This is a genomic window from Rhodococcus yunnanensis NBRC 103083 (genome assembly GCF_001895005.1).
GTDB classification, from domain to species: domain Bacteria; phylum Actinomycetota; class Actinomycetes; order Mycobacteriales; family Mycobacteriaceae; genus Rhodococcoides; species Rhodococcoides yunnanense.
Map to the genome: position 1 here is coordinate 1 of NZ_BCXH01000004.1, position 57671 is coordinate 57671.

The 57671-nt window shown below is 61.1% G+C and carries 41 protein-coding genes; 20 read left to right on the forward strand and 21 right to left on the reverse strand.

The annotated features are described in order from the left end of the window. The first annotated feature begins 269 nt into the window (after window positions 1-269). Window positions 270-1913: a DUF6119 family protein gene (locus RY1_RS08350; RefSeq protein ID WP_072803098.1), complete on the forward strand. Its 1644-nt coding sequence runs from the start codon at window positions 270-272 to the stop codon at window positions 1911-1913. Window positions 1914-2029: 116 nt separating this feature from the next. Here RY1_RS08350 and RY1_RS08355 read toward each other — a convergent pair whose 3' ends face one another. The 10 genes from RY1_RS08355 to RY1_RS08395 form a co-directional block, all read right to left on the reverse strand. Further along, window positions 2030-3145 (reverse strand): site-specific integrase, encoded by a 1116-nt coding sequence (locus RY1_RS08355; protein WP_245819550.1) that lies wholly within the window; start codon window positions 3143-3145, stop codon window positions 2030-2032. A gap of 76 nt (window positions 3146-3221) precedes the next feature. Next, complete coding sequence (locus RY1_RS29600) at window positions 3222-3416, reverse strand: hypothetical protein (RefSeq protein ID WP_174565356.1); 195 nt, start codon at window positions 3414-3416, stop codon at window positions 3222-3224. Then, window positions 3389-3574: a hypothetical protein gene (locus tag RY1_RS08360; protein WP_072803100.1), complete on the reverse strand. Its 186-nt coding sequence runs from the start codon at window positions 3572-3574 to the stop codon at window positions 3389-3391. Before RY1_RS08360 ends, RY1_RS29600 begins: the two co-directional genes overlap by 28 nt. Window positions 3575-3638: 64 nt before the next feature. Continuing rightward, window positions 3639-4034 carry a hypothetical protein gene (locus RY1_RS08365; protein WP_072803375.1) on the reverse strand — a complete coding sequence of 132 codons (396 nt, stop codon included), beginning with the start codon at window positions 4032-4034 and terminating at the stop codon, window positions 3639-3641. Between the two features lie 47 nt (window positions 4035-4081). Further along, window positions 4082-4675, reverse strand: coding sequence for a hypothetical protein (locus RY1_RS08370; protein WP_072803101.1), 594 nt, complete (start codon window positions 4673-4675; stop codon window positions 4082-4084). Beyond that, on the reverse strand, window positions 4672-6306 hold the full coding sequence (locus RY1_RS08375; protein ID WP_245819551.1) for a peptidoglycan DD-metalloendopeptidase family protein: 1635 nt from the start codon (window positions 6304-6306) through the stop codon (window positions 4672-4674). The genes RY1_RS08370 and RY1_RS08375 overlap by 4 nt, the downstream gene beginning before the upstream one ends. A 100-nt stretch (window positions 6307-6406) precedes the next feature. Further along, entirely contained in the window at window positions 6407-8443 is a 2037-nt protein-coding gene (locus tag RY1_RS08380; RefSeq protein ID WP_072803103.1) for a cutinase family protein, read from the reverse strand. After that, a complete protein-coding gene (locus RY1_RS08385) occupies window positions 8440-9777 on the reverse strand; it encodes a MinD/ParA family ATP-binding protein (RefSeq protein WP_084727260.1) in 1338 nt (445 codons plus the stop codon). Before RY1_RS08385 ends, RY1_RS08380 begins: the two co-directional genes overlap by 4 nt. Window positions 9778-9813: 36 nt before the next feature. Then, the gene (locus RY1_RS08390; protein ID WP_245819552.1) at window positions 9814-10407 is read right to left on the reverse strand and encodes a DUF8176 domain-containing protein; all 594 of its coding nucleotides are present in this window, start codon (window positions 10405-10407) and stop codon (window positions 9814-9816) included. 31 nt (window positions 10408-10438) lie between these two features. After that, the gene (locus tag RY1_RS08395) at window positions 10439-11548 is read right to left on the reverse strand and encodes a hypothetical protein (protein ID WP_072803104.1); all 1110 of its coding nucleotides are present in this window, start codon (window positions 11546-11548) and stop codon (window positions 10439-10441) included. Window positions 11549-11755: 207 nt separating this feature from the next. Between RY1_RS08395 and RY1_RS08400 the strand changes: the two genes are divergently transcribed. Both RY1_RS08400 and RY1_RS08405 read left to right on the forward strand, forming a co-directional pair. Beyond that, window positions 11756-11983 carry a hypothetical protein gene (locus RY1_RS08400; protein WP_072803105.1) on the forward strand — a complete coding sequence of 76 codons (228 nt, stop codon included), beginning with the start codon at window positions 11756-11758 and terminating at the stop codon, window positions 11981-11983. 420 nt (window positions 11984-12403) lie between these two features. Next, window positions 12404-12895: a helix-turn-helix domain-containing protein gene (locus RY1_RS08405; RefSeq protein WP_245819553.1), complete on the forward strand. Its 492-nt coding sequence runs from the start codon at window positions 12404-12406 to the stop codon at window positions 12893-12895. Between the two features lie 110 nt (window positions 12896-13005). On the opposite strand, the gene RY1_RS08410 is transcribed toward RY1_RS08405, so the two are convergent. Both RY1_RS08410 and RY1_RS08415 read right to left on the reverse strand, forming a co-directional pair. Continuing rightward, window positions 13006-14001, reverse strand: coding sequence for a GAF domain-containing protein (locus tag RY1_RS08410; RefSeq protein ID WP_072803107.1), 996 nt, complete (start codon window positions 13999-14001; stop codon window positions 13006-13008). A 54-nt stretch (window positions 14002-14055) separates the two neighbouring features. Next, window positions 14056-14862 carry an SDR family NAD(P)-dependent oxidoreductase gene (locus RY1_RS08415; protein WP_072803108.1) on the reverse strand — a complete coding sequence of 269 codons (807 nt, stop codon included), beginning with the start codon at window positions 14860-14862 and terminating at the stop codon, window positions 14056-14058. 319 nt (window positions 14863-15181) lie between these two features. Between RY1_RS08415 and RY1_RS08420 the strand changes: the two genes are divergently transcribed. From RY1_RS08420 to RY1_RS08435, 4 genes are read left to right on the forward strand one after another with little or no spacing between them, the layout of a single operon-like run. Next, a complete protein-coding gene (locus RY1_RS08420) occupies window positions 15182-15949 on the forward strand; it encodes a TnsA-like heteromeric transposase endonuclease subunit (RefSeq protein ID WP_245819554.1) in 768 nt (255 codons plus the stop codon). Beyond that, on the forward strand, window positions 15946-18027 hold the full coding sequence (locus tag RY1_RS08425; RefSeq protein ID WP_245819555.1) for a TnsB C-terminal domain-containing protein: 2082 nt from the start codon (window positions 15946-15948) through the stop codon (window positions 18025-18027). Before RY1_RS08420 ends, RY1_RS08425 begins: the two co-directional genes overlap by 4 nt. Before the next feature lie 5 nt (window positions 18028-18032). Continuing rightward, a complete protein-coding gene (locus tag RY1_RS08430; RefSeq protein WP_072803378.1) occupies window positions 18033-19073 on the forward strand; it encodes a TniB family NTP-binding protein in 1041 nt (346 codons plus the stop codon). Beyond that, the gene (locus RY1_RS08435) at window positions 19070-19942 is read left to right on the forward strand and encodes a TniQ family protein (RefSeq protein ID WP_072803110.1); all 873 of its coding nucleotides are present in this window, start codon (window positions 19070-19072) and stop codon (window positions 19940-19942) included. The genes RY1_RS08430 and RY1_RS08435 overlap by 4 nt, the downstream gene beginning before the upstream one ends. A 135-nt stretch (window positions 19943-20077) precedes the next feature. On the opposite strand, the gene RY1_RS08440 is transcribed toward RY1_RS08435, so the two are convergent. Genes RY1_RS08440 through RY1_RS08470 form a run of 7 tightly spaced genes read right to left on the reverse strand, consistent with a single transcriptional unit; the run spans window position 20078 to window position 38941 of the window. Further along, window positions 20078-21379: a lysine N(6)-hydroxylase/L-ornithine N(5)-oxygenase family protein gene (locus RY1_RS08440; protein WP_072803111.1), complete on the reverse strand. Its 1302-nt coding sequence runs from the start codon at window positions 21377-21379 to the stop codon at window positions 20078-20080. Between the two features lie 41 nt (window positions 21380-21420). Further along, entirely contained in the window at window positions 21421-22890 is a 1470-nt protein-coding gene (locus tag RY1_RS08445; protein WP_072803112.1) for an aminotransferase class I/II-fold pyridoxal phosphate-dependent enzyme, read from the reverse strand. Further along, window positions 22887-27065, reverse strand: a complete 4179-nt coding sequence (locus RY1_RS08450; RefSeq protein ID WP_084727261.1) for an AMP-binding protein — start codon at window positions 27063-27065, stop codon at window positions 22887-22889. Before RY1_RS08450 ends, RY1_RS08445 begins: the two co-directional genes overlap by 4 nt. 45 nt (window positions 27066-27110) lie before the next feature. Further along, the gene (locus tag RY1_RS08455) at window positions 27111-28103 is read right to left on the reverse strand and encodes an ABC transporter substrate-binding protein (protein ID WP_084727262.1); all 993 of its coding nucleotides are present in this window, start codon (window positions 28101-28103) and stop codon (window positions 27111-27113) included. Next, window positions 28100-34525 (reverse strand): non-ribosomal peptide synthetase, encoded by a 6426-nt coding sequence (locus RY1_RS08460; protein WP_072803115.1) that lies wholly within the window; start codon window positions 34523-34525, stop codon window positions 28100-28102. The genes RY1_RS08455 and RY1_RS08460 overlap by 4 nt, the downstream gene beginning before the upstream one ends. Continuing rightward, window positions 34503-35387, reverse strand: a complete 885-nt coding sequence (locus tag RY1_RS08465; RefSeq protein WP_072803116.1) for a class I SAM-dependent methyltransferase — start codon at window positions 35385-35387, stop codon at window positions 34503-34505. Before RY1_RS08465 ends, RY1_RS08460 begins: the two co-directional genes overlap by 23 nt. Then, the gene (locus RY1_RS08470; protein WP_245819556.1) at window positions 35384-38941 is read right to left on the reverse strand and encodes a non-ribosomal peptide synthetase; all 3558 of its coding nucleotides are present in this window, start codon (window positions 38939-38941) and stop codon (window positions 35384-35386) included. Before RY1_RS08470 ends, RY1_RS08465 begins: the two co-directional genes overlap by 4 nt. Before the next feature lie 209 nt (window positions 38942-39150). On the opposite strand from RY1_RS08470, the gene RY1_RS08475 reads away from it, so the two are divergent. The 12 genes from RY1_RS08475 to istB all read left to right on the forward strand — a co-directional run bounded on the left by RY1_RS08475 (window position 39151) and on the right by istB (window position 54935). After that, a complete protein-coding gene (locus RY1_RS08475) occupies window positions 39151-40818 on the forward strand; it encodes a (2,3-dihydroxybenzoyl)adenylate synthase (RefSeq protein WP_245819557.1) in 1668 nt (555 codons plus the stop codon). Continuing rightward, entirely contained in the window at window positions 40815-42365 is a 1551-nt protein-coding gene (locus tag RY1_RS08480) for an AMP-binding protein (protein ID WP_072803119.1), read from the forward strand. Before RY1_RS08475 ends, RY1_RS08480 begins: the two co-directional genes overlap by 4 nt. Then, window positions 42362-42649 (forward strand): phosphopantetheine-binding protein, encoded by a 288-nt coding sequence (locus RY1_RS08485; RefSeq protein ID WP_072803120.1) that lies wholly within the window; start codon window positions 42362-42364, stop codon window positions 42647-42649. Before RY1_RS08480 ends, RY1_RS08485 begins: the two co-directional genes overlap by 4 nt. Next, window positions 42646-43803 (forward strand): acyl-CoA dehydrogenase family protein, encoded by a 1158-nt coding sequence (locus tag RY1_RS08490; protein ID WP_072803121.1) that lies wholly within the window; start codon window positions 42646-42648, stop codon window positions 43801-43803. The genes RY1_RS08485 and RY1_RS08490 overlap by 4 nt, the downstream gene beginning before the upstream one ends. A 1-nt stretch (window position 43804) precedes the next feature. Continuing rightward, window positions 43805-45019, forward strand: coding sequence for an acyl-CoA dehydrogenase family protein (locus RY1_RS08495; RefSeq protein WP_072803122.1), 1215 nt, complete (start codon window positions 43805-43807; stop codon window positions 45017-45019). Window positions 45020-45024: 5 nt separating this feature from the next. Beyond that, complete coding sequence (locus RY1_RS08500; protein WP_072803380.1) at window positions 45025-45798, forward strand: alpha/beta fold hydrolase; 774 nt, start codon at window positions 45025-45027, stop codon at window positions 45796-45798. Between the two features lie 77 nt (window positions 45799-45875). Further along, window positions 45876-47561: an ABC transporter ATP-binding protein gene (locus RY1_RS08505; RefSeq protein WP_169914597.1), complete on the forward strand. Its 1686-nt coding sequence runs from the start codon at window positions 45876-45878 to the stop codon at window positions 47559-47561. Between the two features lie 68 nt (window positions 47562-47629). Continuing rightward, on the forward strand, window positions 47630-49327 hold the full coding sequence (locus RY1_RS08510; RefSeq protein WP_169914599.1) for an ABC transporter ATP-binding protein: 1698 nt from the start codon (window positions 47630-47632) through the stop codon (window positions 49325-49327). Between the two features lies 1 nt (window position 49328). Continuing rightward, on the forward strand, window positions 49329-50780 hold the full coding sequence (locus RY1_RS08515; RefSeq protein WP_072803125.1) for an MFS transporter: 1452 nt from the start codon (window positions 49329-49331) through the stop codon (window positions 50778-50780). A gap of 346 nt (window positions 50781-51126) precedes the next feature. Continuing rightward, window positions 51127-51285, forward strand: a complete 159-nt coding sequence (locus RY1_RS29925; RefSeq protein ID WP_156376383.1) for a hypothetical protein — start codon at window positions 51127-51129, stop codon at window positions 51283-51285. Window positions 51286-52777: 1492 nt separating this feature from the next. Then, complete coding sequence (gene istA, locus RY1_RS08525) at window positions 52778-54118, forward strand: IS21 family transposase (RefSeq protein WP_072803381.1); 1341 nt, start codon at window positions 52778-52780, stop codon at window positions 54116-54118. 49 nt (window positions 54119-54167) lie between these two features. Beyond that, window positions 54168-54935 carry an IS21-like element helper ATPase IstB gene (gene istB / locus RY1_RS08530; protein WP_072803127.1) on the forward strand — a complete coding sequence of 256 codons (768 nt, stop codon included), beginning with the start codon at window positions 54168-54170 and terminating at the stop codon, window positions 54933-54935. Here the strand turns inward: istB and RY1_RS08535 are convergent. Beyond that, window positions 54907-55287, reverse strand: coding sequence for an SMODS domain-containing nucleotidyltransferase (locus RY1_RS08535; protein ID WP_169914600.1), 381 nt, complete (start codon window positions 55285-55287; stop codon window positions 54907-54909). The genes istB and RY1_RS08535 overlap by 29 nt on opposite strands. Continuing rightward, window positions 55284-55898 (reverse strand): SLATT domain-containing protein, encoded by a 615-nt coding sequence (locus RY1_RS08540; RefSeq protein WP_245819558.1) that lies wholly within the window; start codon window positions 55896-55898, stop codon window positions 55284-55286. The genes RY1_RS08535 and RY1_RS08540 overlap by 4 nt, the downstream gene beginning before the upstream one ends. Before the next feature lie 500 nt (window positions 55899-56398). Here RY1_RS08540 and RY1_RS08545 point away from each other — a divergent pair, with 500 nt between their 5' ends. Continuing rightward, the gene (locus RY1_RS08545; protein WP_139279769.1) at window positions 56399-57334 is read left to right on the forward strand and encodes a hypothetical protein; all 936 of its coding nucleotides are present in this window, start codon (window positions 56399-56401) and stop codon (window positions 57332-57334) included. The last annotated feature ends 337 nt before the right edge of the window (window positions 57335-57671 follow it).

The following is a 57671-nucleotide window of genomic DNA, read 5'->3' on the forward strand; positions in this document are numbered from 1 at the left end:
AAGTCAAAATAACTACCCCCCGGTGCACACGAATGCTTCGGATCAAGGAGCACTCGGTAGGTGGGCTCATGGCGGGCCCTGCTGCCGCAAGTCGATCAGAAAAGCGCTGTCTTACTACGGGCGTCGCGTTCATCCGAACAGACGACACCTCGGCATGTCCGCCACTGTGCGAGTTGCCTGCCGGGTAGCGTCCATTCAGTCGGACTTGGACGGTCACGTTTTCGCCCGATACGCCGCAGTCGCAGCAGTCACGAATTTGGGAGTTCAAAATGGTGTCGTCTCGGCCGTTCTCGATCTACCTCTTGAAAGATGGTTGGGACGCAAGCAATGCGCTGCGTCCCGACACCGTCTTGGAGGAAGTCGACGACGACGCGGCGACTCTGCCCGAGAACGCGGCACTGTTTGTCCTTGACTCTCCTCCTCGGCCTCCATGGTGGAAGTCTTATTTCGCGATCGACGCAGACCTGACTCAGTCACTGAAGGGCGCGATTCTCTTTCTAGAGGTTGACGAACGGGTGTTTGCAATAACTTTCGGTCATGTTGCGCACAACCTGGAAGACGCCAGTTATGAGTATGACTTTGGGCTGCGGACGTCGATGAACGCCCTTGATCCGGACAAGATCAAAAACACCGATGTGTTAGAGCCAGGTTCAGCACGTCGGCAGCGAACACAGCTGTCCGTTGACTCCGACATTGCCCTTTTTGATTTCGACCGCGATGCTACAATTCTGAAATCTCTGACCGGAAAGGTGCGCAGCGACCTTAAGGATCTGATCAAGCACGCGACGGGTTCGGCGAACTTGAAGATTAGTTCGGCGGTCAAACCCCCCGACTTGCCCGATTTATGCGCGTCGGTATACGAGCTGTACTGCGGAGATCAGTACAAAGAGTCCTTTCCTGAAATTCAGAATATAGCACCCATCAAGGATCCAACTCTAATCGGAAAACTTGACAAGGTCTTGATCGATCAAATGCGAGCGAAGTCTACCGATATCGAGCTTTCGATCCCGGAGATGATTGACTATGCGAGCAATACATATATTTCTTTCACCGGGGTAGGTTTAAGTAAAGTTTATGACGATCTATCGCTGGTATCGTATCTTCAGTACTTGCAAGAGAACAAATTTTCTATAGACAAAATCGTAGTGGCTGATTTAAAGCATCAGACAGTTCACATGGTAGACCAGGAAGGCGGAAGTAATTGGGGAAGGTTCTCGGTCTATAAGACAATCCTTTTTGACGCCAGCCTGCCACGTGACACATATGCTTACCACCTAATGGAGGGTGACTGGTACCGTATCGAAGCTGACTATCTCAAGAAGCTGCGTGACTACCTCGACCCGATCTGTACCAGCGCTCCACTGCCGGATTGTGATAAGCATCGGGAGGACGAGTACAACGAAATGGCCGCGGAGTCAGACGCGGATCTGCTGTGCTTGGATAAGACAAATATTTCCATACGAAAACAGGCGCAGGTTGAGCCTTGCGATTTGTTTAGGGTAGATGGTGATCGTGCGGTCCTTTATCACATCAAGATATCAACGCGCTCATCGAGCTTAAGTCACCTGTTCAATCAAGGTGCAAATTCCGTCGAGTTACTTCGTTCGGAAGGGAAAGCTCGTGAGAAGCTGATTGAGATCCTTGAAGGTAAGTCAGATGGACGCGCGCTTGGATTCGTAGACCCTGTGAATAGGAAGTCATTTAAGGTCGTATTTGGGATAATCACGAGAAAGGATCCGTCTGGTATGTCTCGGAATTTGCCTCTCTTCTCGCGAATTAGTCTGATGCGAAATGTGAAGTATCTGCGTTTGATGGACGCCGAAGTCGAGCTGCACTTCATCCCGGATGTTTCGGTAACCAGGGCGCCAAAGGTCAAGCCTAAAAAGCCGCGGAAGTCCAAAGTATCGAGCTGAATTTGAGCCGGCGAAGCCTTGGATCTTTTGTAAATGCTGTTTTCGGGACGCACCCTGGTGGTGGCCAGTCTGTGGTGACGGTTGACCTTTGCAACTAGAGTTGCGCGGTGCCTTCCTTACTTGAAACTGCTTGCAGCTTCCAACAACGCGTCTTCCTGTGAGTGCGTGTAGACGCTCAATGTGAACGCAGCCGAAGCATGCCCTAGCCATGCAGCGATCACAGCAATTGGAATGCCCTGCAGATGCATCAAAGTTGCGCATGTGTGCCGCGCGTCGTGCAAGCGAACGTGTCTTAGCTCTGCTGACTCCAAAATCTTCCGCCAGCGAAACGTCAGCAGGTTTGGATGGACCGGTTGTCCGCTGGGGAGCCGGACGACGTATGCCGTCTCTTCATAGTACTCGCCGAGTAGCAGCTTCTCCTTTGCCTGCTGTGCCTTCGCCACACGTAGCGCCGCGTCCAACGGCTTAGAGATCGGCAGTGTCCGCCGGGACTTCTTCGTCTTCGGCGGACCCTCGACGATGGTCTTGCCAACCGCGATTCGCGTGTTCTTGACCTTGAGCTTGCCCTTGTCCAGATCAACGTCTTGCCAACGCAGTCCCGCGATCTCCCCTCGTCGCATGCCGTGCATCGCCAACTGCCAAGCCTGCGATAGCGGTTCGCGCGCGACATGTTTCATTAGCTTGTCGACTTCGAGCTTCGAGAGGGTCTGCATCTCTGTTGTCTCGGCAGCAAGCCGTTCCACCAGCGCACCGACATTGCGGACGACGTTTCCCTGTGCCATCTGATCCTGCAGAATCGCCGTCAGCAGACTGAGCATGTAGTTCACCGTCCGAGGCGCCCAGGGCTTCCTGGGCCGGCCACTGGGCGACGGCAGCCCACCCTTCCTCAGGTTCCGCACCAGCGATTCGATATTGGGCTTTGTGAGTTTCTGGACTGGGATCTGCCCGAGCTCGGAAACGACTGGCTGCAGGTTCGTTCGGTGTCCGTGCAGCGACGACGGTTTCAGGCGATGCTTTGACTCGAGCCAGTACTCGATTGTCTTCTCAACGGTCAGGGCGGAGGAATGGATGTACAGCCCGTTGTTGACCGAGTTCAGCGTCGCAGCGAGTGCGGCGCGTGCTTCCTGTTCGGTCGAGTACCGCCGTCGGCTCTGTGTACGACGTGTCGTTGTCTTTGGTGTCCCGTTCTCATCGATCCTGACGTCTGTCCGAGTGCCCGTGTCGACAGTCACCTCGTAGCGGGTAAGGCCGCGGTGCGTCTTCCTGTCTCGGACAGTGATCTTGCGGATCTGAGGTGGGAGTTGCTGCCTAGGCATCGGGTACCTCGGTGCCCACGTTCATGTCCAGCTCGGTCATCTGGCGGAAGAGGTCTTCTGCGCGATTCCTCGCGTCCTCGTAGGCCATCTGCATCGTTTCGATGTGGTCCGCAGTTTCCTTCTTGGACAGTCCGCTTCGAAGCTGCGAACGGGCCCTCCTCATCGTGGTGAGGGCATGAAGAGCCACACGGCGACTCCTGCAGTCAAGAGAAGTACGACGGCCACGACGGCGCAAACGGTGAGACGGCGTATCAGCTGGTCCCGCCGGTCCGTGGCTTTCGACGCATGGCTGACGAGTACGGGGTCGGCGGTGTCTTCGCCGATGTTGCGGTAATCGGTTCCCATGTGGACTCCTTCATTGGGCGGCTCAGCCGCTCGTTGATGTCGTTGATCGACAGAAGATTTGGAGTCAGCCTCCGACGAGGAAGAGAACGGCGCCGATGATGACGGATGCTCCAGCGACGGCACCTAGGGCCATCAGTGAAAGCCGGAAGTCCTCGCTGGCCTCGGAGAGATCGGAGGACACTCCTCGGCCGCGTGACTTCTTGGCCTTGAGGGCTGAGGTGATCACCCAAATCGAAATGACGACAAGGCATCCGCCCCAGATCGCGGCGACGACGCGTTTCCAGGTCGAATTGAGGGCGGGTCCGAGTAGTCCGACATCAGGGTTGATGTTGTCCAGTGGATTCGGAATCGTTTGTGCGTGAGCAACTCCCGTCGCTGCAAGGGTGATAGCTGTGGTGAGCACACCGGTTTCGAGTATCCGGCGTCGTGTATTGGTGGTCCGCTGCTGTGTGGGTGTCATGGCCGTTGCTCCTTTCGTGCTGTGGTGATGCGTCGGATGCGTGAAGGTCATTTGTTCTGAATGCGGCTCACCTCCCACCCGTCGGTACCGCGGCGGAGGATGACGGCGACGACGGATTGATTGACAGGCACGTCGTCGATGGTCTGGCTGACGCGGTATGCGCGATTGGCAACCTCGTCGGTCTGAGGCGGAGTGGGCTCGTCGTCGCGCGTGATAGTCGGGACGAGCACCGAGCCCGCTGCTGCCCAGCGCAGCCACTGCGCGCCCGGGCTGGATTTTGCTGTGGTCGAGGTGATCTCGCGGGCGTAGTTGACGGTGAGTAGCGGAGCGGCGCGGGCGGCCGCGTCGTTCGGGCCGGCGTCAGCACCAGTGTTCCACGTGAACCATATCGTCAAGGCGGCGATTGCTACGAGGTCGGGATCTGCGCGATCCACTGGTGCAGCCACTTTCGGTAGAGCGGTTGCGGCTCGCGGGGGAGTGCGGATTGGGTCGCTGACGTCGGGTGAGACCGATCCCGGGTTCCATTGCTGCGCTGTGAAGTTCGACGAGTCGTGCTCATCGGGTGACTGACTGTTCGTGCATCCGGAGAGAATCGTTGCGGCCAGCAGCACTACAGCTGTGGCGGTGTGGGTGCGGTTCATCCGAACCTCCGTGCTGTCAGGCCGCTGGTGGGCGGGGTCCAGTCCGAGACTTTGACGACGTCGCCGGACTGTGGGGCCTCAACGACGTGGTTGTTGCCGAGCCAGATGAAGATGTGCCCGGAGTGCGGTTGGATGATGTCGCCGGGCTGCAGGTCCGCAGCTGTACCGATGACGCGGCCGCGGGGGTCGGCGATCTGTGCCGAATCCTGATGTGGGAGAACGATTGCACCTCCGGAGGCTTGGGCGACTGCGTGGAGCACGAGTCCGGAGCAGTCGAAGCCGACCCTGTCGAAGTCGCCGATCATGTCGGCGCGCCCGCCGCCGTCGCTGACACCTTTGGTGGGCCCGTTTCGATCGCCTCCGCCCCAGGCGTAGGTGGTGCCGAGCCAGCGCATCGCCGCAGTGACGACATTGGCGCCGAACGGCCCATCGGGCACCAGGCCGGGTCCGGCGTTCGGGATAACGAGCGCGAACTTTTCGGTCGCCGTCTTCGGGATCTTCGCGACATAGTCGAGGGTCTCGGCGTTCTGGCACACCTGGCCCCCAGCAAGCGTTGCACCAGGTCCGCAGTTGTACATCGACAGATACAGCTCGGTCAAATCTCCGTGCAGCTTTCCCGACGTGAGGCCGTCTTTCGCGATCTGGGCGAGTTCGCAGTCGTAGGAGGCTTGGGTCATCACCGCGTCGGCGATGCTGCGGGTGTCCTTGTGGCCGTCACCGTCGCCGTCGACTGCTTTCGCGGCCCAGGTGCCGGGCATGAACTGAGCTGGCCCGTCTGCGCCGGACGAGGCGTTGCTGGCTTGGATGTTGAAGCCGCTTTCCTGTTCGAGCTGCGCGGCGACAATAGGGGCGGTGACTTCTGCGCACACGCTACCGCCCTTGACGATCCACGGTTCGAACTCCGCCGGCACTGATCCTGGTCGTAGTCCGGTGGCGCCGACGGGTTGACCGCAGCCGGGCTTGGTCGCGGCGGCGAGTTGGACGTTGCGGCTCGATGCCCGCTTGGCAGTGGTGGTTTCGGCGGACGACGGCCCGGCGGCGAGGGTGTCGGTGTCGCCCGAGGGCGTATTCGCTCCGGATGCAGCAAGCCAGCCGACGGGATCGACAGGGTCCGATCCTGATGCGAGTCGGGTACCGGGCCAGACCTCGAAGTGGAGGTGCGGACCAGTGGATTGACCTGCGTTGCCGACCACGCCGATCGGATCCCCAGCAGCGACGGTCTGCCCCTCGCTGACGTCGATGCCGTCGTCGTTCATGTGCCCGTACACGGTGGAGACCGACTGGCCGTCGACGACGCTGTCGATGATGATCCAGTTGCCGAAGCCGTCGGCCGGCCCGGCCTTGACCACGGTGCCATCGGTGGCCGCGTAGATCGGCGTTCCGATCGGGGCCGAGTAGTCCTGCCCTTGGTGGCCTTCCTGCGCGCCGGTGACCGGGTGGGTTCGGGGTCCGAACGGGCTCGTCGCCTGATAGCTGCCTTCACTCAGCGGCAGCACAACCGTGCCTGAATGCGGAGCCGTACCGGGTGTGCTTGGCAGGCAGGTGCCTTCGTCGTCCTCGGGCTTCCGGTCGCCGGACAGAACACCGAACATGGCGAACGCTGTGAGAGCAGCAATAAGCACAGCGGTCACTGCACCTGCTGCCTTCCCACCGCTAGAGCCATGTTCTGCCATCGCTGCCTGTCCTTCCTGAGTGAGGTTGATCGACGCTGGTTTGGGTGCCGAGTGCTGTTCAGCCGCCGATCTTTTGGGTGAAGAAGTCGATGAGCCATTGCAGGGCGCTGCGGCCGGTGGAATCGACTTGGTAGTCGTTGTAGGACTGGTGCGCTCCGGAGGCGAAGAAGGAGGCTGCATCGATGCCAGCCCCGACGAGTTGGGTCAGGTCGCTCGCGCCCGGGGAGGATGCCAACGCTCCGAGAGAGCCTGCGAGACCGGCGAAGTCGCCGCTCGAAGCCTGGCGGCCGATGGCGTCGGACTGATCGATCGCCTGACTCGGCACGCCGAGTTGGTCGACGCTGGTCTTGTCGCCTTGGCCGGAGATCACACCGACAGCGACGGAGGCGAGATCAAGTCCGACTGGAAGCAGTTCGGTTGCGGCAGCCAGGTTGCCGGTCTCGAGGATCTTCCATCCGACTTCCTGGATGGCGCCGACGTCGTTGGCGAGGCGGATGAGATCGACATTGCCGAGTAGGCCGAGGGCGAGCGAAGCGATCTGTGCCGTTCCCGACGGGTCGGGAATCATCGCGACCAACCCGGACAGCATGTGCAGGTCAATACCAGCGGCCATCTTCACGATCGGCGCAAACTGATTGTTCAGCTCACCTGCGATCTGATGTGCGGACTGGACGTCGAGGGCGGCAACTTTCTGTGGCAGGACGATCAGGTTGTCGACGATCCCCTGGTAGTCGGGCGTCGAGAAGCCGGTTGCGACATTGACGATCTGGTCGACGACGGTCTTCGGCTTGAGCAACGAGAGGACGCGCGATGCTAACGCGAGGGCATCCGGTTCGACTGTCTGCAATGGTGCGATCTGGTTGCCCAAAGTGGCGGCTGAGTCTGCGAGTCCGGAGGTGGTGCCGGTGCCGCCGAGGATCGACGACGCCGAATTGGCGATCGTTCCAGCAGTACGAATGGTCGACGGCATGTCGATCCGATCGAGTGTGTTGAGCACGTCAGCGGTCTGCTTCTCGGGTGTGCCGTCGGCGGCGGAGTCGAGCGAGGAGCGGATGCCGGGGTTAGTAGAGATCAGCGATTGGATGTCGGCGACCGGGGCCAGGGTGTTCGTCAGCGAGGTTGCCGAGGCTTCGACGCCGGCGACCTGAGACTGGGACCGGTTCGCGCCGATGGTGTCCGGCAGCGCCCCGATCCGCTCGATCAACGAGTGGACCGTGCTGCCTGCACCCGCGAGATCGACGCGGGAGAAGTCCGAGACCAGCGAGGACCCGAAATCGCGTGCAGACGCGTTTTCGACAGCACCGGTCGTACTGGCCGTCACCCCACCCTGCGCGTTCGCGCCGTTCGACAACGGCGCCGACGTCCCTGTTGTGACCGCGTCGTCAGGAGGGTTGGCGAGGACCTTGCCTAGACCGGCGAGCAGGCCGTCGCTACCTGCGTTGGTCGAGCAGTACAGATCGGTCGGGGCGCAGAGCTGCCGCACGAGCGGGGCGAGGGACCCGAAGCCTTCGGGTCGGACACCGCCGATTCCTTGGCCGTCGACCTTCGGGCCGACAAGGGTGCCGCCGGCAGTTCCTTGGTGCGGGTCGGCCACCAGTCCGACGCCAAGGACCCTGGCGGCAGGAATGACTCCGCGGCCGTTGCCGATCGCGGCCGCGACATCTCCGGCTGCGTCCGCGCCTTGGGAGTAGCCGGCGAGGAGAAACTTCGACGTCGAGCAGGCGGAGGTGAGGATGTTGTTGATCGTGTCGATGCCAGTCTGCTTGCTGTCGGCATAGGTGCGACCCTGGTCGAACGCCGACGCCGAGTAGGCAGGGTAGAGCACGTCGATCTGATTGCCGTACTTAGCCTTCAGGGCGTCGCCGACCGTCTCGAGCATCCCCACCGGAACGGTCGGATTCGCGGTAGCGGTGGTCTCCCAGGTGCCTGGCGTCATGATTGCGACGTACTTCGCGCAGGCAGACGTTCCGGTCTGTGACGGGACGGCCTGGGCGGGTGGTGCCAGTGCAGCGGCGACTGTGGTCGTGACCGCGACAGCGACCAACCCTTTGACCAGGCGTCTTTTCAGCAAGCTGAACGAGAAGTCTCGCGTCACGCCCGCCTCCTGGAACGGAGCGGGGTGGCACCGCGTTCGTAACCGCCGGACAGGGCGACCGGTTGAGCTGGTGGCGGGGGTGGAAACCGTCGAAGATCGTCACTTGGTCTGCGGTATAGGGACTTCGGAGAGACTGGGTCGGAGTACTGCTGAGTCGTCGCGCGGCGTGCTTCGGCGAGGGTATCGGCAACGAGAGCCGTCACATTGGTGTACGCCTCGATTGTCTCGGCTGGAAGCTCGGAGTACTGGATCCGTTCCCCTCGTGCCAGAACCGGCTCGTAGGGAGCCTGAACGAAGTTTTCTCTCGGTATCCCGAGGTGGTGGAGATCTTGAAAGATCATCGGTGTCGATTCCGGTGCAGCGTCGGGCGTAACGCAGGTAACGACGATCGTCGAGGCCAGCAGATGCTCGAGACCACGGCTTATCAGACTGTCCAACATCTGATAGACCTGCTTCGCCATGTCGAGGCGCAGCGGAAGTGGAACCACGAGAACGTCGGAGTGCGCGACAGCCCATTGCCAGTTGTCGGCGACTGGGTTGTTGCCCGTGTCGATGACGATCAGATCCCGGTGGCGGCGAAGGATTGCCATCACAGCGGCGCACTCATCCCATCCGATGCTCTGACCGTTTGTCATCGAATTGTCAGACGCCAGAACGTCTTCCATCGTGGGTTGTCGGCGGAGGAAGGTGTTGAGCGCGCCGGACACTGCTGCGGAGGACGCTAGATCACTGGCGTGCGCGAGGAGGTCCCAGACGGTGAGCTCTGGATCGGTCGTGCGTGCGGCCCGGTCGCCGAGGCTTCCGGTCGACTCACATGCGTCCCATACCACGACGCCGGTGCCGCGGTGCCTTCCGAACGTTGACCCGAGCATCGCGGCAGTAATGGTGTTGCCGGATCCACCTTTCGGATTGATGACCGATACCACCGAGCACCCCGGAAGTGGTTGCTGCACAGTGCGGATCGAGGTCCGGTATCTGGCTTCGGTTGAGAGGTCTTTCGGTCGTAGGCGTGCGCCGAGCGCGGCGTTGAGTCGTCCTCGCAACCCCCACGTGGCAGGCTGCGTGGTGGGGTCTGAATCGTGGTGATCGAAAAGCTGTGCTCGATAGGGGCGTTCGCTTTCGTCCCAGTCGTCAACCGCTGCTAGGGCATCCTGTCCAACACCGTAGGGGTCTGGTGCCGAGGCTTCCCTGTCATTCGGTTCCGGTTCGGTGTCGTCGACGTTCGGCCGTCGTAATCGTTGGGCTCGCAGGTTGACTGCGGCTTCGGCTTCGTAGTCGGCGACATGGTTGTCGTCGAACGCCTCGGAGTCGAGATCGGGTTCGATGTCAGTCACAGTCGACCTCCAGATGGTGGTTGCGGGTCGGAGCTTTCAGGCTTGATCGATCGACGTGATGACGTAGTGGCCGTCGACCTCGTCCGTGGTGATGCGCTGGCGGTATTGGACTCCCGGTCCGTCAGGCCCGCTTTCGGTCAGCGTCAACCTGTGTACGTTGCTGTCAACGGGGTCGATGTCGAGGCAGTAGGTGGTGTTTTCGGCGACCGTCGCTATCCCGGAGTCGAGGTTGGCGACGACAGTGAAAGGCGCACCGGCGGGTGCGTGGGGTGAGACCAATGCGTGTGCGGCGCTGCCCGATCGCTGCACGTAGTACGCGTGCTCGAACGCGGCGATCACGCCCGTCGCGCTGGACTGATTGCCACGCGGCATCGAACAATCAGGCCCCGTAGCGACGAATGTCGTCGGCGGTGCGGTTGTCACCGCCGTACCGCGTGTACTTTCGGGGGCCGACGCGTCGTCGTCCGTATCGCTGAAAGCGACGATGCAGACCGCTGCAAGAGAAGCGAGTCCAGCTGCTACCGCGAGGGCATGTCGGCGAAAATGATGCGTCGTCCGTACCTTGGACTCGGGTGCGCCTCCGGGACCGGTTGCGCTGGCGATCGGGTTAGCTGTCGACTTCCGGGTCATCGCAGTGACCACCTCTCGTATGCGGGCCGAATCAGGCCGGTGCCGGAGCCGGGAGCACCAAGTCGAGGGCTGCACGGGCCTGATCTACCGCCGGGGCTACCGCGTTCTGCACCTCTTCGACTGCTGGCTGTTCGAGGACAGTGGTGCTGAACTGCTCGACTGCGTGGCGTGCCGGTTCGATCCACAGCGGCGCGTCTTGGACGGCGACTTGAACGGACTCGACTGCTTGCGCTACCTCGGGCAGTGCCGCCACCTGATCGAGTCCATGTTGAACGTTGAGAGTGATTGCGTCGAGGTCGCCACTCGCGGGCGGTGCCTGGGCTGGATCTGGCGCCGGTGCGACGGGCAGTGGCGGCGGAAGTTCTCCGACGCCCTCGCCGCTTCCTGCAACGCCCCCGAGGAATGCCGTGACAGCACCGACGACAGTGCCTACTCCTGCGGCAACAGGGAGTGCTGCAGCTGCGCCGCCAGCGGCACCGGCTGCAGCGCCGACGACTGATCCGGCCACCGTGCCGGATACAGTGCCCACTCCTGGGATCGGTACCAGCACAGTGCCGAGCGGAGTTCCGGCGAGTCCGCCTGCGACCCCGCCGATGACGCCTCCGCCGAGCGCAGCCAGTGGCGCGACGGTCGCGTAGGTGACCCCTGCTGCGACGGTGAATCCAACGACGAATCCGGCTGTGCTGCCCGCTGCGATCCGGTCCGCTCGTGTTGTCGGGATTCCGAGATCGTTGAAGAACACGGCACCCTGATTCTCCAAGGAAGCACCGGTGTTGTTGATCTCCTCGGCCGTCTGCGGTGGCAGCCACCCAGGGATGTCGGTGATAATCGATCCGAGTCGAATCTTGTTGTCCGGAGCTTGGATCGGGCCCGGCGACGCGGGAAGGGGTTCGTCGTTCTCGGGAACCACATCCGTGGATTCATTACTGGGCTCCGGTGCTGTCTCGGGTTCGACGGTGGAGTACGCGCCGTCGTCGTAGCTGTCGTAGGAGCGCCATTGCGCGTTCTCCTGGGACGCAGGTGGTGTGTATCCGGGCAGGTAGTCGCGTTCGTAGGTAGGAGCAGGTGCGGGCGCGGCAGGGGGAGTGGGTGTTTCCGGAACGGAGGTGATGCCTGGCTGCGATCCGATTGGCGCAGTCACTCCCGGTTGGCTTGGAGCTGCATGCGCCTGGGTCGTGAAGGTAAGGGCGAGTGCAAGCGGTACAGCGAATCCTGTTGCCGCAAGGGTGGCCGGTCGTCCTGAGTAGGGGTAGTGCTTGGGGGTCGGCATGATTCAGCTCCTGTTGTGAGTGGGTTCTGCGTTGGATCAGTTGTTCTCGGCGGGTGACAGTGCTGGATTGCGTTGCGCATGAGAGGAAGTCCAGCGGGCGAGAACAAGTCCGTCGTCGCCGATGTACTCGTGAGGACCGGCATGGCGAGGTTCGAGGCAGCACGGCAGCATGTCGCCGTGGGTGGCGTCGACACCGATCGCATGGCAAAAACTCGGCTGCGCAACGTGATCGATGATCTGTTCCGTTCGGGGCATCATCCGCGACTCGCTGTAACGGATTGTGCAGCAGGCCGATTCATTGCATGACTCGCCTTTGCGGGGCACCCTTGATCGCGCATTTCGCTGCTACGGAAACCAACTGGTATGTCTCGGAATAGAAACCGGATGGACTGCAGCGCGAAAGTTCTCGACACCGTCGGCCTTGCGTTCGTCGAACGTGTGTACGCGTTGTCCAGGTAAGGCGGGGGCACGGCAGACTCCAGACAGGATTGTGGGGACGAAGCCGAAGACATGGCTGTCCTGATGTCCTGCGCTACAAGCGGTGCCGAGAACGACAAGCACCGAGGATTCCCTTCTGGGCGCGCACCGGAACTGTAATGCAGGGCACTGACGGTTGGCAATCGATTCACCTCTCGCTCCTCGGCCGTAATCTTGAGGATGTTGTGCAACCATAACGCGCAACAATAAAACGCACAAGTGGAACCGTAGAACCGAGGAGGCGTCAAAATGGCGGGGACGGATGGCTTCGAGGGAGAGTTGGGAAGGGTGCCGCGTAGCGGGGTTCGGGGGTTTCGCGCCGACAGGTTGCGGGACCTTCGTGTGCGCGCAGGATTGACGCCCGACGACTTGGCGGCGCGTCTAGGTACCAGCCGTCAGGCTGTGTCGACCTGGGAGGTAGGCCGGTCGACTCCTCCGCCCGCCACGCTCGGGTTGATTGCCGAAGCGCTGGACACGTCGGTATCGACCCTGGTGCCGATACCGGAGTCCCAGCTGCGACTAGCCGACCTGAGGGTCCATGCGGCGCTGTCGCAGGCCGACGCGGCGAAGCTCATCGGAGTGTCAGCGACTGTGCTCGCCGACATCGAGCGCGGCCGCAAGCCTGAGAGTGTAGAGCGGGTCGCATCGCTCGCTGATGCTTACGGTGTGGCTGCCGAGGTCGTGTCAGCAGCGTGGGTCAGAACCCAAGAAGCGCGCACGACACGCGCGCAGAGCCGCTAAGAAAGTACGCAACTATAAAACTGTCCTCGAAGTGCTTGCTTTCGTGCGCGTGGGTCCATGTCCGGCCATTCGCGTCCGTCGAATTATAGAAAGTCGTCCGATTTGCCCGATCATGCTTCGGTGATGACAACCAATGCCGCAGTCGTATGCTGATCCAGTGACACCAAGCTTGCGTTCAGGTGGAGTGGTTTCCATTTGTCGTCCATCGTTCTGAATCGAACTGTGCCAGTAGTCCGTTTGTGAGCCAGCCCCTTGGACATCTTCTTGGCAATCGGGAGATTGTCCGGGTGTATGGCCGGAGTAGGTTCTCCGGCAACGTTTTCCCAGCAGATATTTGGTACAGGGTCAGAGTTGTACCACCGCAACAAGTTCAGTGTTCGTAGGTTGACGAGTGCCCTGTACTCGCCGTCCTTGGTCGATGCTTCGAGGATGCGATGTTCCAGGATGGTCGGTGGGGGAGCGATGGTGATGTCCTCCGCTGGTCCGAGGTCGTGTGTGATGCCACGTAGGATCACCTCCGTTTTGCCGCCGACGTCCTCCGCCAGCATGCGGCACGAGAAGTGTGCTGCACGGAGTTGTTCATCGTCACGCCTTACCGTCCACACGGCCTGGTGGACGTCGCCCGGGACTGAGTTGACGATCTTGGCCATCGCTTCGCTCTCGTCCCGATTGGTTACCAATCGTGTGAAGGCTCCGGCAATGGCACGTTGAGTCGGACGCTGGTCTTCGGGGACGCCATACAGGTCGAGCAGGTCGTCGCTGCCGCTCGCTGTGCTGGTGGTGAGGTTGAACAGCCACGCGCCGGCCGGGTCCCGGGTGGGTACTTTCTCGTCGTGGTCGCCGATCCACAGCCAAACGCCATGAACACGTTCGGAAAAGACCTTCAGTGGCTCAGCGAGAACGAGTCGTCGGCCGTCCTCGGATTGCCGGTCAACGGACCGACCGGTCGTCATCACTTCGAGCACTGCGCGTTCGGCCTCGTCGCGAGTTGCAGCGCTCCTGATGACTTTGGCGAGCTCTACGAACGACTTCTGTGTCGAGCCTCTGCCGATGACGGATGGTTGTGCGCCGCCGAATGTTTCGATCAACAGCCAACTGCTTGACATGTTCGAGTGACCCCCGCGAGTCTCGTTGTGAATTCTGGATTGAGTATGCCGAGGCTACCTGCGCAACCGCTGGAGTAGTGGGAAGATGCGTTGGTAGTTCGAACCGAATGCTCGCACAGTCAAATCCACGAGCCGTGCGTCCGGACCAATCAGAACGCGCGGTTTGCCTTTCTCCGCGCCGGCGATGATCTTGCGTGCTGCGTCGCGTGGGTCCGTTCGAGCAATGTACCGATCGAACAAATCGGCTAGCTGTTGCTTGTCAACTCCAGGCGCAACGCGGGCAGTGCGTGCGATGGAAGTGGCTACGCCACCAGGGATTACGCATGTAGCACGTGCTGTCTTGCTGGTGGTTAGAAGCTCTTGACTCAATGCCTCGGTGAACCCGCGGACGGCGAACTTCGACGAGTTGTACGCGCTGTAGCCAGGCGCAGACATGACGCCAAAAGCGGATGAGACGTTGACGATTTGACCACGGGGAGAGTCGAGAATCTGCGGCAGGAAGGCCTTGGTTCCGTGGATGACGCCCCAAAAGTTGATGTCCATCACTCGCTCGAAGTCCTTGATCGGCGTGTCTACTACGTCGCCTCCGTGGAGAACGCCGGCGACGTTGAAGATGGAGTCAGCTTTGGGGAGGGTCGACGACGCCCACGCGTACATCTGGTCTCTGTCCGAGACGTTCAGGACTGTCGTTGTTAGGTCGAATCCTTGCTTTGCGCAGCACTGTCGGGTTTCTAGGAGTGAGTCGCAATCAAAGTCTGCGAGGTGGAGGTTCCACCCCCTTGTGGCAAGCTGTACGGCGATTTGCTTGCCTATCCCCGAACCGGCGCCCGTGATTGCAGCCGTGCGAACCGAGTTTTCCATTAACACTCCTCAGCTCGGCGGAAACGAATCGATTAGAACCCTACCGAGGTGCCTTTTGTTGGGGAGAATTGCCCGATGGACAGACCGATCGACCACCACGGGTTGGTCTGCGAAACGACCCAGTCCTATTGCCACGAGAGGGAGCAGTAGCCTGACGGATGCTGGCGACATAAACTGCGTTTTTCGCACCATCAGCTACGAAACGCCAGGTCAGCACAGTTCTGTTGTTCTGGCTCATAGCACCTGATGCGGACTCATCGAATCTGATCTTTCGATACGTCAATATGATGCAGACTCAGGGCATCTGATGCGGTGTGTCATGATCGCTGCCCCATGGGGTTTGCTGCGGACGAACGGGGGCGCGGATTTGTCGGTCGGGTTGGACGCATTCGAGGTCGGCTTCGTGGGCTCGGGTGGGGTCGAGGTTCGGTGTTCGTTGGCCGACGCGGCGGCGGTGCGGTTCGAGCGGGTTCCGCCGATCCGATCGATTCCGTCGTATCAGGGCCAGCGGCACAATCCTGGCTTGTACTGGTCGGCGACGGTGGTGGCGCATGTGGAGTTCGAGTCCTGGTTGGAGCGTGACGAGGCGATGGCGCTGGATTTCGATCCGGACGTAGTGGGGTTCGCGGCGCAACCGTTCTGGCTGTTCTGGCGCGATGTGCAGAGGAGTCGATCACATGCACCGGATTTCTTCGCCCGCCGCGCCGACGGCACCGGGGTAGTGGTCGATTGTCGACCTGCGGCGCGGATCAAGCCGCGGGACGAGGCCGCGTTCGCAGCGACCGAGCGGGCATGCGGCGCGATGGGCTGGATCTATCGGCGAGTGAGCGAGCACGATCGAGTCTGGTTGACGAACGTGCAGTGGCTGGCAGGGTATCGGCACCCTCGTCACCGAGTGGATTCGACGGCGGCGGCATTGGTGGCGGCGTTCGCGAAATCTCGGCCATTGATCGAGGGCGCGCGTTCGGTAGGCGATCCGGTGGCTGTATTGCCGGTGTTGCATCACCTGTTGTGGTCGAAGGAGCTGATCGTGGATCTGTCACAGCGGTTGGAGTCGGTGTCGATCGTGTCGGCGGCGGCGAGATGATGAAGCTGCTGAAGGTCGGGGACCGGGTGTTTTTCGATGACGACGAGTATCTGGTGGTGGCACTGTCCGGTGTGCGGGTGAGGTTGGAGGCAGCCGATGGGGCCGTGTCTGTGGTTCTGGTGTCGCATCTGGTGGACTCGCCGGGGTTCGCGATCCTCGGACAGTCCGACGCCGGGTTCGGGTCGGGTGGACTGGCTGGGCAGAGCCTCGCCGACGTTCCTGCTAATGCCGCCGAGCGAGCTCGTGACTGGGAACGACACGTGGTCGAGGTGCAAACCGGGTTGCCGACCGGAGCGGATCCAGGAGCCACTCCTCGGCCCGAGTACGACCCGGCGCGGACCACCATTCGCCAGCGCGAGGCAGCCAAGGCCGCCGAATTGACCGCAGCAGGGACTCCGACCAGCGCGATCACGGTTCAGCGGATGCGCAGCCGCTATCGTTCCGGCGGAGTGCGCGGGCTGGTCGACGGCAGGGTGATCCGGCAGTCGTCGACTTATCGGCGCACCGACGAGCGCGTGGTGGCAGCGGTCCTGGATGCGTTGGACGGGGAAACGAAACGGTCCACCGGAACCCGAGATCGACTGCGACGGCAGGTAGAAACGCTTCTGGTGCAACGGCACGGTGACGGGGTTGTCGCGATGCCGTCGAAGGCGACATTCAACCGGCTGGTAGCAGCGCTGTCGACGGGACAGCACACGTTCGGTTCGGCGAAGACGCGGCGATCCGCAGCAAATCGGCCGACCGGTCCCTTCACCGCGACCTGGGCGTCGCGGCCGGGGCAACACGTTCAGATCGACACGACACCGTTGGATGTGTTGGCGGTCTTCGACGACGGGATCGCCCGCCGAGTCGAGTTGACCGCGGCGGTCGATGTCGCAACGCGCACGATCGCGGCAGGGGTGCTGCGCCCGGTCGGTACCAAGGCGGTGGATGCGTCGCTGTTGCTGGCGCGGATGCTGGTACCTGAGCCGATGCGCCCGGGTTGGGCGGAAGTGTTGCGGATGTCGGTGTCGCGGTTGCCGTATCGAAGTCTGGCCGACATCGACGTCCGGATGGAGCAGGCTGCGGCGAAACCGGTGATCGTCCCGGAGACGATCGGCTGTGACCGCGGCAAGGTCTACCTGTCCGAAACCTTCCTGCGGTCGTGCCAGACATTGGGCATGTCGGTTCAGCCGTCCCATCCGCGCACTCCGACCGACAACAGCGTGATCGAGCGTACGTTCTCCTCGATCAACACCCTGTTCTGCCAGTACGTCGCCGGGTACGTCGGCCGTGATGTCAGCCGCCGCGGCGCCCATGTCGAGGACGAAGCTGTGTGGTCGCTGGCGCAACTGCAGGATCTGTTCGACGAGTGGGTGATTCACTGGCAGCGCCGCCGCCACGAGGGGCTGCGCAGTCCCGACAGCGGTCAGGCGGTGTCACCGAACGAGATGTATGCGGTGCTGGTCAGCGCCGCAGGCTATCTGCCGTTGATGCTCAGCGGTGAGGACTACATCGAGCTACTGCCCTCGCAATGGCGCACCATCAACGACTACGGGGTGCGCCTCGACCGGCGCACGTACGACGATCGCGCGTTCAATCCCTATCGCCGCCAGCATTCCGGTGTCACCGCGCACAACGGGGCTTGGGAAGTCCGCTACGACCCGTACGACCTGTCGCAGGTGTTCGTCCGCAACCACCACCAAGGTGGTTGGATCCGGGCGACCTGGACGCATCTGCCGATGGTGTCGGCTCCGTTCGCGGACTTCACCTGGCGTCACGCCCGCCAAATCGTCGCCGACGCCGGGCCGACAGATGAACCGGTGGAGACCGCGACCGCGCGAGCGCTGGCGGACCTTTTGGATCGAGCATCTTCCGGTCCGGACACGCAGCCGGCGGCCAGGACCAAGGCCGATCGTAAGGTAGCAGCCCGAACCCGGGCTGCGGCACCTCAAAGGGCCACTGCCGTACCGGTCGATTTGCGTGTACTCGACGGTGGTGACGACTTCGACGAGGACAGCGGCGATGAAGGCGAGTGGGGCACGGTGATCCCGTTCGGTGTCTTCGACGCCGCTGCTGAGGCAGAGCGGTGGCTGTGACCAGCATGAGTGAATTCGACCCGCCACCGGACGCCCCGCTCACCACCAAGGAAGGCTGGAATCGCTGGGTTGACCGTGACCGCTCTGCGCCTGAGCTACGAGGAGATTGGTGCGAGCTGGCACCGTCTGAGCGCGCCGACTACGACGACATCCGGCTGGACTACCACTCCGAACTGATCGTGGTGAACACCCCGACCATCCAAGACATCACGAAAACCGTTCGGCGACTGTTGATTCTCAATCGCCGCCAGATATCGGCTCGGCGCGGGCTGATCGTCACCGGCGGCGCGGGCACAGGCAAGACCACCGCATTGACTCAGTTGGGGCTGGCGCACCAGCTTCGAACGCGGTTACGCAATCCTGTTCGGGGAACACGGATTCCGGTCGTCTACATCACTTTGCCCCCGGCTGCGACTGCGCGCATGGTCGCGGTCGAATTCGCGCGGTTCCTCGGTCTTCCACTCACCGGTCGTGCCAATCTCACCGACATCACCAACTCCGTCTGCGCGGTCCTCTGCGACGTCGGTTGCGATCTGGTCCTCGTCGATGAGATCCACAACATTTCGCTGACCACCCGAGCGGGTGCCGAGGTCTCCGATCAACTGAAATATTTCTCCGAGCGCATCCCGGCGACGTTCGTCTACGCCGGAATCGACGTCGAGCACGCCGGCCTGTTCTCCGGTATCCGCGGCCGCCAGATCGCAGGCCGCTTCGCAACCATCTCCACTCACCCGTTCGCCTACGGCAGCACCGCGCAGCGTGAACACTGGAGCGCCCTTGTCGTCACCCTCGAGCAAGCGCTGCGTCTGCACCGGCACAAACACGGCACCTTGGCTCGTCAGGGCAAATACCTCTACCAGCGCACCAACGGCATGCTCGGGAGCCTGTCCCACCTCATCCGCGGCGCTGCCATCGACGCAATCCTCGACGGCAGCGAAAAGATCACCCGAGCCCATCTCGACGCTCAGCGACTCGACCGCGCCGCCAACATTCAGCCGGAGTTGGCTCACAGCAAGGATTCGGCCAAACGAAGTGGCGTTGCATGACATCTCGGCGGCGCCCGAGCGAGCAAGCACGCCAACTGCCCATACCCATCCCGCCCGCGATGAACGAGACGATCGAGTCCTACCTACGCCGACTCGCCGCCGTCAACCACATCAGCAACGACACACTGAAGCGTCACCTCGGGCTCGATCCCACGCGGCTGGGATTACGCATCCGCCCCGGTAACCTCGCCAGGCTCGTCGTGATCACCGGCTATTCACGCGAGGAGCTCACTCGCGCGCTTCCTCAGCTGTCGAACCGGCACACCGACACTGCCCGCCTCGCGGATTGGCCGAGACCGGCCTGTCCTGCCTGCACGAACCGACACCGCGGTGGCCCGGTAACCCGCTACTACCCGTCCTATGTCCACGTCTGCTCGAAGCACCGGATCTGGTTCAGCGGTGGACGATTCGATCGCGGTCGCGTGCTCGATATCAGCGGCGTGCCCGCAATTTTGGCCGCTCATTCCAGACATCGGCGCTTGGCGCAACGACGTGGACCACAACCAACCCAATACGCCTTCAACGTCGCTCGCGGAGTGTGGAACAACCTCGTCTTATTCCCCACGTGCAGCGGCATAAAGGAAAGGCTCGGCATCCTCGAACCGAATGCGAGACGTTTCATCGCCCTCGACGACTGCGAATATTTGGCGGCCAGCTACCCCAACGTCGTCAACACCGCCGCACTGCTCGTCTCACCGCACTGGCGTCGGGTCGCGTCCCGGCAGCGGACGTGCAATCAATTCCTCACCGAGCTCGGATGGCGGACAACCGGCGAACGAAATCCATACTGGCCGAACGGCGGATGTGACCCCATCGTGAAATGGATCAGCGGACTCACCCGCGTAGGCATCGACTGGAACAAACTCTGACCACTGCCGCCCGACTGGAGTAGCGAACAGCATATCGGTGCGTCTGACTGGCTGACGTAGCCTTTCCCTGCGTTCATACGGAGGGTTAAGCCTCATCGTCGCTGAAACCCAACACATTCCACAGGTCTTTACGGACTAGATAGACGACGATGGGGCGCTCTGTGAGGCGACAGCTTGTAAAATCTCGCCCGACCTCACTGCGATGTTCGACAGCAACGATGACGTGAGCCCGTGTGAGTGCTCCGTACCACCTTGGAGGAACACGGTACCGCCGCAGCTCACTGTGGTGACCAAACGATAGTCTCGCGTAACAGTGGGTCCATTCGAATTGAAATCGTCCCTGTCGCAAAGTGGTCCGAGAATTGAGGGTAGATCCATCGGCTTGAATCCGGTCGCGAAGATGACGGCATCGTTGAGGATGGTTTCTGTGAGCCCTGTAGGGCGGTGTTCCACGGTGACGCTCACGCCGACGGAGTCTTCGTGCGTGTCGACAATCGCAGAGGCGCCGTGGACGAAAAGTCTGCGTGGACCTTGTACGCGTTCAGCGTATTCGATCGCATACAACTCTTCGATGAGTGGTAGGTCGACCGCGGAATAGTTGGTGCCGCGATGGTAGTTCAGCAGTTGCTTGCGCACGTGCGGTGCCGACGAGTAAAAGTCGTCGACTGCGACGGGATCGAATATCCGGTTGGCATACGGACTGTCATCGGAAGGGCTGTATCCGTACTTGCCGAAAACTGAATGCACTTCAGCTTCGGGATATGTCGAATGAAGATAGCGGGCGACTTCGGCCGCGCTTTGCCCTGCGCCTACGACGACAAAAGAATTGTGTCGAATCGGTGGCAGTTCAGCCAGGTCGAAGAGCAGGTTGTGACTGTGGAACTGTCGCGCAGTCGGTGTCACGCCATCGGGGAGTGCTGCGGTCAGACCTCCTGCCATGACGATGTTGCGCGCTTTAAGCACGCGCTCTGAGCTGCCAACGGTCCGGACCTCGAAGTGCTCACCCGCGGATAGGATTTCAACTGCGCGACTTCCATAATCGACGTCGGCGTCGACTTGATCGGCCGCCCATTCGAGGTACTTGTGAAATTCGATCCGAGTGGGGAAGAACGTTTGGTAGTTCACGAAATGGTTCAATCTGCCGTGTTCTGCTAGATAGTTCAGAAATGTGAATCGGCTTGTAGCATTGCGTTGTGTAGCAAGGTCTTTCAGGACCGAAATCTGCATCGTCGTACCTGGAATCAACATTCCGGGGTGCCAGCCGAAAGTTGGTTTCGACTCGACGAACCGCGCCGTGATCCGGTTGCCGGACTCCTGCGATTCGTTGTACTCGCGAATCGCAATTGCCAGTCCGAGGTTGGACGGTCCGAATCCGACTCCGATCAGATCGACCGTACTGTCGTTCCGTGATCTCGAGTCGTCAAGATTTTTCTTCACTAGGTGACCTCCTGCATTGGTGGCAGTATGGCGTTCTTCGATTACTTTGGTTCGATCGGGAACGCGGAATTTGTTGGGAGAAGATATTTTTCGCCGACATTCATGCTTGAACCCGCTCGTGCGGGTACGGTGAAAAGTTCGGAACCGTTGGATAGTGCTTCACATGCTGCGAGGTGCGAGCTAACAGGCCGGCCTGGTGGATAAGCGATGATCAAGTTTCCTTCGTTTGCAGAGACATCGACCATGTTCGGAAATTGCGGTGGCAGTCGAAGCATGGGGGTGGAATTCTCCAGTAGGGTAAGCGCGGTGGCCAGTTTGTCTGCGGCAACGTGGTCAATTCCGATGGTTATCGACACCACTAGATGCCGACCAGCCACGCGAGGTACGTGGATGCGATGCTCATGCCAGAGAGAATCTCGCACCCAAACAGGGGTATGTCCTTCCGGAACTCGAATATGCAATCGCATCAGGTCGGTCACATATTCGACTGCTGGCAGTGGTGCGGGAACCACTCGGAAGTGGTTAATGTCGTCGGGGCGGGCATTGAGGCTCTTTGTCAGAGTTGATGAGGCCTGGAGTGACCGGTCAACTGCGACGGGACCGACTGAGGCGGCGTCAGCCCGCGCGAGGTCGAGTGAAGCGAGGATTGGCCATGATGGCGACGTCGTATGGTGACGAAATATGCTCTGTTGCACTGCGGTACGAACATCGGTGTCGCCGATGACATGTAAGTATGAGCCCTGCCGCATCGCCCTCATCGTCTTATGTGCAGAGTGGACGATCAACACCGGCCCTGGGCGTGCACGGAGGGCGGCCGCAACTCGGGTCGGCGCTATCGAGTGGGTCTGCGGCGAGAAACAGTGAATGGCGGCCCAGGCATCGTCGAGAACGATAGCGGTCGTCGGGGAGGCTTCCGCGATCAACGGAAGTACTTGGTCACACCGTAAGCGGTGTCCGTCGTAGGTTGATGTTGTGACAACCACAGCATCGAAGGGCTGCCCGGCCTTTGCTGCTCGTCGCAGAAGGTCGACTACCTTGCCGTAGTCCGGGCAACGATTCCCGGGCGCAGGCGGCATGGAAGTTACGACGGCGCCACTCGCCTCTGCCGCAAAATGCACTGACTGGTGCGACGTGTGGTCTACCATCACCCGGCCTGCAACCGGGACCGTCGCCGTGATCGCGATGGTGTTGGCGAGCGTGGTTCCCCCAGTTAGGAAGTGGGTGGCATCGACACCGAATGCTTCGGCAGCTAGTTCCTGTGCAGATTGCAGCGGGCCGCGGGGTCTAAAGAACGAGTCAAGTGCGGGTGTTGCCATGGAGACGTCGATGTCGGAAATTCTGTCACCGAACAGTTCTCGATACCGTTGGCTGACAGGGCTGTCCATAGCGGAGACCCCACCCCACGGAACGGCGTGGAAATTAAGCGCCGAATCTGCGAGGACCTCGATCAGGGCATCGGCCAGTGGTGTGTTCTGTTGCATGTTCATGGGTGTGTTCTGTTGCATGTTCATGCGCAACTCGCCCTCGATGACATGTCTGAATCAGTACTCGAGGTGACTACATCACGCCAGGCTTGCAGCAGCCTCGCGGGCTCAATGCTTTCGCGGGCGTGGGCGGTGAGCGACACTGTCACCTCGTCGTCCACGGTAACGACTATCGGGTGGGGATACGCGTCGGCCGAACGAGAACCAAAGAGAATGCAGACATCTGCTAGAGGCGCCGTGGTGACCTTTCGACGACCGGCCCGATCATTCCAGGCGGCCCGGATTCCGGCGTACGCCGTCGCAGGTGAGATGGCAGAATTCTCGGCGGGCACGAGATCACTGAGAGGGCCCAGCAGAGGAACATCGGAGCCGCATGGCGCCCATTCGAGATCCACCGCGACGGTGCGCCCGAATTTCAGCTGGACTGCCTGGGCAAGTGTTGTTGCGTAGCGGGCCCGGTCCGCGTTGTGGAATCCGGCGATTCGGCTTCGGGCGGTGTGTTCATGTGGGCCACCGCTATCGAAGTGCTGCGGACGATCTATCAGCAGGACATCCAGGTCGATCCCATTGGTTTCGATTTCCGGTGCGGCTAGCCAGGCGGACAGGCTGGGGTGGCCAGGTGTTCCGGTTCGCAGGGAGTTGGTGTTGAGTGCGTCGATCAGCCGTACGATCGAGCCGTGGTCAAGTAGTTGAGGTAGCGCAGCGACAGCGATGTAACCGTTGTTGTTCAGCGCGATTGAGCATGGGTGGCCATCTTGGGTGACAGCGGCTCTTGCCATGTCTGCAAGGTTCGAAGCCTTCCCATGATCTGTCACGGCGACCAGCGGTTCTGTGGTCAATCGTGCGCGGATAGTGCCTCGACGCGATCGGAAGATTCGCGTGCGCAGCGCTTCGTTGTCACCGGCAAGTTCGGCAACTACGGCGCGAATGGTATCCGGGCGGTGCGGTGAAGTGCGTACGACCACCAGCGGTTCGCTTGCCTTAGCTGTTGACCACCAGCGAGAGCTGGGAGGCAAGGGGAGCGAAAGGTCACTTGCCAATGACTGGTGGACTTGTGGTTGAGGGCGTTCGATGTTGGCGCAATGCGTGACGAGATCAGCTACGGTGCGGTATTCGAACAAGTCTGCTGCGGTGCAGGATATGCCGAGATCCATTGCACGCCGTGCAATGTCGACGGTTTGCAAGCTCGTACTGCCGAGAGCGAAGAGGTCGTCGGACGGGTGCACCGTGTCCACGTTCAGCACCTCGGCCACAATCGCTGTGAGGGCTTGTTCCAGCGGGTTCGAGACTTTGACAGGCGTGGTTGGCGGCGTGACTTTGGGCAGTGCGTTGTAGTCGATTTTCCCACTGGGAAGCGTCGGCAAGGACGGAAGTTGGAGAACGAGCGCGACGGTCACCCCTGGCGGAAGTGCTCGCGTTGCCGCTCGGGCGATGTCGGTACAATCCATGTCTTTGTCGCCGCTCACGTATCCGACGAGAATGCTGGTTCCGTTACTGGTCGTGTCTGTGGCGACTGCGGCCGCGGACACGCTGTGCTCGGCGCACAGCGCGCTTTCGATTTCGTCCCTTTCGATCCGTACTCCGTTGATCTTGATGCGGTTATCGTTTCTGCCGAGGTAGGTCACGGTGCCGTCGACAGCGCGACAGGCATGGTCACCGGTAGCAAACATGCGGGCACCAACGCGGAAAGGCTCAGCCACGAAAGAGCTGGCAGTTGCTGCCGGGTCCCCGAGGTAACCATGCGCCACACTGGGACCTGCGATGTAAACCATTCCCGTTACACCTGGGTGGGTCGGTCGGAGCCGCGCGTCGAGCACATAGACAGTGCAATCGTTGGGCAGGGTGCCGATTGCCGTTGTTGCGTCGCCCCGTCCGACGGGCCCCTCCATGACGTCACCTACGACTTCAGCGCAGCCGTAGGAACTGTGGACCGAACCAGGGACTAGGCGTTGCAGGTCCGCGAGAAGCCCTGCCGTTGGAGCGGAACCGGTCGTCACCGCTCGGGTGAGCCCGCGAAGCGCTGTCGGGTTTTGGTGAGCAAGTGATTCCCATACTGTGGGGACAGCCATCAGGTGCTGGATTCCCGATTCGACGATTGCTTTGCCAAGGACCGCAGGATCAGATCTGTCGCTGCGGGTAAGAACACGCAGGGTGGCTCCAGCAGCCAGGGTGTCTATGATTTCGGTGATTCCGTCGACGAAGTTGATCGAACTCTTCGCTAGCCGAGTTTCGCCTGCGCGCAGCGGCCAGTATTTCGCACCCCAGCGCATACGTGCTGCGACGTTGCGATGGGAGATTGCGATCAGTTTGGGGCTGCCCGTGCTGCCGGAAGTGGTGCCAATGTAGGCGTGCGTATCCGGGATGATGGACCAGTGCTCGGGTTCTCCGTCGTTCGAGGCAACCACTGCGTCCATAGGGTCGATATGTTGCCCGGACCAGGTCAACGCGTCGATGCGAGCCTGGTTTGTCGGGTCGACTAGGACCGTTCGTGCGCCGGCGGTGTGTAGTACGCGATCGGTCCATTTTGTGGGATAGGCGGGATCGAGCGGTATGCAGGTAATGCCAGCCGACCAGGTCGCGAGTAGACCGACGATCTGGGCGAGACCTGGTTCGCATAATAGGGCGATCGGAGTGTGCGGCCTTTCGGTCCTGCGTAGCCGCCGCGCGAGTCGGTTGACATAGTCGCCTAGCTGGCCGTACGTGACGGTGATATCTCCATTCACAAGGGCTGTGCCATCTGGGTGGTTGATGCACTGTCTCCGAATGATTTCCGGCACCGTGTCCTCGTGGCTCTCTTGAGTATCCCCGTCCGCGAAGGGTGGGCGTGGGGCACCAGCGAACGAGGTGACCACATCGTCAATACTTCGATCGACTGCACCAGCGAGCGCGCCCAGCGTTGCCACGACCAGATCGGCAAGTGCATTGGCTGTGGTTGGGGAGAGATGCGTGAGTCGATGATCGAGTTCGACAGTCATGTCATCAGAATTCGGACCAGTTTCGATCGTGATCCCCAGCGCGAATTGACTTGTGCCATTGGATACCGAATTCGCGCGCACGGGCGTGCCGTTGAGATTCCCGAGTCGACCGGGATTGTGACGAAGCGCTACCAAAATCTCGGGAGCACGGTAGTCGATCGAGTGTTCGCGCAGTCCCGCACGAAGAAGATCCAGATCGACGGACCGGAATTCGAGGGCGTCGTAGCAGGTCGCAGTGATTGTGGTTAGCAGGGACCCGAGGGGGATGGATGGGGCGAAGGCAATGCGCAGCGGTACTAAATTGCCGAAGTACCCTACCTGGTCCTTGGCATCATCCGGCCGGCTCACGACCGGTGTAACCAGTGCAAGGTCGGTTGCGCCGGTGACAGCGTGCACTGCGACTGTGCACGCTGCCACCACAGCCGAGAACATCGACGCTCCAGACTGTTTGGCAATTGTTGCCACCTTCGCGGTAAGCGATCGATCGACAGCGCGTTGCACGCGCGCTCCAACATCCGGGTTTCCGTCGCTCGTTCGGGGAAAAACTGGTGTCGGAGGATCGGCCCACACTCGGGCCGCTGCTGCCACCGCTCGGTCGGTGACGGCAGTGCTGGGACGGTAGTGCTTGCGGGCATTGGTAGAGAGGGAGGGCCGAGTCCTTGGATCGTGATAGTGGTCAGTGATGCGTCGCAGTAACGCGGCCCATGAGTTGTCATCGACAGCAATATGGTGCACGACAAAGGCCACCGCTGCTGCGCCGCCTGCCCTGGGGATCACTTCGGCTCGCCACGGAACTTCGGTGGTGAGGTCGAATGGTGTTGACGCCAAGTCGCTGGCGCGATGTCCCGGTTCCACAGCGGGTGAAGAGTCATTCCACACGCGTATCGGCGGAATATCGGCCTGGGCTTGCCAACAGGGTGTGTTATCCGCCGTCACTGTAATGGTGGAAGTCAGTACCGAGAATTCACGCACCGCTGCACTGACCGCCTGCGCGAGCCGTTCCGGGTCGATAGTGCCATCGAACCACCACACGATCCCGATGGCGTGCACGGTAGATTGCGGATTCATCTGATGGACGGTCCACATGCGGTGTTCCGCGATGGTCAATGCCTCGGAGGGTGGTCTGGGGTCATCGACCATCTCTGAAGAAGACGGCGCAGATATGCGCCGGATCCCCCGCAGCGCCAACCTTCTGTGGAATTCTTCATCGAAACCGGGCGTTCTCATCCATACTCTCCTTGCTGTGATTCCCGAACTCCCGGCTACGTCTTGTTAGGCGAGCGCAGGCTGCAGCTGATCGATCAGGTACTTCACGGATGAGGGGTTGGCCGTCAGCAGTGCCCCTGCCAGATCTGTGGAAATGACTTGGAGGTTGTCCCCGAGTTCTGAAACGAGCGGCACCGCACGGAACTGTGTGCCCTCTGGATCGCCCGGAGTGCTGACCAAGATGTGATCAGCGGTGCCGAGGCTGGAGAAGAGTTCAGGGGCCAGAGTGACGAAGCCATTGGCGGTGCCCCCGGCAGCCAGCTGAGCCACTTCGGGACTCAGCTGCAGACCGAGCGACGTGAGGAAACGAGTAGATGGGTTCTCTTTTGCCGCAAGCAGGTACAAGGTTCCGCCAGCGTACTGACCGAATGCATAGGTCGAGTTCTTCAGACTGGGATTCGACGCAGCGAAGTCAGTAACTTCCTTATTTGCGGCTGAGATTAGGGTGTTGGCTTGATCTTCTTTGCCGAGCGCCTTGCCGATGAGCCGCAATAGATCCTCACCGGAGTCCGCGAATGCGGCAGTGGGATAAATGATCGTCGGGGCGATGTTCGTGAGCTGGTCGTACAGGTCAACGTAGGACTGTTGAGCCGTCGTCGCCAGGATAATGTCAGGTCGAGCGGCAGCGATTGTCTCCACATTGGGTTTGACGGAGTCGAGTGTCATAACGTCAGAATTCAGGGGCGGCTGGGTCCCGGGCCAGTTCTTGTCTGCACTGGACGGATTTGCGACTGCGGCAACGACCGTTGCGCCTAGCGCGCTTGCCATTTGGGCGTCTCCTGACCCGAGTACGACTACTCGGGATGGATTCGCGGGGACGGTCACCTCCCCCCGCGCATGCGTGATCGTCACAGACGAGTTGGTCGTCGGAGTATCGGTTTTGTCGTCCGCTGCCGTCGAACCGCAGGCGGCAGAAAAGACGGCAGCAGAGATGGCGATTGCGGTGAGAGGCAGCCACCGTCGTGACCGCAATCGCTGGGATCGAAGCTGGAGGTTCATCGTTGTCCTTCTGTATTGGAGGGTCGTCGTGCAGTGTCACGGACGAAATCGTGGAGCAGCGGAGCTATGACAGCCCAGCCCTCAGGGGTGGTCATGTGGTTGTGTGCTAACGGCGTGTTCTGCACGTGTAGGTGGTCACCGACACGGTTTTGCCAGCAGTGGCGGTTCTTGAGTTGCAGATCTTCTGTGATCCCGGGTGTATCGCTGGCGACGATCAACTGAGTCGGCACAGGATCGGTCAATGGAACTGGCTCCTCCATCATTCGGGAGTGCCGCAGATATGCCTCCCGCATGGCCTGGGCCATGGTGCTGTCGGCGGTGCTGAGCGGCCCACTGGAGTCGGCGGCTGTGCCGAAGAACTCGGCGGCGGCATCCAGAATGGCCTCATCAGTTTCTGCTGGCACCCCAATCTCCGACTGGAGGTATGTATCAAGTAGCACCAACCCCGACACGCTGACGCCGCGGCTGCAGAGAGCGTTGATCATCGAGTAGGCGAGCTGCCCGCCGAAGGACCAACCGAGTAGGGTCACCTCGCGAATATCTCGCGCGGCGCAGTACACAACGAGTTCGTCGGTGTATTGATCAACCAAGCCAGTTGCGGTGGTGACGGGCCGACCACCGCTGAATACAGGATCCTGCAGTGCCAACATGTTCCACGCCTGGGGCAGATGTCGCCGCAATCCGAAGAAAGGCCAACTGGATCCGCCCGCCGGATGTAGGCAGACCACCGTTGGATGTGTGGTCGACCCCGAGTTGATCTCCACCAGTACTCGATCAACCGCGGCACTACCGGTGCTGGCGATCTCTGCGACGGTAGAGCCACCGTAGATGCTGCGAAGATCGATCTGTCTTCCCAGGGCTGTGGCAGCTCGAGCCGCCAGTCGCACGGCTAGTAGTGAGTGCCCGCCCAGGGCGAAGAAGTCGTCGTCACGGCCTATGGAATCGGCGTCCGCTCCGAGTAGGTCTGCGAAAACCTCCGCTACCGCCGCCTCGGCCTCACCTTGTGGTGGTCCGCCTCGCCGGCGGCTCTGAAACTGCGGTGCCGGCAGCGCCGCAACATCGAGTTTGCCGTTTACTGTCAGCGGTAGTTCCGCGACAACGACCAGCGCCTCGGGGACCATGTATGCAGGCAATCGGTTAGCGAGAAAGTCGCGGATGCTCTCGGTGTCGACCTCGGCGTCGTCGACGATCGTATAGCCGACGAGCTGGATCGCGCCTTGTGCAGAGTTTCGCGCAATCACCGCCGCACCTCGAACCTGCGGGTGCCGCCGAATCATATCGGCGATTTCACCGGGCTCGACTCGGTTGCCACGGATCTTGACCTGGGCGTCCGTCCTGCCGAGGTAGTCCAAACCGCCGGACTGGTTCCATCGCACAAGATCTCCTGTGCGGTACATCCGGCGACCCGGCGGCCCAAACGGATCCGCCACGAATCGTTCCGCGGACAAGTCTGGGCGATCGAAGTACCCCCGCACCATCCCTGCGCCCGCCAGATATAATTCTCCAGCCGCATCCGGGGCAACCGGGTGCAGCGATGAATTCAAGACGAGGGCAGTGGTGTTGGCGATCGGATGGCCAATGCACGGCAATGCAAACTCATCAAGATCAGCGCCCACTGCATTGATGGTGTATTCAGTCGGACCGTACAAGTTGTACGAGGCCAATCCCGGTGTGCTGCGAATCGTTGACCACAGCGCTGCAGGGACGCCTTCCCCGCCGAGAGACAGAAACGACAACCCCTGCCATCCCGTAGCCTCGTTCCGATCGAATAGTCCGTGCTCTGTGAGGACGGTTGCGTAGCTCGGTGTCAGATCACACGCGTCGACGTCATGCTTACGGAAGTACGCCATGAGCCGCTGCGGGTCGCGTCGTAGATCATCGTCAACAATGTGTACCTGTTGCCCGTGCAACAGCCAGAACAGCTGCTCCCACGATGCGTCGAAGGACAAGGCAGTGGTGTGTGCGACGGTCAGCGGCCCGCGGTGCGCTTCCCGAGCGGCCAAGACCGGGGTGAAGATTTCACGCTCGTGGTTGTAGTACATGCTGGTCAGCCCCCGGTAAGGTACCTGGACGCCTTTGGGTCGGCCTGTCGAGCCTGAGGTGAAGATGACATACGCGGTGTGGTCGAGCCAAGCGGTATGCCGCTCACTGGGGCTGCGCACAATCATTGTGTTGTTCGCATGCGCGATCCTCGCGGCGCGCACGGTTGCCCGGTCTATGGGGACGGTGATCGATTTGAACCTTTCTGGCAGCAGGTGATTGAGATCCGGTGAAACCAGGACGATGTCTGGGCGAGCTCCGTCGAGGATGTCGGCGATCCGTTCCGGTGGGTGCTTCTCGTCTACCGGAACGTAGGCGGCGTGAACGGCGAAGACTCCGAACAGCGCGGCCACAGTCAGCTCGTCTCGACGCATCAAGATCCCGATCCGGGACTCCGGACCGGCACCTCTCGCGGTGAGCAGTGCGCCGATCGTCAGCGCTATCTCGCGTAGCTCGGAAAAGGTGACGGCGCGATTCTCGGCGACGACGGCGATCTCGTCGCGTGCGAGAACGGCCCGACGTTCGAGCAGGTCCCACACGGTGGCGTCCAGCTGTTCTCCGGTCAGGTTCGTGCCGTGCGCATTGTCCGGCAGCAGCGCATTTGTACCAGTCAAGTCCGCTAGGGTTTCGACGTGGCCGCTCGCGAGAGCGACAAGCACGGTATCGAATTCCGAGATGATCGTGCGGGCACGGTCGACTGACAGTGCGGTGTGGTGATGCATGACGCGGACGGTGATTGTCCCGTCTCGATCGTCTAGCGCGACGGTGAGCGGGAAGTTGGTGGCATCGCGCAGCGCGGTGTCGGCAACGGTCAGGTGGTCGTGTAGGCCAAATGTGGCGTTCGCGGCCATCTTGGGATGGTTTTGGTACACGAAGAGGGTGTCGAAGAGCTGCGGCGGCACGCCACGATCGACCAGATCGGTCAGGCTCACGTACGGGCGCCGGAGTTGCGCTGCCTTATCAGAGTGTAAGTGCGCGCACGCATCGTTGATTGTGGTCCATCCGCTTCCGCTCAGGCGCGTGGTCACCGTATTGAACACTAGGCCGACAGCCCGGTCGATTCCGTCGAGGTCGGAGGGGCGTCCGGAAATCACGGTGCCAAAGCACACGTCGTCGGCGCCGAGAACCCGCATGAGTGTGGTTGCCCACGCCAGCTCGAACAGGGTGTTTACCGACGCGGAACGCCGCCGGGCTTGTTCGTGAACCTGGGATGTGACGGTGGCATCAAGGCGGTACTCGAACTCGCTGGCGGTGAGGGGGTCAATGTTGCGGGTGTCGTAACCGGGGGCAACGGTTGTCGGACCCGGTACGTCACGCAAGGCTTCGGCAAAAGTGTCGGCGGCACCCGCGCGGTCCTGCTTCGCCAGCCATGCGTGATACGTCCGCATGGGGAACGGTTCGGCGGGTATGACCTGGTCGGTAGCGCTCTGGCCCAGTGCGGACGGCGAGGCGTCGCTTGTATCGGTGTGGGTGTCCAGTTCTGTGTAGGCGTCCAAGATCGCGCGCAGGAACAGCCCGCCCGACCAGCCGTCGAGCAAGATGTGATGAATAGTGAACGCGACACGCCAGAGTTGCCCGGTTGGTCGTGCAATGCATACGGCGGCAATGCGCATGAGTGGCGGCGAACCAGCGTCGAAAGGGCGGCGGAGGTGCTCTTCGAACACTTCGTTTGCGGCGGCACCATCGCCTGCGATTTCGTGCACGTCAACGCGTACGGACGCGCCCCGCACGATGACCTGAACCAGGTCGGTTCCTAGCTGGGCGAAAGCGGCACGTACCGATGGATACGTCGCAATTGCCCTGTTTGCGGCATCCTCCAGCCGAACCGGATCAAGGTCGCCGACGATGTCGATGACATTCTGCGTGGCATAGACGTCTGCGCCGCCCGACGACGCGGTGAACAGGTGAACAGCCAGTCCCTCTTGGAGCGGGGTCAACGGCCAGACATCGTCGAGTGGGCCGTAGCGCTCTGTGAGTTGTTCCCGCTCGAAGGGGCCAATAGCGACAAGGGGTTCTTGTGTCGGCTGCATTGTCTGAGAGTGATTCGGGAGTGTCGATGCGCGCCGCACGAACGCTTCTGCCCATAGGTTGGGGTCTACCAGGGCCAGGGAACCGGTGAGCTGGAAGTCGATACGCCACCGATCGTTGGAGTGGCTTACCACGCATCGACTGATCGTCTGCGAGGACAGGTTTGGCGGGAATGTTCCGACGAATACATGCAGTTCCGTAGGGGGCTCAGCACAATCATCGAGCATGCCGACTGTGTGCGGGCTGAGATCACGAACCCAGCCGTAACTCCGCGGGGCCGGCAGGCTGGGGATGCTTCCGTCGGCGAACACGAGGACGGGAGAGCGCCGCCTCATCGGCGCGAGGACCATCCAATCATCCGGACTGTCCCGGTCCGGTTCGTCGAGTACGAACCACAGCGGACTCTCGGTCGTACCGGTCGCGTGGGTCGCAACGGCGTCCATGAGGCTACCCAGTACGAGTTCGTGCAGGGCGCTTAGAAATGCTGTCCGAGAATCCGCCGATATCTCAGCGCTACCAGTGCGGGGCTGCGCTGAGATATCGGTGGCGACCTCTTTTGCCAGGTCGAAAATATCCAACCAATCCTCGGCGACGTCTACGATTGCGGCGTCGCCGGACTGGGCTGAGTCACGGGTCGCGATCGAAGTCGGCCCCTGCCAGGGGGCACCAGAGACCAGGCCCTGCCTGAGAACCTCGCTGGTTTCCGATCCCACCACCGTCGAGGGCAGCATGCACCACAGCCGTGTGTCGTCGGCGCCGGCCAGCGGAGAGCCGAGCAACTCGGGGGAGTCTGCGCCCGAAAATGTGGCGGCCACGGCCGCCAGGGCCTTCGCGAGCGGATCGACACCAGAGTCGATTCCATCGAGATCGACTGTCACCGGGGTGGGGGTCACAGTGGGAGCATTCTCGCCGGTGGGCGCCTCATCGAATGCGATAACGCTGTGGATCGGCAGGTCAGAGTGGAAGGCTAGTTGAGCCAGATTACCGATGACGGTTCCCAGAATTCGGCGCGCGCTGGTTTTGTCCACGACAGAGTTGCGGAACAGCAGGGACACGCCGAGGTGATCGTCCTGCGTACGATAGATGCCGAAAGTGAGAGGGAACGGCGCTGACATGTGCAGTGGCGGAGCGGATTCCGCGCGCACACCGGCAATGCCCAGGTCGATCGCAACTGGCGTGGTCGTATTGACCATCACTTCGAGCAGCGGATGCGAACGGGGACCGGCGATATCGCGCACAAGGACGTCGAACTCGGCATCCGAGTGGGCGATGTGGTCCCGGTATTCCTCGGTCAGTTCTGTGATCAGCTCACCGAGAGTGCGGTCGGTGCTCAGATTCGTCGGCAGAGGAATGGTGTTGACAAACACCCCGATCGTGTCCTTGAACCGCGATCCCGGTCGGGTGGAAACGGGCATACCGAGAGCGAACTGGTCACCGGAACCGAAGTGGCGTAAAGCGAGTGCCGAGGCAGCCCAGAGCAGCACCAGCGGCGGGCAGGACCGTGCAGAGGCGATGCTCTCGAGAGCCTGACTGAGCCCAGTAGGCAAGGCACGTAGTTCGAGGGTGCCAGAATCATCGTGTGCATCGCCTGTGCGGGCGGCCCAGGGAATGACGCTACGGTCGGCGATTCGAGGTAGCAGGCCGCGCCAATACTCGAGAGTTGCGGCGCTCTGGCCCGGCCGATTCGAGGCTAGTGCGTACTCCCAGTACGGCGCCAGCGCAGGCGGAAACTGGTCGCCGTTACCGGATCGGATCCGGTAGGCGCACCCCAGATCACCGAAAAACTGCGCATGCGACCCGGCGTCGAACGCAATGTGGTGGATGACGATGACCAGTGCAGTGAGAGTCGATCCCGAGACGACGACCGCACGCAGCGGAGCGTCAGTTTGCAGATTGAAGGGGCTGACCATCTGGGCGTGCGCGACATTGTCGACGAATGCTCGTTCTCCGAGCGAATCTGCGTCCACGTCACGATGCCCAACCCGCGCTTTCAACGTGGGCATAACATGCTGTCGGACAACACCATCTGCGTCAGCGGTGTACGTAGTACGGAGTACATCGTGGCGCGCGACCACATCACCCACGGCGTCAGCGAGGTGGTCGGCGTTCACGTCACCATGGAGGATGAGAACGAAGGGCACATTGTAGGCCGCGGACGTCGGATTCAGGCATTGCGCAAAGTACATCCGCTGTTGTTCGGGCGATAACGGAGCAACTCCGACGCCGTCGTCGCCGACCGGCAACTCAGCCAGTGCAGCGCTGTGCTCGGATCTGCGATCAGTCAGACCCCGTTGTGCCAGTGCGCGAGTAAGGGCGGCCCGCCGCGCTTCATCAAAGGCCACAGTCGGGTCCATTCGGGCGGCGCGCGATTATCCGGCTGTCTCGAAGAGATGTATCGCCGCGCTCAACCATCAGGGCGATCGCCTCGTCGAGGAAATCGTCAATGTCGGCCCCGAGCGCCGCGATTTGCTGACCCATCCCGGTTCGTTTGACGCGTTCACGGACATCGATCAATGTCATTGTGGGCGCATCCGGCACTGGTGGATGCGCGAGATCGTCCACCCGGTCTACGATTTCCAAGCCCGCGGCTTGCAATCGAGCCACGATGTGGTCCGAAGGATGCCGACGCATCGTGAAGGGGACCTGAACCAACTGCTCGCGCCACCGCGGCCGCTCCGCCACTTCGCGCAAAATCGCGAACTGCCCGTCAGGTTGGTCCGCGGCATGACCTGCGTTCCACTGCAGCACCACGTGACCGCCTGGGCGAAGTGCCCCGACAAGCGTGTCCAGGAGCATGTCGATCTCCCTGACCCAGTGCAACACCCAAGAGGAATGAATCACGTCGAAGGCGCGGGGAGAGAGAATTAGTTCGTTCGCATCCGCCTGGACCACTTCGACACCGGCGGCGGTGCATCGTCGGGCTGTTTCCTCGACCATCGATCTCGAGTAGTCGCAGGCATAAACAGCATATCCGCGGCTGGCCATTTCGTAGGCGATCTCGCCGGCCCCGCAGCCGATGTCGGCGAACGCGAGCCCGCTCGCGTCAAATTGCCCGTTCTGTGTCAGCTTGTCCTGCTCGGCCAGAGCGATTGCTGCGAGAGCTGACCGAACCTGATTGCCATTGACCGTGGCGTAGTCGGCGGCGGACCAGCCGGTGGGATCGGACGCATCGATCGTGGAGGCCGAACTGCCGGATCCGTTGTCGGGGAGTGTCATTCTGCTGCCACCTGCGAGTCGTTGTTGGTCGACACGGAGTCTCGATCGAGTTGCTCGAGCTCCTCCTCGGACATTTCGAGCACTTCCACGAACACTTCGGCGACCGCGCGGATGTGTTCGGCATCAGAGGAGGTCGCTTCCAAGTGCGTTGCGAGTGCACGCGGAGTCCTTGCCTTGAAGATGTCGGAGACCGTGATCGATTCGGACTGCAGAACATCTCGGAGCCGCGCGACAAGAGAGGTGGCGAGAACGGAGTCCCCACCGATATCGAAGAACTCATCGCAGGCACCGACACGGTCGCCTCCGACGACATCTCCGAACATCGAAGCCACGGCTTTTTCGAGCGCGGTCTCAGGTGCAACGTAGTCGTTGTTCGAGAGTCGCTGGTGGACCTGACGTGCGATTGCCGCACGATCGATCTTGCCGTTCGATGTACGGGGGAACTCGTCGACCACTTCGAGGGTCGTCGGGATCATGTAGGTCGGCAGTCGGTCGGCGAGGCTGGCGAGAATCTGGTCCGCGACAGTGGCATCATGCAGTGCGACAGCGGTGATGGTTGCGGCAAGTCGCCCCGCGATTACGGTGGCGACAGCGTTGTCGATTGTGGGGAGAGACCGCAACGCGGCCTCGATCTCACCGAGTTCGATGCGGAAACCGCGAACCTTCACCTGATCGTCGCGACGTCCGAGAAACTCGATTGTGCCGTCCGGCCAGTATCGAGCCGTGTCGCCGGTGCGGTACCAACGAAGGCCGCCGTATTCGACGAATCGTTCGGCGGTGCGCTCGTCATCGCCGCGGTATCCAGCAGCAAGGCCCGCGCCGCCAATCCACAGCTCGCCACTGACCCAGTCGGGGCAATCCTGCCCTCGATCGTTGACAATCCGCGCCGCAACCCCGGCAAAGGGCTTTCCGAACGGAATCGAATGCCATCGGGGGTCGATGTTTGCGCCGTCGACTTCACATACGGTGTGGTGAATCGCTGTCTCGGTCGCGCCACCGAGACCGGCGAGCCGCGCTTGCGGCGCTGCCTCGTACATTCGGCGAAGCAACTCTGGGCGGACCCAATCACCGCCGAGGATGACCACTCGAACCGATTTCGACCAGCCTGGTAGCTGAGTTCCACCGGCCAGAACGACATCGAGCACAGCAGGCACGCAATACAACTGTGTGACTTGGTGTCGGGCGATCAATTCCGCGGCGGCTTGGCCGTCGCGGCGAACGTCTTCAGTGACGGCTACGGTGGATCCCCCTACCGCGAAAAGCCCAAGCGTTTCCTGTACAGATAGATCAAACTCTAGGGCGGACAGCGCGATTGAGCGGTCAGTCGCGTTGAGATCGAACATGCGGTTCATGGCGGCGAGGGTGTTGGCCACCGCCGCGTGGGGAAGCTCGACGCCCTTCGGGTCGCCGGTTGATCCCGAGGTGAACATCACGTACGCAAGCGCATCCGGATCGGGGAAAACTGGTGTGACCGGGGTCTGGCTCCGGCCGAGCTGTTCGAGCTCGTCAATGCTCATGCGGGCTGGAACGTCAGCGCCGTCCAGGGCGGACCCGGCAATCTCGAGTGCGGCACCGGCGATGTCGTACATCCGACGGATTCGAGCCGGAGGTTGATCGTGGCCGATGGGGAGGTAGGCAGCCCCTGTCGCGAGGATCGCGAGCACTGCCACGATCTGATCGGCTCCCTTGGGTAGTCGGATAGCGACAACGTCGCCGGTACCGATACCACGCTCACGGAGTCCGGAGCTGATGGTCAAGGCCTGTTCGGCGACCGCGGCATAAGAGTGTGCGACGTCGTGTTCGTCGACAATTGCGATCGCGTTGGGGCTCAGGTCCGCATTGCGGAAGAATCCCTCGTGGATCACCAGATCGCCCTGCGCCCGGTCATCTGGGCCGGCATTCGTGTGCTCTCTGACGGCTATCTGTTCCGGCGGTGTCGGTTCGTTGAGCGTGAAGTTCCAATCGGCGTTATCGCCGACCAGGCGGTCTATCACGTCACGATGACGGGTGAACATCGCGTCTATAACGCCCGGAGGGAATGCCTGTTCTCGAACGTCCCAATTGGTCAGCAGGCCGCCGTCGAGTTCGACGACCTGTGCATCGAGGACGACCTGCGGTCCTTGAGACACAATCCATACCGGCCGGCCAAACTCCTCGGTCACGCTGGGGCGGAACAACTCGCCAAGATCGAGACCACTTGTGTAGACGACCGGGGCGAGTAGTTGCCCCCCGCGGTGGCGTCCCAGATCCCGCAACACATCAAGCCCTGGATATGCCGAATGTGACGCGTATGTGTGCAACCGACGTTGGAGATCGCGGATCAGTTGCAAGAAGTTCTGATGTGATCCATCCACTGCGAGCATGATGGAACTTGAGAAGTCACCGCTGAGTAGTTCGACATCGGAGTGAGTAGGTTCGCGGTCGAACAACGGAACATTGAGTAGAAACTCTCGATCGCGGGACCATCCGCTGACGATGTGTGCGAAAACCGCTGCCAAGACGACTGCCGGAGTTACCCCGTACCGATGTGATCGTGCGATCAGCGTCTGTTTCGCTGCCGCGTCGATCCAGTGATTGCAGCGGATAGTGTGATGCGGATTTTCACGTTCGTGTTCTGGCACGATGGGGAGTGTCGGGGGGTCGGGCAACTCGTCGAGATGTTCACTCCACCACTGTCGGTCCCGTTCACGTACCGCACCGGTGAGCGCAGGTTTGTCAGCTAGGTAGCGCCGGTACGAGTAGTCGATGGGTGGTAAATATTCCTTGTTGCCACGGTAGATCTCGGCAAGGTCGGCCATCAGGATGCGATAGCTCAGAGCATCGGCAGCAAGCATGTCGATATCGACATGTAGCCGATGCTTCCCGTCCGGCAACAATGTCAGCGTGATGTCCGCGACCTTTCCCACATCTGCGGGCATTCGCTGGTGAGTCTTTTTCTCGCGCAGGCACTCGAGTTCCAGGGCAACTGTGTCCGCATTTCTCTTGCGAAGGTCGACGACGGTGAAGATCTCGGACTCTGATTGCGTCGGCACCCGTTGGTATCCGTCGTCATCGAACACCGAACGAAGCATCACATGACGCTCCACGAGAGCAGCAACTGCCGTACGCATGCGATCCGGGTCCACCGGCTCTGACCCCTCGTCCGGGCCGTCGAACTCGGCGTAGAGGTGAGCTGCGACCCCGCCGAGCTGCTGGTCATCGCGTCGCCCGATCCAGTAGGCGTGTTGCATAGTCGCCAACTTGAATCGCTCGTGATCGTCGTCCGCGGGGGAGCTTTCGACGTCCGTGGTCGCGGAGTCGTCGGGGCGGGACGAGGTGTCGTCGGTGATGCGAACCCGCGACTGCAGTAGGTCGTGCCACGCCTTGATAGTGGGGTCGAGTGCGAAGTCGGCGAAGACCACTTCGATGCCATTGCGTCGCAACTCGGCTGCCAAGTTGATCATCTGAATCGACTGCAAACCACACTCGATCAGGTTGTCCTCGAGCCCAACTTCGGCCATAGGCAAATCGAGCATTGCCGCAGCAGTCTCGCGTAGCTCAGTCAGAGTCGGCACACTCACACTCATCGCTCCTCGTAGACGGGGGTGGGTGCGGCGGTCGTCATGCAACTCGTCGCCGATCACCCACAGGGGAGGTCTTGACTCTTGGTAAGCAAAGCCTAAGCTCAGTCAACGTAGAGCGAACCGGACGGTCATGTCAACGGCTACGAGGTCAATAACTTTCGTGTTCGTCGACCACAAGCATGCGACGGAGGGGTAATCGAGTGAACGAGGCAGCGGCCAAATGGCCCGAAGATTTCGCTGAGCGATATCGAGCCGAGGGATATTGGCAAGGAACGACTTTCAGCGATTTCTTACGTGAACGAGCGCATAACTTCGGAGACACAACCGCCATCGTCGACGGCGTCAACCGCACAACCTATGCGCAACTGAACCGCCAGGCCAGTGCGCTCGCGCGCGGGCTGCGCGAACTCGGCATTGAACAAGGTGACCGTGTCATCATTCAGCTGCCAAATTGCGGAGAGTTCGTCACCGCGTGGTTTGCGCTTCAGCGACTCGGCGCGATCCCGGTGCATGCTCAGCCCGGACATCGGCGTGCGGAGATCACGCATCTAGCACGAATGACAGAGGCCGTCGCCTATGTAACCACCGATCTGATCGGCGGATTCGACCACCGTGCGCTCGCCGCCGGGGTTGCGGATTCCTACCCGTCGATTCGAGCCGTTCTGGTGGTGGGCGACCTCGGCGAATACAGCGAGGATGCCCGATTTTTCTCTTTTGCCAGTGTCACCCACGGCGATGAGACCGGAGACCTTACAGGTCACCTAGGAACAGGTTCGGTGTCCTCGTCCGATATCGCTCTACTGCTGTTGTCGGGGGGTACGACCGGGATGCCCAAGCTGATCGCGCGCACGCACGACGACTATCTGTACAACTCGCGAGCCGCCGGTGAAAGGTCTGGACTGGACCGGTCAAGCATCTACCTCGCCATACTGCCCATCGCATTCAACTTCACCTGGAACTGTCCAGGCATCCTCGGCACCATCTACGCAGGCGGCACGGTCGTGTTATCCCAATCGCCGGATCCCGCGCACTGTTTCGAGCTGATCGAACGTGAACGGGTCACCATGACGGCGATCAATCCGCAGTTGGCGCCTGCCTGGCTTGCCGAAAAGAGCTTCACTAACAGAGACCTGTCATCGCTGAAGATCCTCGAAATTGGTTCTGCACGATTGTCCGACCACACGGCCCGAGAGATCGTTGCGAACTTCGACTGCACTCTCCAGCAGATCCTCGGAATGTCCGAGGGGCTCTTTTGTGCCAACCATCTCGATGATGACGTCGATATCCTCTGCAGCGCACAGGGAGTCCCAGTGTCACCGGCCGACGAGGTTCGGGTCGTCGACGAGAACGGCCGCGAGGTTCCCAACGGTGAGGCCGGTGAATTGACCACTCGCGGGCCATATACCCTGCGAGGCTATTGGGGTGCGGCGGAACTCAATGACACCGCGTTTACGCCAGACGGATTCTACCGGACCGGGGACCTTGTCCGACAGAGCGATTCGGGTCACCTCACGGTTGTCGGTCGCATCAAGGAACAAATCAACCGCGGCGGGGAAAAGATCGCCCCGGCCGAGGTCGAGGGCCACCTAATCGCGCACCCGACGATAGAGACCGTCGCTGTGATCGGACTACCCGACAACACGCTGGGCGAACGCACCGTGGCAGTCGTGGTCACCGACGGCAGGGCTGCGCCAACCCGTCGCGAACTCTCTGTGTTCCTCGCCGAAGCTGGGCTGGCGGCGTACAAGAGCCCGGATCGCGTGGTGCGCGTCGACACCATGCCGCTCACCCCACTCGGCAAGATCGACAAGGGCGCGGTCCGCCGGCTACTGGAAGCTGACACTCCGGCCGCAGTCGTGAGCCGATGACCGCGCCCCGGCTAGCGGACTTCCTCAGTAGATCGGCGCGCACGGCACCGACCAGGGCGGCCATCGTCGCCGACGGCCACTCCCTTAACTATGCCGAATTACTCCGGCGCGTCACTGACGTAGCTGGTGCCCTCACCACTGGCGGAGTTGACCGTGGGTGCCGTGTCGGCGTCTACTTGCCGCGATCGATCGACGCCATCGTGGTAGTTCACGCCGCAGTCCGAGTCGAGGCGGTCGTCGCACCACTCGACGTTCGAGATCCGGCCATGCGGACCGCGACCCTAGTGTCTGGCGCGGCCCTCGCCTGCATCGTCACTGATGCTGCCCATCTCCCGTCCCTGCGGGATGTGGGTGTCGACTGGCCCGCGGTCAAGGTTGGTTCACTCTTGTTGGCCGTCGACCCGGACGCCCCAGCCCCCGATGCTGAGGATGGATATCTACTTTTCACCTCCGGGAGCACAGGCGTCCCCAAGGGGGTGTTGCTATCGACCGCCGCAGTCGCCAATTTCGCAGCAGCCGCCGTGGAGGCTTTCGGACTCACCTCGGTCGATCGAGTTGCCGCGCAGTCCGCACTGACATTCGATCTGAGCACGTTCGATATTTTTTCGGTAGCCGCCGCTGGTGCTGCTCACGTCCTAGTCCCCGACTTTCTCAAGTCCTTTCCTCAGGATCTCGTGGAATGGCTCGGGGACGAGCGGATCACCACGATCTATGCGGTCCCCACGCTGCTGCGGTCAATCACCGATGCAATAGCCAGCCCCAGCGGCGTGCAGGCCGATGCGGGTCATGCGGCGCTACCAGCGTTGCGCACCATCGCTTTTGCCGGAGAGCCGTACCCGGAGCGTTCTCTCGCCGAACTGTTGACACTGTTCGGCACCGCACGACTGCTCAACCTCTACGGTCCCACCGAGACAAACGTGTGCACGATCGAGTTGATTGCTGCGAATTGGGCTCCGGATCAGCGACTGTCGATCGGGCTTCCCTGTGCTGGTCTGGACGTTTGCCTTGTTGACGACGACCTCACGCCCACTGACGGAAAAGGGGAACTGGTTGTCGCTGGACCGTCGCTACTTCGGGGGTATCTGATCGATGGGATTCTGCACGACCCCACCACCTCTATTACGTTCCCGGACAGGGTAACTCGCCGCTCCTATCGTACGGGCGATATCGCCTCGCGGGGCGCTGACGGGCGGTTCTACCTGCACGGCCGACGGGACGCCCAAATCAAGAGACGTGGCTATCGAATCGATTTGGCGGGCATCGACACGCTGGTCGGCGAGGTGAACGGGGTGCGCGCTTGTGTCACTGTTCCCACCGGACCCGATAACCAAGTGGTGCTGTTTGTTGAACCAACCAGTGACGGAGAGGTAACCGTGCTGTCCGATGTACGGACCGCCCTGCACCGATCGCTACCCGTGCCGCATTTGCCCGATCGAATCACCCTAATGACATCGATTCCACGGAATTCCCGAGGGAAGATCGACCTACACCAGGTCCGGTCCCTCGCTGACGATATCGATACCCAACGAGAGGACACCATCGCATGAGCTCTAACATCGACAGCCCCTCCGCTCCGAGCCTCGACGCAGTGTGCACCGTAATTGCCCAGGCCGTGAGGTCACCGGGAGCGGAGCCGACAGTTGTGGACGCTGATACCGAACTGTTGCTAACAGGTCTCCTCGACTCGCTGACCGTGGTGAAGATCGTTGCGGAACTGGAGCGGCTGGTCGGTGGCGAACTGCCGCAAAGCCTTGCCGTGGCACGAAACTTCCGGACTCCTGCGAGTCTGCATGCGGCGCTGACTCATGAACTGACGGAGAGCACACGATGACCCGGGGAACAGCAGTTGACGTGGACCATTCGGCGCTTACCCGCGAGACCGCCACTCTCGCTGCAAAACTCGCACCGGAGATCGCCGAGCTGCCCATTCGGGCAGCCTGGCGCCGACTGGTTGCGCTTCCCCCCGTCGCTGCGATGATGCGTGACTCCTTGCAAACTGAGCGCCCCCAAGGATCCATCATCGCCGCCGTCGCCGTCATCGAAGGGCTCGGCCGCGGGGGAATTGAACCGGGCCTGTGCTACGCGTTGACATCGCAGTTGTTCGGCATTCAATGGCCGCTCAGCAACCTCCGCGCGCTTACTGATGACCAACGCGCCGGAATCCTGGACGGTTCGATCATGCTGTGCCATGCCCTGACCGAAGAAACAGGGGGCAGTGACCCACTGTCGATGGGCACCAGTGCGGAACCCCATACCAACGATACGTATGTACTCAGAGGCCGTAAGGCCTACGTCACGGCAGCGCCAGTCGCTGACCTAGCCCTCGTATTTGCACGAACGAGTCCAGGCCGGCACCCTTTCGCGCTCACCGCGTTCCTGATTCCCACCGATACCGCCGGCATCGTCCGAAGCGAGCCTTTCGCTAAGCGAGCACTACCTGCGGTGCCGATGGGGGCACTCGACTTCACCGATGTGGTCGTTCGTGCGGAGGAGACGGTAACCGCCGAGGGAGCTGGGCTCGCATTCCTATCTGTCACCACGACGTGGGAGCGCGCGCTGTTGATGAGCTACGCCATCGGAGTTATGCATAACGTCCTCGACCGTGCCACTGCATGGGTGACGACACGACGGCACTTCGACCGTCCGATGGGAGCCAGTCCGCTCACCGCGGCGCGCATTGCAGACATGGCGGTGTTGGCTCATCGCGTGCGAGCTTTGGTAACCAACATTGCGGCAAGACTCGACGCCGGAACCAGACCCAGTGCGCTCACCACCGAGGCAGCGATGGTGAAGATCTCTTGTGCGCAGGACTTGATGGAATTCGAGACCCTCGCCGGCCAATTATTCGGTGCCCGTTCGGTTATAGCCGACTCAGGTTTTGCTGTGGACCTGCCCGGAGCACTCGCGTCGTCGATCTACGCGGGAAGCAACGACCTACTGCGAATTGCCATAGCCCGAGAGCTGTCCTTACCGGTGGAGAACTGATATGCCGAACCCGACAGACTTGGAAGACCGTAGCAAGTCATCAGTCGAATCCGATAGCGGACTTCACGCCGCACGAGCACAGGTTGGGCGGATAGGTCCACGTCTGGTCGAACTCGCGGACGCTGTAGATCGCGGCCAGACCAATCCCGAGGCAGCCTACCAACTGATCGCAGAGACCGATTTGTCGACTGTATTGGTACCCGTTGCAGATGGCGGATACGGGCTTGATTTCGCCGACTACACACTGTTGCTGGCCGACCTTGCCCGGTACAACGGGGCCGCCGCGCTGGGCTTCAATATGCACAACGTCGCGATAGGTAATCTCTTCGATTCGGAGGCGGGTGGTCTCTCTGCCGGCTCCGCACGCTTCCGCGACTGGGTCGTGAGCGAGGTAGTGCGAGGTGCGCTTTTCGCGTCCGCATCTTCGGAACCGGGCAACGGAGCTCGTCTGCGAGGGCTGTCTACGACCTACCGGCGAGAGGGGGACAACTACGTCATCGACGGCCACAAGTCGTTCGTTTCGCTTGCCGGAGTTGCTGACTACTACGTTGTCTCGGCCAGGCCTGCCGACACCGACTCGGACTTCGAAGTATCGCATTTCGTCGTCAAAAAAGACGATCCGGGCGTGGAGTTCACGTCCGACTGGGGCGGCAGTGCGTTGCGCGGCACTTCGACAGCACAAATGCTGCTCAATGGAACCATCGTTCCGCAGGAACGGCTCTACCTCGGCGTCGAGGGAATGTCGCTGTTCAAGGCAATCCGCGATCCGCACTGGATGGCAGCAGGATACCTGGGGGCCTACCTGGGACTCGCCACCGCGATTGTCGATTTCGTCGCCGACCACCTAGCTCGCGATACCCGGCGGCGCACCGACATCGCACTCACACAACAATTCGGCACCATGATTGTCACGTTCGAAGCGACTCGATCGTTGGCGCATCGGGCAGCACAAGCGGTAGCCGAGCGTACCGAGGATGCGAACGCCCTGATCTATGCCGCAAAGCATCATTTGGGTACCAGCGCACAAGCTCTCGCAAGCGATGCCGTACAGGTGACAGGTTCGACGTCGATGGCTTTCGCCGCGCCGATGCAGCGACTGCTCCGCGAAGTGCAGTTCTGCTCGATCATGCCGGCCACTCCGAGTGCCTGCCTCGACTACATAGCGCGGGCCCGACTGGGAGACAACATGCTTGACGTACGAACCCAGGCTTGGTGAGGTCTATGCCCACCATCGACCACCCGTACGGTGACATCGAGTATCAGCACTATCCAGGCAATGAGGCGCTGCCTACAGCGGTGTTCCTGCATGAGGGTCTCGGTTCCATCGCACAATGGGGACGACTCCCGGCATTGTTCTCCCAGCTCACATCAATGCCGACGCTCGTCTACTCCCGACATGGCTACGGAGGGTCTGGGGGAACACGAGAGCGCTCAGTCGACTATCTTCACCACGAAGCCCTTGAAGTCCTTCCCTCGGTGTTGGACACGCTCTCGGTCTCGCTTAGCCCGGTCCTTGTCGGACACAGCGACGGTGCCACCATTGCTGCAATCTACGCCGCTACGCACACCGTGACCGCTGCGATATTGATCGCTCCCCACGTAGTGGTCGAGGAATGCACCCTCGACGGAATTCGCACTGCCCAAGAGAGATTCGACGACAACATCGCGGCTTCGCTCGCCCCGTTCCACGACGACCCGGCAGAGTTGTTCGCTCATTGGGCTGACGTCTGGCTCTCCCCACAATTTCGGAGCTTCGACGTGACCCCACTTTTGCCCTCGATCACTGACCCTGTGCTGGTTATGCAGGGGGAAGTGGACAGCTTCGGTTCATTGCGCCAGGTGGATCTGGTGCAGCAGCACGTGAGCGGCCCGGTTCGGACCGTCATCCTTGCAGGCATCGCACATCATCCGCACCTAGAAACCCTGGAGGAGACATCCGAATACCTCAGCAAATTCGCCACGGAGGTAACCTCCGGCCACGGATATCCATGTTGAGAAGATTCGACGCGGTTCCGATTGTGGACCGGACCGCCCTGCGTCGACTCAGCGCTCCCGCTGCCAGTTACACGCGTGTGGCGACAGGTCTGCAAGTCATCGCGTCCGCGCTGTCGGTGGTACCCCTGTTCGGGATCTGGCTGATAGCCGATGCGGCGTTCGAGGCGCACTCCGCTGGCACCGACGCGAGGGGCCGAATCTATATGGGCATCGGACTCGTGTGCGGGGCGGCGATCGTGGGGTTTCTCCTGACCTCGTGCGCATATTATGCGACCCACACAGCTGATCTGCAGGTGCGCCGGTCGGTGCGCCGGTCGGTCGCTGATCACCTCGGACGACTCCCGTTGGGCTGGTTCGATTCCGGCGCTTCCGAAAAGGCGCTCGCGACGTTAGGAGAGGATGTCGAGGCCCTGCACTCAGCGGTCGCACACGGACGCCTCGAACTCATCCAATCTTTCGTAGCACCTGTCATTGTGGTGGCGTGGTTACTGACTGTGGACTGGCGACTAACACTGATCATGCTGATTCCGACCGGAGTCCACTATATCGTTCAGCAACGAATCATTCTGCGGGCACAGTCTTTCCAAGCTCAACAAGGCGCTGCGATATCGGCTCTAGTGTCCGCTGCGAACGAGGAAATGCGCGACGCGGTCACCCTGCGAATCACAAGTGCTGCGACGACCGGTACCACCCGACTACTTACCGCGCAGAAGAAGCTCCACCAGATCATCGTTGACTCGCACTTGGAACAGGAGTCACGCGGATCCAAGATTGCGGCTCTCACAGACCCGGTCTTTGGTCTCTTTGTCGCGCTCTTTGCAGGGTATTGGCTCATACAGGACACGACGAGACCGCCAACAGATCTAGTTCCGTTCGTCGTCGCAGCCGTCATCGTGGCCGCGGCACCGTCTGCGATCACTCTGGCGCGTTGGGGTATTGTCTCGGCAGCGATGGCAGCTACCCGCATTGAAGGCATCCTTGCCGTCATCCCGCTCTCGGTTTCTGATCGTCCGCTCCGGCCGACCGGCGATGAAATTCAGCTCACCTCAGTCACTTTCGGGTACGGGGTGGACCCGGTACTCTCCGATATCACGTTGGGGATAGAGCAGGGATCGTTCACGGCCATCGTCGGACCATCCGGATCGGGCAAATCCACCATCTGCTCGCTGATTGGCCGTCACCACGATGTCACACAAGGGCAAGTGACCATCGGCGGTGTCGATGTCCGAGAGATCGACCCTGCACATCTCAACCGCACAGTCGCGCTCTTGCCGCAACAGGCCGTACTGCTACGTACCACCGTGCGAGACAACATCCGACTCGCACACCCGGACTCCGACGATGCAGTGGTCGTCGCAGCAGCACGCACCGCCAACATTCACGACCGTATCCTGGCACTGCCGCAAGGTTATGACACTGTGGTCGGCGACGACATCACTTTGTCCTCCGGGGAGTGCCAGCGCGTTGCGATCGCGCGTGCGCTGGTGTCAAATCCGCGGATTCTGATACTCGACGAACCGACTGCACATGTCGATCCTGAATCGGCCGTTGAAATCCACGCCGCGCTAGGCGAGATCGTCCGTGACCGCACCGTCATACTCATCGCACATCAACTCGACTCAGTCGTCGGCGCCGATCGAATTGTTGTGGTCGAAACCGGCAACATCACAGCCACAGGAACACATTCCGAATTGATCGAAACTCCGGGCGTGTACCGAGAAATGTGGGAGGCTGCCCCGCAGCCGGGGAGGCAGCCAGCATGATTGGACAATTGCTTGCGGTTCTTGACCGCGACACCGTTCGCGGGTATCGCGCACAGATCCGGCGCAGCGTGGCGTACGCCGTACTGGAAGGCCTGGCTGTAGGTCTCACATTGCCGACCCTAGCGGCCATCATCGAGGGTGATTCCGAAGCCTCCACACGATGGCTACTCTTGCTTGCTATCGCCACCGTCTTGGCTCTCGCCGCGCACGCGTGGACCGTCCAGAAAGGCACGCGGGCAACATTTGATGCCATGGCGGCGGTCCAGGTTCTCGAAATCGAACACCTGCGCACACTCCCGCTCGATTGGTTCACTCCATCACGTAATGCCGAAGTTCTCACACTGTTGTGGCCCGGCGCTATCAGCACTACTCGAAACATTCTGCTGAATCTGGCCGCGCTTGCACGCGGGATAGTCACTCCCGCGATAGTCGTCGTCTTCGCCGCGATTGTCAGTCCCACAGCAGCTGTTGTCATGGGAATGTCAATCCCGTTGCTCTACCTTGTGCATCGTGTCACCACACGTCACTTAGAGGCTGCTGAGCACGTCGACCATGCGGCTAATACCGAAGCGACTGCGCGCATCATCGAGTACGCCGAATCGCAGACGACGTTGCGGTCCGCAGACCGGAACAACCTGGGGATGGCGCTACTGACCAGTGCGCTCGACGACCTCGACGAGACAGCTAGGCGTGGTGTCAGGTCGGAGATCGCGGCACGGACGGGGTTTGGCACCGCCGTGAACATCGCAGTTGCTGCGATCGTTCTGGTGGTGGGGATCAGACTGCTCGACAACCCGACTGATGTCGCCACCCTTATTGCGCTGTCAACGCTCGCGTTGCGGTTCGCCGAACCCGTCATGACTGTCGCCGCTGTCGCTCGGATGCTGCGCACTTCTTCTGCGACGGTGACGCGCACGGTCGACTTCCTGACCACCCCATCCCTACCGGAACCCGTTGAGCCGCAATCCTTGCCGGAGGGAGAAGCGCTGTCGATACAAATCGATGATGTCGGCGTCCGATATGACAGGAGTTCGGAACCAGCCCTGTCGGACGTTAACCTCAACGTCCCCCCGGGATCAACGGTGGCGATAGTCGGCGCATCTGGCGCTGGCAAGAGCACACTGCTGCGACTGATTCCCCGGTTCGCCGACCCCACTACCGGGGCGGTACGGATTGGTGGAGTCGACGCACGCGACATCAGCAGCGCTGATCTGCACACCCGTATCGGCGTGATCATGCCGGAGGTCGTGTTGCTTGACCGAACTATCCGAGACAACGTCACCGCTAACCGGCCTGACGCAAACCAGGATGAACTTGATCGTGTGGCCACGCTGTCCGGTCTCGACGAAGTCATCGCACGCATACCGGGTGGGTGGAATGCCCAGGTCGGTCCGCGGGGCAACAACCTTTCGGGCGGCGAACGTCAGCGAGTGCAGATCGCTCGTGTCGCGCTGCAGAACCCGTCGATCGTAATCCTTGATGAAGCCACCGCTGCTCTCGATCCACTATCCGAACGAATCGTTCAGAAGTGGGTGAGCAACCTTCACGGACGATGCACCGTTGTGATAGTCGCACACCGATTACACACGATCGCCACCGCCGACTACGCGGTCGTATTGGAGGGCGGGCGAGTCATCGAATCAGGAACGCCCACCGACCTCGCAGAGGCAGGAGAGCAGTTCCGCCGCATGATTAACACGCGGACTGACACTTCACAATGGCGATCAACGACTCACAGGTTCGCTTCCCACACAAGGGAGGAGTGAGATGAGCGAAACATCCGAGCCCCCCGCTAACGAACAAGCTTCAAACATACAAACTCGATTCGACCGGAGACAGGTTCTTGTACTTACGGCCGTCCTCGCTGCAACCGCTATGTTCACGATCGATATGACAATCGTCACCGTGGCACTGCCTGCTATCGGGGAGGACCTTTCCGGCAGTTCTCTTATCGGTCTGCAATGGGTCATAATCGGTTACACGGTCGCATTCGGCTCCCTGCTCCAGATCGGCGGATCGCTAACCGACGCTGTCGGAGTCAAGCGCATGTTCTTGTACGGGATCGCGGGGTTTGCGGCTGCCTCGCTCATCTGTGGCTTGGCCTCCACCATGCTCATGCTCAACATCGCTCGGGCGATCCAAGGTGTAGGTGCTGCAGTGATGTTTGCCAGCGTCATGCCCCTGATCGCGCGCACTTTCGCGGAGGACGCCAGGGCCCGTGCTATCGGAATCTGGTCTGCCGTCCTTGGCGTTGCCGCCGTCCTGGCACCTGTCTTTGGCGGCTTCCTGGTCGATGCCGTCGGTTGGCGATCTATGTTTCTGATTAATATCCCCGTCGGCATAGTCGCATTTTTCCTGGTGCGATCCTTGCTAGAGCCGGACGATAAGTTCCATCCCACTGTCGTCGCAGCCTTCGATCTCGCCGGCGCGGTCTTGCTCGGGTTTGCTCTCCTCAGTATCAATTTGGGCCTGGCGAAAGCCCAGGAAAGTGGCTGGAGCGACCGCAGCACTCTGACGGCCTTCGGGCTCGGAGCCCTGTTACTGATCGCCTTCGGGTTTCGCGAACTCCAGGCGTCGGCTCCGATTCTCGACCTGGCGCTGGTGCGGAATCGCACATTTGTCGGCGTATCTCTGCTCGCGCTTCTTAACAGAGTCGGCACAGTCGGAGCCACTGTCTACCTGGTTATTTTGCTGCAGAGTGGCTTTGGATACAGCCCATCCCAGACTGGTTTTCTGTTAGTGCCGCTCGGGATAGCGGTCATGGCGGCGTCCCTATGGGCCGGCAACGCGCAGTCCAGGTTTGATCCTCGGACTCTTCTTGGCGTGGGATTCGCATTGATGACCGCTGCATCAGTATTGCTGGCATGGCAGATTGGTCAGGAACAAGACCCACGGTTGCTGCTCCCCGCTACCGTCATCTGGGGTATTGGCACTGCCCTCGCTAACACCCCGCTCATGGCCGTTACCACTTCGGCAGTGCCGATCGGGAGGGTTGGCATGGCAACCGGTCTGGTTAACAGTTTCTTCCCCATCGGGGCAGGTTTGGGCACCGCAATTCTCGGGATCGTCTTCGCCGCTAGGGCTGGAACTGACGCTGAGAGCTTCACCAGAACTGATCTAGCATCTGCGAATGCAACGATCTACGCGATCGTGGCTGCACTCATGCTCGCCGCGGTGTTCATCTCATTCGGAGTCCTTACTCGACGTTCCTCTCGATGAATCGAATCCTTCTACCGTCGCTTTCCCGTATCCAACAGTTGGCCCAGCAGAGGAAACCCCGAGATCGGACACTGATCGATGAGATCACGAGCCGGCTGAAGGTCACGTCCCCAAAGACGAGATCGGCGAGTTCGCTACAGCGGTAGGCGCCGGCGACGCCGAGCAGCAGGATTGCAAAATCCCGGCGTTCGATTACTTCGTCGGCACAACCTTGGCAGCACCCCCGTGCAGTTCACACCAAAAGCTTGATGTCCTCCACGAGCGACGGGTCTCGAAGTGTTCGGGGTCGGTCTCCGGCGCCGCCGTACTCCCGGCGAATTCCGCACAATGTCGTGTCCACAAGCTCGTGCGCGGACAAGCACAGGCGTCCCGTGGTGCGGTGCTGGTGGCGGTGATCGCCGCGATCCAGGTACTGAAGGTGGCGACGGTGTACGCCCGCCCCCTCGATGCGAGTGTCCGCGGCGTCGACGAAATAGGCAGCGACAGTGACGGGATGCGCCAGTAACGCGACGTGACCTTCGCGCGCGCACCACCCGGTGAAGCGTCTCCACCCCACGGGCTTAGGTCCGGCGAGTCCCCTCGGACCGTGACGATTCCACCGCTTTCGCGATTCGCTTCAGCACAGCCACCGGGATCTCGGGCTCGACTCCCGTCGACGCAACCCTGCCAGAGCCCACCGATGCGCTCACGGCGGGAGTTGGGCCTGACAGGAAGTTTATACAGGAAATCTACCCAGGACACCGACATATCTGCAGTACAGATGTTCAGACTCATTGAATCTGATGTTCTTCGGTGACATTGACCTGGGAGAAATCACTTTGCTTGAGCCGACGAGTCCGGTACGGATCAAGGTAACTGAGGCACATGGAAGTGACGTTTGGAATCTAATAGACAGCGTTGAGCTCCAGCATAAGGTCAGACAACAAACGAACTCTTTTCTCAAAAGGTCGAGAACGATATCCTTAGCTGACGGTAATAGTGGTCAGCTGAGCTGGATTCGCGGGGGCACGGATCAAGTGGCTCACCAAACGGGGTCCTTACCACGCGCGTTCCAGAAGGTGTCCAATCCTCAAGAAGGGACTCTCGTCTTCGTAGGGTTTCAATCGAGTTGATGCAGTCCGGCGAACGCAAGTTGATGAAGCCGGCTCGCCGGACTGCACGCGCGGCTGCGGTAGTCGAACTCCGTCCAAGAGGGTAGGGGAGCGGTGGAAGCCCTGCCGTGCACCGGCGAGTGCGTCTCGGACCGACACTGATCCGTAGCCGGACAGTGCCGGCCCGTTCTTGACCGGGGGTGCATCGCGGTACCCGTGCTTGCGAGGCAGGTGTAGGAAGGTCGTAAAGCTGCTGGTTCTTTCCACGACCTGCGTACCGCGGTCCGGCTCAGCCCAATGATGAGATCTCCTTCCCAATGCCCGAGCGTCTCGCGGTTTGTCACTTTGTCTGGCCGCGAGCCGATGGTGACGTCGGCGGCGATAAGTCCAGGACGTAGCTTCTTCGCTCGCGCCCTCAGTTTGCGCAAGGCTCGTTCGGTTCGCAGGCACGCGACCAGATCCTTTTCCAATGCACCGTGGCCTTTGATGTAGACGGAGTGGTAGATCGCCTCGTGAGAAATGCACATCTACTCGTTGTCGTGATTGCCGATCGGCAGCCGGTTCGCGATCTGTTCCGGGCTCCGTGAACTCGCCCAACGTCGGTCTGCTCGGCGCAGTTTGTTTCGGCACTTCCACGACGTGAACGGCCCAACGATGTCACCGTTCTCATCACAAAGCACACCGGATAGCTTCGCTTGTACATTGGTGCGTCGACCGGTTTAACCTGCTCAATACACCTATCGGTGTACACCCTCACGTGACGGTCCCCGTACAACCTCATATGTAGGTGCTCGGCGAGTCCTGTCGTAACTCGCTCACGACAAGGGCCACCCTTCGAATCGTCTACCGCCAAGTCGACGAACCCGAAGGGTGGCCCTTGCCATGATCCTTGATGGAGAATCCTGGATGAACATCCGCCGTTTCAAAACCTTGCACGAGGCCGGCGCGACCTACGCCGACATCGCCCGCGAATGCGGCTGCGATTGGCGCACCGTCCGCCGCTACCTCGCCGAGGATGCACCCGCCCATCCACCGCAGGGGACCTCGCGAGCAGGAACCCAGCAACGTGCCATCACCGACGACATCGCCGCACTGATCGAGGAGATGCTGCGCGCCGACATCACCATCGCAGCCTCGGTCATCCACGAACGCCTCACCAACGAAAAATCAGTCAACGTCAACTACCAACGCGTCAAAATCTACTGCAGCACAGCACATCCGATCATTCGGGATGAACTCGGCGCCGAAGAATCCGTCCTCGGTAACCTGCACCGCCGCTTCGAAACGATCCCCGGCGCCCAAGCACAGGTCGACTGGGGAGACGAGGGCGACCTGTTCGGCACCGGCCGCAAGGTCTACTCCTTCCACATGGCCCTCTCGTTCTCACGTGATCCGTTCTGCTGCTACACCCACTCGATGGATGCCGCCGCGTTCTGGGGCAGCCACATCCGGGCCTTCGCGCACTTCGGCGGCGTGCCTGGTTCGATCGTCTACGACCGCACCAAAACCATTGTCCGCAAACATGTCCGGCCCGGACATGCCGTACCGCTGCACCCGGCAGCGGTCGCATTCTCCGGACACTACGGCTTCGACATCGACGTCCTCGCCGCCTACCGGCCCACCGGCAAAGGCCGCGTGGAACGGCAAGTGAAAATAGTCCGCGATCATGTCCTCGCCGGCCGCACGTTCACCGACCTCGCCGACACCGATCGCACCTTCATGGACTGGGTCCCGATCCGCCGGACCCAGGTGCACCGCACGCACCGCGAGGTCATCGGCGTCCGAGCAGATGTCGATCACGCGGCGTTGCGTCCGATCCCGGCCGAGCCGTATCTGGTCCCCGAAGCCCATCTACGGCGCATCGGCAACGACTCACTGATCTCCTTCGAAGCTTCGCTCTACTCCGTCCCCGCCGACCGGGTCAGGGCAGGTCAACGAGTGCAAGTCCGCGCCGGCAACGACAACATCGCCATCGCCATCGCGACCCTCGACCGCGACGGTGGCACTGTCCTGGCCGTGCACACACGCTCGCACGTCCGCGGCGCCTGGATCGTCGACCCGGCGCACTGGGCATCACTGCCCGACGGCCACACCCGCGCCACCACCGACGGACGCAGCGACCCTGCCACCACCGACGCACCGGCGTCAGGCGGCGTCGACGGATCCGATCCGCTGACCGCGAAGGTCATCTCCCTCGTCGGTCACATCCACGTCGAACACCGACCACTCTCCGCCTACGCCGTCTAGGCCACAAACCAAACATCACAACATCTTCGCGAACGGGAAGTACACATCCATGAGTTCATTGACCACCCAACGGATCATCGACAACGCCCTCCGGCTCGGCCTCGGCCACACAGCCGAATCGGTCACCGAATCCGCTGCCCGCGCCGACTCCGCCCAGATGGGCTACCTCGACTTCGTCGACCATCTCCTCTCCGAAGAAGTCGCCGTCCGTGAATCACGGCGGTTCCGCAACGCACTCAAACTCTCCGGGCTCCCGCACCACAAAACCCTCGACGACTTCGACTACACCTTCCAACCTGGACTCGAACCACGCCGGGTACGCGACCTCGCAACCCTCGAATTCCTCACCGGCGCAAGCAACATCGCCATTCTCGGGCCACCCGGAGTAGGCAAGACCCACATCGCGATCGGGTTGGCAGTCGCAGCCTGCCAAGCCGGGAAATCGATCTACTTCACCACCCTCGACGACCTCGTCCGCAAACTCAAAGCAGCCGACGCCGCGAACCGGCTCCCTCGCCAACTCGCCAACCTCATGCGCCCGTCACTGCTGGTCATCGACGAAGTCGGGTACCTCGCCCTCGACCGCGACGAAGCCAACATGTTCTTTCAGCTGATCAGCCGCAGATACGAAAAAGGCTCCATCACGAGCAACAAGCATTTCACCGAGTGGGGAACCGTCCTCGGTGACGACGTCCTCGCCACCGCCATCCTCGACCGACTCCTGCATCACTGCGACGTCCTGGCCATCAACGGCCCCAGCTACCGACTCAAAGACCGGCAAGGACTTGTCACACCAGTCGAACCACCGGCATCATGAACCTGCCGGACACCGACACATCAGGTCGTACACAGACCGACACGTGAGGTCGTCCACCGATAAGGTCGTTCCGGACGCGTTCCAACATTCTCCGCGGGCCAGACTTGCTGTCATAGTCGCCCCGGATGCTCGGAGGAAGGATGTAGATCATGTCGAGATCGGAGACGCCCTTGATGGCGGTGTGACGGCCGTAGGAGCCCACCATCAGCTTGTGGGCGGTGTCACCGTCTTTGGACCGGAAGTCTTTGTTCAGCGACTTGGTGATCTCGTCCCGCCGTGAACCGACCGTGGTCGCCGTGTCGCCGACCTTGAGGTTCGCAAGTAGACCGTCGAAGACCTCGGACGTCTTCACTGCCGCACCTCGCCGGGATTGAGGCGAAGTGCTTCGGGGAGGAACAGGTCGATCTCCCGGGGTGTGAAAGTCATCTCTTCGGTGTGCTTGAGCCCCTTTTGAGCGCGCGTGTAGGCCTTTGCGGTCGTCCTCGGCGCATCAGCATAGGCGGCGCTCGTGGCCTCTTGGAGCTCGTCGCGCCGCGTCTTTGCTTGCTCATCGGAGATGCCACCGGACATCAAGTCGGAGATCAAGGAGATGTAGGACTCACGGACATCCCAGAGCTGGGTGGTAACGACGCGATGGGCGTCGGACTCGTCCGCGAACTTGAAGGTTCTCGCGCCGAGGCTCATCCAGGTCACGAGAAGCGCAATGGACGACGTCGTCAGGCTGGCTAGGACCGGGTTTCCGAAGAGGCCGACCACTGCGACCAGGAAGGTTCCTGAGCTAATAGCAGTAAGGGCGACAAGGACTCCCTGCTGCCGCCGGTGCTTCGTGAAGCAGATGTCAGCCTGCTTCTCTCGGGTTTTGTGACTGTAAACCACGCGCCCGAATGCTTCTCGCACCTGAGCAAGCAGGTATGGATCTCGTCGTGTCTGACCCGTATTGCCAGGTGCTGTCTCGTCCGCCACGCTTCTCCGATCTCCGTCACCGGGCCGGTGCATCCCAGTAGGTATCCGCGAATTATGCCAACGGCCACCGACACGAAGGACACCTCGGATCGCTGGTGCGTGGTCAGAGACCATCAGCTTCGTGGGAGACCCGCCCTCGTTGGCGGTGCCACACGGGTGGCGAATTTCAGTGAACGCTAGTGGGGAATTTCGATGAGCGCCGTCACCCTCGCAACTAACTCGATCTTGGTGGGGTCACGGGCCGGTGTAGTAGTAGTCCGCGGCCGCCCACCGATTTGCTAGCGCCCTCAGTAAGCAGTTGATGAGAATCACGAACGGTCTCGCCGTCTGGTCTTGTTCTCATGCCTCTGCAACAGGCGGGTGTTAGTAGGAGGCTCGTTACTCGCCTCCCGACCTGTCGGGCGGGAACTAACGCCGCAGGTCTTGTCGGTGCCCAAACCTATGCTGAACACCGAACCCTGGAGCGTTAGCTTCGGGCCCGGTGAACAGAGTGGGTGCCAATGCAAGCTGAGGTCACTGGTGTAGGTTTCCGCGAGGATCAACTGGCCGCGATTGAAGCGGGGTTGACTGCAATGTCAGAGCCGGACGCACGGGTCGCGATCGTCGATGACTTCGTCGACACCGTTCAGCGACTCACCGAGAACCCCGACTACTCAGCCGGCAGGGGAGCGGGAATCGTCGCTGCAAAGACGATCCATACACCTGCAGGCGACGTCATCGTCTTCAACGCACCCGAACTTCGCAACCGTGACAGCCTCCTCCTGGAGAGGCTCGCGGCCCATGAGGCCGGCCACGTCAAACTCGGCAAACGCGGCGAGGGACTGAGAGGCCGCCAGCACCTCGTTGACTCCGAGTGGCGTTGGCAGCTGATGTGCCTCGGCGCCCTGGCCATCGATGAACTTCGGATTGAGCGTGCGCTCGCTGACCTTGCGTATCCGGTCGCATTGACCGGAGACGTCGATTACACCGACGACGCAATGTTCTGGCTGAACTGCGAACTCATGAATGCCTTGGTCGACCCGGCCAACTCAGACGTCGAGAAGTTTCACGACGCCGTTATGTCAACGCAAGATTGGCTGACCAAGCACCTTGCATACGTCGCCGCATACAACTCTAGCCCGACGCCCGATTTATCAGCTCTGTCGAGCCACTCGAGACAGAACTGGAACGATTACATCGCGGCACATTGGGGCAAACGCATTGCCTTCTACGAGAACATCCCGGACGTCCGCACGGCACTCGCCGCCTCAGAACTGGACTCAATCCTGCTGACTGCTATCGACACTGAAGCGGATCTGCTCAGCGCACTGGGATTCCGGCTCTCTGACGGCGGCCACGGCCAGAGATACGCCTTCCATCGAATCTCCAGCGATGCTCAGTGTGATTGCCGGCTGCAGCGCGCGCGGGAAGAGTTCGCGCTACGAGACAGGGCCTAGATGTTCAGGGTTTAAATCCGCCGTGTTAGCGCGCCAAATTCGATGGTGATCTATGTAGCGCGGTGATAGTAGCGATCGCGTCGAGTGTGAATGCGAGGCGTTCCTCTTGCCACAAGTCCGTGCAGGGGTCGTGACAGCGTTCCTGATCCCCGTGCACCCAATGCCGTGGCTGTGTGTAATCGGCCAGGGCTGTCCGACGTCGGAGAGGCGACGGAGGTTCGGTGTCACCAGGGTGTCACAAGTGGGTACATTCGTCCCTGGACTGCGTTGGCCGAGAACGTACGAAAAGCGTTGCAATGCAACAGAACCACGCGTTCATGCGAGTACGTCTGAATCC

Coding starts and splice junctions, on each gene's coding strand:
- RY1_RS08350 (WP_072803098.1), top strand. CDS start 270: ATGGTGTCGTCTCGGCCGTTCTCGATCTACCTCTTGAAAGATGGTTGG.
- RY1_RS08360 (WP_072803100.1), bottom strand. CDS start 3,574: ATGGGAACCGATTACCGCAACATCGGCGAAGACACCGCCGACCCCGTA.
- RY1_RS08365 (WP_072803375.1), bottom strand. CDS start 4,034: ATGACACCCACACAGCAGCGGACCACCAATACACGACGCCGGATACTC.
- RY1_RS08370 (WP_072803101.1), bottom strand. CDS start 4,675: ATGAACCGCACCCACACCGCCACAGCTGTAGTGCTGCTGGCCGCAACG.
- RY1_RS08390 (WP_245819552.1), bottom strand. CDS start 10,407: ATGACCCGGAAGTCGACAGCTAACCCGATCGCCAGCGCAACCGGTCCC.
- RY1_RS08400 (WP_072803105.1), top strand. CDS start 11,756: ATGAGAGGAAGTCCAGCGGGCGAGAACAAGTCCGTCGTCGCCGATGTA.
- RY1_RS08405 (WP_245819553.1), top strand. CDS start 12,404: ATGGCGGGGACGGATGGCTTCGAGGGAGAGTTGGGAAGGGTGCCGCGT.
- RY1_RS08410 (WP_072803107.1), bottom strand. CDS start 14,001: ATGTCAAGCAGTTGGCTGTTGATCGAAACATTCGGCGGCGCACAACCA.
- RY1_RS08415 (WP_072803108.1), bottom strand. CDS start 14,862: ATGGAAAACTCGGTTCGCACGGCTGCAATCACGGGCGCCGGTTCGGGG.
- RY1_RS08420 (WP_245819554.1), top strand. CDS start 15,182: ATGATCGCTGCCCCATGGGGTTTGCTGCGGACGAACGGGGGCGCGGAT.
- RY1_RS08425 (WP_245819555.1), top strand. CDS start 15,946: ATGATGAAGCTGCTGAAGGTCGGGGACCGGGTGTTTTTCGATGACGAC.
- RY1_RS08430 (WP_072803378.1), top strand. CDS start 18,033: ATGAGTGAATTCGACCCGCCACCGGACGCCCCGCTCACCACCAAGGAA.
- RY1_RS08435 (WP_072803110.1), top strand. CDS start 19,070: ATGACATCTCGGCGGCGCCCGAGCGAGCAAGCACGCCAACTGCCCATA.
- RY1_RS08445 (WP_072803112.1), bottom strand. CDS start 22,890: ATGAACATGCAACAGAACACACCCATGAACATGCAACAGAACACACCA.
- RY1_RS08450 (WP_084727261.1), bottom strand. CDS start 27,065: ATGAGAACGCCCGGTTTCGATGAAGAATTCCACAGAAGGTTGGCGCTG.
- RY1_RS08455 (WP_084727262.1), bottom strand. CDS start 28,103: ATGAACCTCCAGCTTCGATCCCAGCGATTGCGGTCACGACGGTGGCTG.
- RY1_RS08460 (WP_072803115.1), bottom strand. CDS start 34,525: ATGGACCCGACTGTGGCCTTTGATGAAGCGCGGCGGGCCGCCCTTACT.
- RY1_RS08465 (WP_072803116.1), bottom strand. CDS start 35,387: ATGACACTCCCCGACAACGGATCCGGCAGTTCGGCCTCCACGATCGAT.
- RY1_RS08480 (WP_072803119.1), top strand. CDS start 40,815: ATGACCGCGCCCCGGCTAGCGGACTTCCTCAGTAGATCGGCGCGCACG.
- RY1_RS08485 (WP_072803120.1), top strand. CDS start 42,362: ATGAGCTCTAACATCGACAGCCCCTCCGCTCCGAGCCTCGACGCAGTG.
- RY1_RS08490 (WP_072803121.1), top strand. CDS start 42,646: ATGACCCGGGGAACAGCAGTTGACGTGGACCATTCGGCGCTTACCCGC.
- RY1_RS08495 (WP_072803122.1), top strand. CDS start 43,805: ATGCCGAACCCGACAGACTTGGAAGACCGTAGCAAGTCATCAGTCGAA.
- RY1_RS08500 (WP_072803380.1), top strand. CDS start 45,025: ATGCCCACCATCGACCACCCGTACGGTGACATCGAGTATCAGCACTAT.
- RY1_RS08515 (WP_072803125.1), top strand. CDS start 49,329: ATGAGCGAAACATCCGAGCCCCCCGCTAACGAACAAGCTTCAAACATA.
- istA (WP_072803381.1), top strand. CDS start 52,778: ATGAACATCCGCCGTTTCAAAACCTTGCACGAGGCCGGCGCGACCTAC.
- istB (WP_072803127.1), top strand. CDS start 54,168: ATGAGTTCATTGACCACCCAACGGATCATCGACAACGCCCTCCGGCTC.
- RY1_RS08545 (WP_139279769.1), top strand. CDS start 56,399: ATGCAAGCTGAGGTCACTGGTGTAGGTTTCCGCGAGGATCAACTGGCC.